Origin of the sequence: Acidaminobacter hydrogenoformans DSM 2784 (assembly GCF_900103005.1) — a bacterium.
GTDB classification, from domain to species: Bacteria; Bacillota; Clostridia; order Peptostreptococcales; family Acidaminobacteraceae; genus Acidaminobacter; species Acidaminobacter hydrogenoformans.
This window is the reverse complement of record NZ_FMWL01000008.1, coordinates 1-57671: the sequence shown is the minus strand read 5'-3', so window position 1 is coordinate 57671 and position 57671 is coordinate 1. Positions and strand designations below refer to the sequence as shown.

Genomic DNA, 57671 nt, shown 5'->3' with positions numbered 1-57671 from the left:
CTGAAGGCCGGGGATTCGGTGCTGATCAGCGGCGTGATTTATACGGCCCGGGACGCGGCCCACAAGCGCATGGTGGAATCGCTGGAAAAGGGAGAGCTTCTGCCTTTTAACCTTCAGGATGCCGTGGTTTATTATGTGGGGCCTACGCCGGCGCGCCCGGGCAATGTCATAGGCTCAGCGGGCCCAACGACCTCTGGGCGGATGGATGCCTATGCACCAAAGCTTCTGGATCTCGGGCTCAGGGGCATGATTGGCAAGGGTGCCCGCAATCAAGAGGTGATCGACGCCATTGTCCGCAATAAAGCGGTTTATTTTGCAGCGATTGGCGGCGGCGCGGCGGTGATCGCGGACAGCATCAAGTCGGTTGAGGTTATTGCCTATGAGGAGCTGGGGGCTGAGGCCGTCCGGCGGCTTGAGGTTGAGAACCTGCCGGCTGTAGTGGCCATTGACAGCACAGGGGCGAACTACTATGAGATTGGGCGTCAGGCGTACCTTACTGAAAAAGCGGGCATTCCGGCTGAGTCCGTTGAAAATAAAGGCACTGAGGCTGCGGAGAAAGCGGGGGACCGGGAATGAAAATTTTGAAGACGGCAAAAGCCGGCACCCTGGAGTCCAACGACATCTTTATTATGGTGTCGCCTGCGGACAGCGAGGGCGTAAACCTGGAGCTCCAGAGCATTGTGCTGGCGCAGTTTGGCCGTCAGATCAGGGAAACCATTCTCAAGACGGTAGCCGCGAAGGGCGTGACCCAGGCCAATATTCTGGCGCGGGACAGGGGCGCCCTGGACTATACCATTGAAGCCCGGGTGGAGACGGCGCTGGACCGGGCGCTCAGCGACGCGGGGGTGATCCTGTGAAGCGGCTTAGAAGAACCATGCTGTTCGTGCCAGGTAACCATCCCGGCATGATTCAAAGCGCCAGCGTGCTTGGGGCGGATTCGGTGATCCTTGACCTTGAGGATGCCGTGAGTCTCAGCGAAAAGGACAGTGCCAGAAAATTAGTGACCAAGGCCCTTCGCCGATGGTCATTTAAAAGCACCGAGGTCACCGTGCGCATCAACCCCATCACAACCGCCTATGGGCCGCTGGATCTGGACGCCATGCTGGAGGTGGAGCCGGACATCCTGCTCATTCCCAAGGCGGAAGTAGCCTCCATGCGGGAAGTCGAGTCCCGGATGGCGGCCTTTGAGGCGGCCCGCGGCGGCAAAGCGGTCAGGACGAAGCTCTTTGCGCTGATCGAGAGCGCTGCCGGCGTTGAGTACATTCACGAGATCCTGGAGGCGTCGCCGCGAATTGAGGGTGTGCTGTTTGGTGGGGAGGACTATACGTCGTATATGGGGGTTGCCAGGACCACGGGTGGCATGGAGATTGAATATGCGAGAAATAAGGTGGCGGTCGCCTGCAAGGTCCGCGGGGTGGACGCTGTGGATACGCCATTTACGGATGTGGACAACCACGAGGGGCTGCTGGAGGACGCGCGAAAGGCGAAGGCCATGGGCTTTACAGGTAAGGCGGCCATCAATCCGCGCCAAGTCAGCGTGATCCATAAGGGCTTCGCGCCGGACCCGGCTGAGGTGCGCTATGCGTTCAGAGTGCTGGAGGCCGTGGAAGAAGCCGAGGCGGAGGGCAAGGGTGTCTTTTCGTTAGACGGCAAGATGGTGGACGCGCCTATCATTCAACGGGCCAGGCAGATGGTGGCTCTGGCGGAGAAGCTGGGGATGACTGGTACGGGCGCCATTCGGATCGACACTGAAGAAAGGGGGCTGAAATAGCATGAACAGTATAGAGCTTGAAATGCCTGGAGTCCCTGAAAACAGCAGTCGAAAAGGGGGGCGGCGACCGCTTCCTGAGTCTATTGAAGGCTATGGCGAGGTCCGAGCGTTTGAGGGCGCATTCGCGAAAGTGGGCGTGGGGGCTCATGCGCACAGGCCAAGAGTTTCGAGGAGCGTGCGGCCGGGGCAGTCGAAGCTGCTGGCCTCCATTGACGAGGCGCTGGAACGTGCGGACCTTGCGGACGGCAAGACATTGTCCTTTCATCACCACTTGAGAAATGGGGACTACGTTCTCAATCTGGTGATGGAGGCGGTGGCGAAGCGTGGCGTGAAGGGTCTGACCCTGGCGGTGAGTTCAATCTTTCCGGTGCATGAGCCTTTGGTGGCGCTGATGGATTCGGGTGTCGTCACAGGGCTGGCCACGAACTACATGTCAGGACCAGTGGCGAAGGCGGTTTCTCAGGGGCGGCTGAAGACGCCGGCGGTGATGATGACCCATGGCGGGCGACCGCGGGCGATTGAAACTGGGGATTTAAAGATCGACATTGCCTTTATCGCGGCGCCTTGTGCGGATGCGTATGGCAACTGCAACGGCCTTCACGGCAAGTCTGCCTGCGGGGCCTTAGGCTACGCGGTAGCGGATGCCCAGTACGCGGACGTAGTGGTGGCGGTGACGGATGATCTGGTGCCGTATCCGGCCTCGCCGGCTGAGATTACCCAGACCATGGTGGATTATGTAGTAGCGGTGCCTTCCATAGGGGATCCTCAGGGCATTGTTTCCGGAACGACGCGGATTACCCGGGATCCTGTGGGCCTCGCGATTGCGCATAAGGCCGCGCAGGTGATTGAGGCGTCAGGGCTTCTGGTGGACGGTTTTTCCTTCCAGACAGGCGCTGGCGGGACGTCCCTTGCGGTGGCAGCGGAGCTTAAGGACATGATGAAAACAGCGGGAATCGTTGGAAGCTTTGCGGCGGGCGGCATCACCGGCTATCTGGTGGATATGCTCGAAGAGGGCCTGTTCCGGAATCTGCTGGACGTGCAGTGCTTTGACCTGCGGGCGGTGCAGTCTTATCGCGACAACCCAAGACATTTGCCGATGGACGCCTCCATGTACGCCAATCCCTTCAGTAAAGGGACGGTGGTCAACCAGCTGGATGTCATGATTTTGGGTGCCACAGAGATTGATTTAGACTTCAATGTCAACGTCACTACAGGGTCAGACGGCACGATCATGGGCGGTTCCGGCGGCCACAGCGACACCGCGGCGGGGGCGAAGCTGGCCATGGTGGTCACTCAGCTGGTCAAGGCTCGTCTGCCAATTGTTCGCAGACATGTCACCACGATTACGACGCCAGGTGAGACGGTAGATGTCCTGGTGACGGATCACGGGATCGCTGTGAATCCGGTACGTCAGGATCTGGCGGAGGCGCTGAGAGCCGCGGGGCTCGAGGTGGTTGCGATTCAGGATTTGCTGGCGATGGCGGAGTCCATGACGGGGATTCCGGATGAAATGACTTTTAGTGATGATATAGTTGCCGTGGTGGAGTACCGCGATGGTACGGTGATTGATGTGGTGAGGAAGACGAAGTAATATTAAGACCTGAAAGGACAGGGGCGGGCGCTCCTGTCCTTTTAATGGAATTAAAGGTGGGAAGCGGCAACGGGGCCGCTTCCTTTTTTGTTTCTTTCTCTTCTTCCTTCGTTTATTAGAGGGGCGATATTTTATTTATACGAACAAAAATAATAAATTAAATAATATAATAAGGAAAAACGTTGAAATTTATAAATGAACAAATAAATAAAAATGATTATTTATAATTTGTTAAAATATAATATGAAATTAGAATTGCAATTTAAAAAAATTCAAAATTCGTTTTATAAAATTTTGTGGTTGAATGAATCGTGAATAAATGATTATTGGTATATAAATATACAATCTTGCGCATTGTATACAATCCTACGATTAAAAAGCGAAAATTGTTCTTAAATGTGTAAAACAGATTAAATTAGCAATAAAATCATAAAAAAAGATCTTTATTTTACATAAATCAAGTTGACAAATATTAAGAACACCTTTAAAATCTAATACTATATTAATAAGGCGCGCTTATAAATATGCATTAATACAAGAACAAAACGAAAGGTGTTGTTGCACTGAAATGAAAACGAAAAATGAAAGAAATTCAATTAACAGTATTTGCAAATGGCAATTTTAATGAATCCTAAACTTGCAAAATTAAAGGTAGTTTGGATGGATGACAGCAGAAAAGTTTAAATCGAGCTTAAAACACGAACAATGAAAAGAGATGGAGATGACTGACTATCGGCAGGCTTAATTTTTAATTATGGGTGTGTCGACTTGAAGAGGAGGGAATTGTCAGATGGATACTATGATCCTGAATACGATGTGGGTGTTAATCGCAAGTGTTTTCGTTTTCCTGATGCACGCGGGCTTCGCCATGGTGGAGGTCGGTTTTACGCAGTCCAAGAACGCAGTGAACATTATTATGAAAAACTTTGTCACGGTGTCCATTGGTGTCCTCGGGTATTATGTCGTGGGGTATGCCTTCATGTATGGTGCGGACCTATATGGATTGATTGGCGGGGATCAGTTCATGCTGAGGGCTGCGCCGGAGAGTGTCGCAGGGATCTCGTTTGATGTTTTCTTCTTCTTTCAGGCAATTTTCGCGGCGACCTGCGCTACGATTGTGTCAGGGGCTATGGCTGAACGGACCAAGTTTTTCGCTTATGTATTATTTTGTTTGATCGCGACAACTGTGATTTATCCTCTAATAGGGCACTGGATCTGGGGCGGCGGTTTTCTGGCCAGTGTCGTAGGTTTCAGGGACTTCGCGGGGGGAACTGCGGTTCATGCGGTCGGTGGCTTCTGCGCACTGGTGGGGGCAGTTATGGTTGGCGCCAGAAACGGGAAATATAAAAACGGTGTGCCGCGCGCCATTCCGGGACACAACATTCCGCTTGGGGCTCTGGGCGTTCTGATTCTTTGGTTTGGCTGGTTTGGGTTCAATCCGGGAAGCACGCTGGACATCACTTCGCCGGCGACGGCGCATGCGGCCGTGACCACGCTGATCAGCGGCGCGGCGGCGACGATATCAGCCATGTTCATGAGCAATTTTAAATATGGCAAGCCTGATGCGGGTCTGACCCTCAATGGCGCTTTGGCTGGATTAGTCGGAATTACGGCGGGGGCGAATACCATTTCTTTTGGTGGGGCTGTGGTCGTGGGTGTCTTAAGTGGGATACTGATGCTGCTGGCAGTGGAATACATTGATACGAAGCTGCATATTGACGATCCTGTGGGGGCGATCTCGGTACATGGCGTGTGTGGTGTCTTTGGGACACTGGCGGTTGGCGTGCTCTCGACAGAGGGAGGCTTGTTGTACGGTGGTGGTCTGGCGCTTGTTGGGGCGCAGCTGGTGGGCGTTGCTGTCGTGGCTGTGGCGGCTATGAGTCTGGCGTTTGTGGCGTTTGTGGTGATTCGCGGGACTATAGGCCTCCGGGTTGAGGAAAGTGAGGAGCTGCACGGTCTGGATGGGATCGAGCACGGGATCGCGGCGTATATGGACCTTTAGGAAGGGGGAGGGTGCAAAATGGACAAAATGACGAAAGTGGAAATCATCATGAATCCGGAAAAGTTTGAGGATTTGAAGGAGGCCATGAACGGGATTGGCATCACTGGGATGACGGTGACGAACGCACTGGGATGCGGCCTTCAGAAGGGACACAAGGAATACTACCGGGGGGTCGAGGTCGAGATCAACCTGAAGCAGAAGCTGAAGGTGGAGATCGTGGTGTGTGAGGTGCCGGTGGACCGGGTGATTGAGACGGCGCTGAGGATTTTACAGACGGGGAGTATTGGCGACGGGAAGATCTTTACTTATGAAGTTGTGGACGCGGTGAGGATCCGGACGGGGGAGAGAGGACCGGAGGCGATTAAGGATCCCAAGTGAAACAGGGGTTGGGGAGCGGTGGGGCGCCAGGGAAAATGTTCCGGCGGATGGCGCCTGTCGCCCGTTAGCTTTTCTTCTTTACAATGACCATCGGCAACACTTTTGAATATGTAAAATCTGCCAAACTTCAACGGTCGTAGGAGCTGTTCCAAAAAATCAATTTGTATTTTGGAACTAAACGTATTATAGTGTTCTGAATAAATAGAATATTATGTAGACGGTACGGACTTGAAGGGGTGTTTTTTAGTGGGTATGAAATTTATCAAACGTTTGCCGAGTAAAGAGGAAGTTCTGGCGGAGCAGCCGCTGTCGCTTATTTCAAAGAAGAAGAGGGATACGCGGGTCCGGGAGATCAAGGATGTGCTTGAGGGGAAGGATGACCGTTTTCTGTTGATTATTGGGCCGTGCTCTGCTGACAGCGAAGCGTCGGTATGTGAATATGTGGAGCGGCTGGCGCTGGTACAGGAGAAGGTTAAGGATAAGCTGATCCTGATTCCGCGGATCTATACCAATAAGCCTCGGACGACGGGGGCCGGCTACAAGGGTATGGCCCATCAGCCGGATCCGAACAAGGAGCCAGACATTCGCCAGGGGATCAGAGCTATTCGTCAGATTCACCTGCGGGTGCTGATGGACTATGGGCTTCCTGGCGCGGATGAGATGCTGTATCCGGACAATTACTCTTACTTAGCGGATGTGTTTGCGTACAACGCGGTAGGGGCGCGGTCTGTTGAGAATCAGCAGCACAGGCTGACGTCCAGCGGGGTGGATGTGCCTATTGGTATGAAAAACCCGACCAGCGGCGATTTTTCCGTCATGCTCAATGCCATCAACGCGGCGCAGCAGGGGCACAGATTTATTTACAGGGGTTATGAGGTGGAGTCGGATGGCAATCCCCACGCTCACGCGATTTTGCGGGGGGCGGTGGATTCCCATGGGCGGAATTTGCCAAACTATCACTATGAGGATCTGATTCATTTCATACATATGTATGAGAAGTCTGGCTTTCAGAATCCTGCCATTGTCATAGACACGAATCACGCCAATTCCATGAAGAAGCATGATGAGCAGCCGCGGATCGCTAAGGAGATTATGTTTACCCGCAAGTATGATCCGAATATTCGCAAGATGGTCAAAGGTCTGATGATTGAGAGTTATCTGGTGGGCGGGACGCAGAAGATTGGCGAGAACGTCTATGGAAAATCCATTACGGATCCTTGCCTCGGATGGGAAGAGTCTGAGGAGCTGATGTATTACATTGCGGATAATGTATAACGCCTCATAGAGATTTGAGGTCAAATTAAAGCTATGGGAAAACCCGGCAGTGCCTGTTTTTGAGGGGCTGCCGGGTTTTTTGCTGGTTGGGGACTGGGCCCGCCTGAATTGCTGGTTGGGGACTGGGCCGAACCAACATCTGGTTGGGGACTGGGACTCACCAAAAACAACCGCGCAAATCCTCTGGATTTTTTGCTACAATAGAGTAAAGTGCGGCATTCCAAACTTCTCAACTTATCAGGAGGACGTTATGGATCATATACTTAGAATTAACACAAGAACAAAAGAAATTCGGTATGAGGAAACACCTGACGCTTATCTAAAAACCGGCGGCAGAGGGTTGATCGCCAAGATTCTGCTTCATGAAGTCGACCCGGCCTGTGAGCCCCTTGGTAGGCACAATAAGCTTATCTTTGCCATGGGGCTGCTGACGGGCACCAATGTGTCCAGCGCCAGCCGGGTCTGCATAGGGGCGAAAAGTCCGCTGACCCAGGGCATCAAAGAAAGCAACTCTGGCGGAACAACCGCCATGCGGCTTGCGCAGCTGGGCCTGAAAGCTGTCATTTTGGAAGACCAGCCTCTTGAAGAACAACCCCTGGATGACCAGTGGTATTACATCAAAATCAGTAAAGATGAGTGTTCCCTTGAATCTGCTTCAGACTATTTGGGCATGGGCACGGGAGAATTCTGCGAAGCTATACATAAAATCTATCCAGGGGCTGCAGTCAGCTGTATTGGCCCCGTAGGCGAAATGCTTTACAGCTCGGCAGGGATTGCCACGACGGATACGGATCACAAGCCAGGGCGCTTCAGCGGCCGCGGCGGCCTTGGCGCAGTCATGGGATCGAAAAAAATCAAAGGTATTGTCGTCATTGGTAAAGACACCATGCCACTGGCAGATAAGGACGGCTTTATGACGGCGCTTAAGACCTACACTGCGGTTGTCAAGGACGCCCCATCCACACTGAACTACAGGACCCTTGGGACCGCTTCTATGGTCCGTGTCATGAACGGTCACAGTGGGCTGCCTACTTGCAATTTCAGCCTTGGAACGTTTGACGGTATGGACAATATCTGCGGCGAGACCATGTTCGACGTGATCACAGAGCGTGGCGGAGAGGGCAGAACCTCCCACGCCTGCATGCCGGGCTGCGTTATTCAGTGTTCCAACGTCTATCCGGACAAAGACGGAAAGACTATTGTTTCGCCCCTTGAGTATGAAAATATTGGACTGTTGGGGTCCAACCTTGGGATTTCAGACCTTGACACCGTGGCAAGACTCAACGCCCTGTGCAATGAAATGGGCATTGACACCATTGAAACCGGCGCGGCTATAGGTGTGGCTATGGAGGCTGGACTTGCGGCGTTCGGTGATGGTGCGGCGGCACTTGGGCTTATGGAAGAGATCAGACAAGGCACTGTACTGGGCCGCCTGCTGGGCAGCGGCGCCACGATCACCGGCAAAGTTCTTGGCGTCCGAAACGTCCCCGCTATAAACGGCCAGGCTTTCCCTGCCTACGATCCAAGGGCCATCAAGGGCATGGGCGTGACCTATGCCACATCTCCAATGGGGGCGGACCACACTTATGGCGCCACTGCCAGGGCTCAGATTGAGCAGGCGTCCAGGGTTGGCCAGGCGGACCTTTCTTTCAGGACTCAAAAGAATATGGCGATCTATGACACCATGGGTTTTTGTATCTTCTGCAGCGGGGCTGTTGGCAATCAGCACCAGCTCATTGCGGATCTGATCAATGCCAGACATGGCTGGTCTGTTGACGCGGACTGGCTGAAGGCCGTTGGCGAGGAAACCTTGAAGGATGAACACACCTTCAATCAAAAGGCGGGGTTTACCAAGGCCCATTACAGGATGCCGGAGTGCTTTACGGAGCGGCGCTTGCCGGGGCTTAACAGCGTGTTTGATGTGACGCCGGAGGAGCTCGCAGAAGTCGTAGACGCCCATTTTGAGGGCAGGAAGACCCTGAAGCCATGATCACCGTTAAGATTGCGGGAGGGGTTTTTAAAGATGCTGACCGCCAAGGGAATGAGGTGGTGGCGATAGAGTGGGGAGAAGGGACCATCGGCGAAGTCCTTGAGGCTTTGGGCCTTGAGGAGAAGCAAGTGGGGGCGGTGCTGGTCCAGGGGAAACCGAAAAAGATGAATCACGTGGTTGCCGATGGTGACCTCATCCAAATCCTGCCCATCCTCAGCGGGGGATAGGCCACCCGACAATTAAGGACATAATAAAACCGACAGATTGGAATGGACGTTTTTGCATAACGTCTGGTCCAGGCTGTCGGTTTTTTTATTTTGCTTGCGCAGGCGTATTATTGTCCTCGTGTAGCACTCAAGAGGCTTTGACCAACTTCACATAAAACACCTTCTGCAGATAAATAAGACTGACCCCGCATAATAGTATCAGGACCAAAAATCCCATCCAGGCCAGGCTGTAGCTTCCGGTCCGGTCATAGATCAAGTTGGTGACTAATGGCCCAGTGGTGGCGCCGGTGATCATGGTGATGTTGACTAAGCCATAGACGTTGCCAAAGTCCTTGCTGCCAAAAAAGCTGCCGGTGAGGTAGGCGTTGCCTACCGTGGACATGGAGGCTGCCATGCCTATCAGTATGGAGGAAGCCAGGGCAATGGGGAGGGCTGCTGCGTTCAGATAGCCCACCATGGTGATGGCCAGGGCGGCAGTCGCGATCAGGATGCCGCCTCTGGCACCAAGCCAGTCGAAGATGGCGCCCAGACTCAGCTTGCCTACGAGCATGCCCAGTGCCTGGACGGAGAACATCAGGGCGGCAAATTCAGCGGTATAGCCAATTTCGCGGAAATAGGCCACAATAGTCAATTGGGAGCCGCCTATGACCACGCAAAGCAGGAACATGGTGACAAAGAACAGCCAGAACGCTGGCATGGCTTTTAGCTCGGACAGGGTGAGCCCTGGAGTGGCGATGCTTCCTGGTGAGGCTTGGGGGGGTGCGGAGGTTTGAGGATCTGTGGGGATTTCTGGATTCGTAGGGCTTTGAGAGTCCGTAAGGCTGGAGGCGCTTGAATTAGGGGATAGTCCAAGTGGGGACAGTCCCGCATCAGATGGGGAGCGGGTGGCGAGCTTTGTGACAAGCGGCAGACAAATGAGGAGGATGAGGGCGCCGCTGAAAAGGTAGCCCATTTGCCAGCCCCAGCCCACGATCACTTTGGTGATGATGGGGGAGAGGAGGGCGGTGCCTATGCCGCTGCCGGCGGCGACGAGGCCAAGGGCGAAGCCGCGGCGTGCCACGAACCACTGGTTGACGAGGAGGGAACCCGCGAGGTTTGAGCTGCCCACAAACCCGGGTCCGAGGAGGACGGCCAGGGCGTAGAAGTGCCAGGTGGCGCGGGCGGCGGAAAAGGCTGCAAAGACGAGGCCGGCCCACAGGACAAACAGGGTCATGCTGCGCTTCAGGGATTTGCTGCGGCTGAGGACTTTGCCCACCCAGGCGGAGGAGGCGGCCGCAGAGAGCCCTACCAAGGTCAGGGTCAGGGTGAACTCGCCGCGGCTGATACCCAGGGATTGTGATACGGGCAGCACAAAGAGGCTGTGGCAGCTCATAATGATGGAAAAGCTCACAGCCATGAGCATGAAGCCCAGGAAGACGATCCACCAGCCGTAGAAGAAAGCGGGTTTTGGTGCTCTGCTGATGTGCTGTGCGCGCTGTCCGCGCCGCTTGTTAGACACCGTTCAGAGCCTCTGTCAATGCCTCCGCCGATTTGATGATCCGGTAAAGGGCTTCGTTGACGGGTGTGGGCACATTATACTGGGCACCAAGGGCCATGATGGCGCCGCTGAGCATTTCTACCTCGGTTTTACGTCCATTCTCCAGGTCATTGAGCATGGACGGGCGGCTGCCCGGCGGCATGGCCATCAGGACTTTGTCCCAGTTTTCCAGGTCTTTTTCGGACAAATGGATGCCGTTCTTTTCGGTGATCCGGATCAGCTCCCACATGGCTGAGCGCATCAGCGCGTGGGCTTCCGGGATGGTCTGAAACGCGCCAAACCCTCCGCGCACTACCGCAGAGGCCTGGTTGATGCCTACGTTGACCATGAATTTGTACCAGAGTTCCCGCTGCATGTTCTCAGGGATGTTGTAGGAAATGCCCACCTTGTCGAAAAAGGCCGCTACCGACTGGACCTCTTCCTTGATTTCAGTGTTGATCGCATAGCCAAAGCTGATGGTGCCGTATTGAGTAAAGCGGATGCGGTTTTGGTCCCTTGCGCCGTCAATGCTCATGACGAGGCCGTAGAGGACTTTTTCGTGGCCGAAGGCTTCCGCCAGGCGGGCTTCACTGGTGATGCCGTTCATCAGTGAGAGGATCAGGGTTTGGGGGCCAACAAAGGGTGTCATGTCCTGGATGGCCTCAGTCAGCCCGTAGTCTTTGACTGCGACCAGGATGAGGTCTGCGGCTTGAGGCTCTGGGGCTTCAGGATCCGCCAGGTTGAAATCATAGCGCTGGTCGTTGATGATCAGGCCATCTTGCTTGTAGCGATGTTTGCGATTCCCTCGGGCCAGGATGCGCAGGCATGTGGGATCGTGGTCTGCTATTTTTTTTGCGTAGGCGCCGCCAACGGCGCCGGTACCGCAGATTAATAGGTTTTGGATGGGTTTTACGGTTGCTGATGGTTCTGAGGGTGATGAAGGCATTTTGGTTGTCATAGAGATTGGTCCTCCTGTATAGGCTATGGAATCATTCGCGGGGCGAATTTTATAATATGTTTATGTGTAATATTACCACGAGGAGGGGTGGGGAAGAAAGGGGGAGGCTGGAAATTGTGAAAAAATGCAAAATGCCGTTGAGGTGGGGGGTTATTTTGGTGTGGGACAGGGACGCACCGCGCGTCCCTGTCCCACACCGCGCGTCCCCATTTCAAATAAAGCAAAAGTAAAGCCAGCGCCAAGCGCGACATCGCATTTTTCGTGATGTCACGCTGGCACTGGCTTATTGTATGCGTAAAATATTACCGTGTACTACGCCAAATTTTCCTTTATGCTTCTTGGACTCAACCACCTGAGAAGGTTGAGCATGGAACCTGCCTTATCGTTGGTTCCGGAAAGCCGCGCGCCCCCAAAAGGCTGCTGACCGACGACCGCCCCGGTAGGACGGACGTTGATGTAAAAATTGCCGGCGCTGTGCGTTAGTGCCTCATTAGCCAACTGAATGGCATAGGGGTCTCTGGCAAAAATGGAGCCTGTAAGTCCATATTTTGAGGTCGTATCACATAATTTGAGCGTCTCTTCGAAAGCTTCGTCCTCGTAAAGATAAACCGTCAAAACAGGACCAAAGATTTCTTCCTGCATAGTGACGAAATGTGGATTTTCAGTCAGGATCACCGTGGGCTCTACGAAGTAACCCTTGTCACCGGAGCACCCGCCGCCAGCTATGATTTTGGCATCTTCAGCGTTTTTTGCAGCCTGGATGTAGCCTTTGATATTGTTGAAGGACTTTTCGTCAATGACAGCGCCCATAAAAGTATCAAACACTTCGACGTTGCCTATTTTGATTTTGTCAATCTCAGCCATCAAGGCGTCCTGTACCTGTGGCCACAGACTCTTCGGCACATAAGTCCTGGAAGCTGCCGAGCACTTTTGTCCCTGATATTCGAAGGCGCCCTCGGCGAGGCCATGGGCAACGGTTTTAGGATCTGCGCTGCTGTGGACGACGACAAAGTTCTTTCCGCCGGTTTCGCCCACCAGACGAGGAAAGGTTCTGTAGCTGTCAAGCTGACTGCCAACGGTTTTCCAGATGGTCTGGAAGACCTTGGTTGAACCTGTAAAATGAACCCCGCTCATTGATTCGTGCCCAAGAATGACTTCACTGATCTCGCTGGCATCCCCCGGAAGGAAGTTGATGACCCCCGCAGGCAGTCCAGCTGCTTCGTAGAGCTTATAGACCACATAAGCAGAGTAAACCGCGGTTGAAGCCGGCTTTAGAAGCACTGTGTTACCGCAGATGGCAGGCGCAGCCGCCAGGTTACTGCCGATGGCTGTGAAATTAAACGGTGCAACAGCAAACACAAAGCCTTCCAGTGGCCTGTAATCCGTCTTATTCCATGCGCTGAGCCCTGAAATAGGCTGATCTGCATACAAATTGCTCAGGCAATGGGCATTGAATCTCATGAAATCAACGAGCTCACATGCCGCGTCAATTTCAGCTTGCTTAAAAGTTTTACTTTGGTTGAGCATGGTAGCAGCGTTCAGCTTAGCTCTCCACGGCCCTGCAGCCAGCTCGGCGGCCTTCAGGAAAATGGCCACTCTGGAGGACCAAGGCAGTCTCTCCCATTTCTTTTTGGCTTCGAGGGCTGCTTCAATGGCGAGGACTGCTTCGCGACGGCCAGCTTTATGATAATGCCCTAAAACATGCTTGTGATCATGTGGCATCACACAGGCCGCCGTATTACCGGTCTTAATTTCTTTACCGCCGATAATAACGGGGATCTCAATATTTTCGGATTTCATCCTTTCCAATTCGCGTTGAAGCTCAATGCGCTCAGGGCTTCCAGGCAAATAGCTTTTAACAGGCTCGTTGACGAAAGGGTTCACTTTGGGGCTATGGAACTGCATTTATTAGACCTCCTCTTTAGCTTGTTCTGGCTGTAGTGATTCTGTCAGAATCAGCATAGTAAATGTTTCGAGCATACCTTCGATTTTTAGTAAAGCATCATGCAGCTGAGTCATCTGATCGGTGACGCTGGCTCTGATGCGAAGCATCATGCACCACTGTCCGGTGATACGATAGCATTTTTCAATTTTTAATCCCTTAACTTGGATCGACATGACTCTTTGCATTATGTCATTGAAGTCCGTAGTTTTTACGTTCATGAAAACAAAGGCACGAATGCCTTGTCCGGCAGCACCCCAATCGATTTCTGCAGAGTAACCTTTTATGATGCCGCTGGCTTCCAGCTTAGAAATGCGTTGATGAATAGCAGGCCGCGACAGGTTAAGCCGCTTGCCAATTTCTTCATGAGTCAGTCGTCCGTTGTGTTCGAGTAGTTCTAAAATTTTAAGATCGAGGTTGTCCATGGAAGTCCCTCCTTGAGTAGACTGTAAGATAAAACGAAGGCAAAAGCAACTAATAGTTTGTAAAAATGGATAATTCAAACGATGTGTCACAGACGAGGCTGGAGCGACCTTGTTAAAGATCCATTTTCTTTCGAAACGTAAGTAAGGTTTGGTTCGGCCCAGTCCCCAACCACGCGCCCCTGTCCCCGACCAAACAGCATGTCCATTTCTAAAAGCCAGCAAATACTTCCCGCGCCTTTTCCTGTTCTTCAATAAAAAAAAGCCACGTCAGCGACATGGCTTTTCTCCTTTGGTTAAACCTTCAGTTAAACGTCACATGCGTCCCCGCCTTGCCCTCCAGCGCCTCAACCGCCTTGTACAGCGACGTGATGATGGCCCTCTTGGACGGATTGGCCCGCACGAAGCGGATAGCGGCCTCGACCTTTGGCAGCATGCTGCCCGGCGCGAACTGCCCTTCGTCCACATACTGCGCGGCTTCCAGCAGCGTCATGTGATCCAGGTTCTTCTGGTCCGGCTTGTTGAAGTTGATGGCGACCTTCTCCACCTCCGTGAGGATCAGCAGGATGTCCGCGCCCACGTCCTCGGCCAGGCGCTCCGCTGCCAGGTCCTTGTCAATAACCGCCGCGACCCCCTCAAAGGTACCGTCCAGGTGCTCGATCACTGGAACGCCGCCACCGCCCACGGTGATGACAATAGTCGTATCCCACAAGCGGATCACAGAGTCCAGCTCCACGATCTTGCGCGGCATTGGCGACGCGACGACCCTGCGCCAGCCCCGTCCTGCGTCTTCCTTCATGACATAGCCTTTTTCCGCCATGAGCTGCTTGGCTTCCTCTTCCGAATAGAAGGGGCCAATAGGCTTCGTAGGATTCTGGAACGCCGGGTCGTTCTTTTCGACGACGACCTGCGTCACCAGCGACACCACCGGAATGTTCTTGTTTCTTTTATTCAAAGCATACTTCAGGCCCTGCTGGATGTGATAACCAATGTAACCCTGGCTCATGGCCCCGCAGACGTCAAACGGCATGGCGGGCGTGACCTCCCTGGCAGTTTCTGAAGCCAGGAGAATGCGGCCCACTTGCGGCCCGTTGCCATGGGCAATTGCGATTTCGTAGCCCCTGCAGCTGATCTCCGCAAGGTAATCACAGGTTTTCTTGACGACCTCGAGCTGAGCCTCGGCAGTTGCCGGGCTGCCGGGCTCCTGAAGCGCGTTGCCTCCTAATGCAATGACCACTTTTCTGGCGTTACTCATTCATGACGGGCGGCTGGTGGGGAAGCGCCCTTCTCTCCTTTCGACAAACGGAATTTGAGATGCGGGTTACAGGGTAATTGTATACCCTACGTACTTCCATTATACGCAATCAAAGGTTGTGAGGATATGACGATTTAAAATAATTCCTTTTGCCGATGGTTGTAGTCAAACAACATTAAGCAACCTCATTTCAGGTCTATAGTAGGGTGTTGCGTTGGTGAGGGTGACCATCGGCAAATTTTGTTGAGATTTGAAATTTCGAAACTGGGGTGAAATACTTAAAAAAAGGATGGGAGGCGCGCTATGATCCATAATTTTGAGTGTGTTTAACTGGTTTGGGGTAACAATGCCTTGTAGCTGTGAAATGTAGCTTCAAGCTGGAAAAAATACTTTTCACTCATGAATTATAGGGGGGCTTTAAAATGTCCGTAGGTGTTTATGTCAATTTTGACGGCAATTGCCAGGAAGCAGTCGAATTTTACGCCGCCGTCTTCGAAACGGAGCAGCCGGTCTTTATGACCTTTGATATGGGGCCTCAGGACCCGGCCTATCCAGTGCCTGAGGAAGCCAAAGGCCGCATCATGCACACCAACCTGTTGATTGAAGGCGACCTCGTCATGTTCTCTGATACTTTCCCGGGAATGCCTTTTACGGTAGGCAACAACTTGAGTCTGATCGTTCAATCCGTAAGCAAGGAAAACCTCACAAAGTATTTTGAGCGCCTCAGTGAGGACGGCAATGTGGAAATGCCGCTGCAGCAGACTTTCTGGAGTGAGCTCTACGGAAATGTGACAGACAAATATGGCATTGGCTGGCAGTTCAGCTATGACGAAAACCTGAAATAGAATCAAAATTCAACGAAAAATCCCTGCCTTAGCGGGGATTTTTTTTGGGTATAAGCAAAGAGGGAGACGCCGCGCCTCCTTAATGGTCGCTGGCACAGTGCACCCACATTTGCTATAATGAGTCAATCCAATTAATCATCTAAGGAGGGTCACACCCCATGGATAAAAAGAAAATAGTTGAGCTCGCCATAAACGCCGGCGCCCGGGATGCCAGGTTCATCACTGCCAAGGCCATCCACACCGCCGCCTGGGTGGCCATGAAGTGCCGCTTTGGCTGCGGTCACTACGGGAAAAGCCTGTGCTGTCCGCCTCACGCGCCCACCTATCTGGAAATGCGGGAGGTTCTGAAGGACTATTCCTACGCCGTGCTGCTCCAGTGCAATACCCTGGAGGAGACCACGCCACTGGCCCTTGAGCTGGAGCGTGCCCTGTTCAAGCAAGGCTATCACAAGGCGATTGGTCTGGGGGCAGGGAAGTGCGAGCTCTGCGCGGAATGCACCCTGGAGGGCTGCACCCATCCCGGCGAGGCCCGGCCGTCCATGGAAGCCTGCGGGATTGACGTTATGGCAACGGTGAAGGCAAGCGGCATACAAATCGTGAGTTTTGCCGATGGTGACCCTTCCCCAGCCGCCGCAGATTCTGACGATGCACTCTATTTTGGCTATGGATTGGTTTTGGTCGACTGACCATCGGCATAATCTTTTTAAATTTTGGAGGTAAAGCTTGAAAAACCTGAAGTACTGGATCATGCTCATCCTGGCCAGCTTGTTCTGGGCGGGGAACTACATAGTTGGAAAAGCGGTGGTGGCGCAGGTGACGCCTTTCCAGCTGACCTTTGTGCGGTGGCTGTTTTCGGCGGTGCTCCTGGTGCTCATAGCCCAGGTCGTCGAGCGGCCAAAGTGGCGGGAAGTATTCCGGTCCTGGCCCATCCTGCTGTTTCTGGCTTTCAACGGGCTTATAGGCTACAACATGGCTCTGTACACGGCCCTGACGTACACCACGCCAGTGAACGCGTCTCTGGTGAGCGCCCTGAACCCGGCGCTGATGGTGGCGGTGTCTTCGGTGGTGCTGCGGGAGTCTCTGTCGAGGCTGCAAAAGCTTGGGATTGTCTTCTCGCTGTCCGGCGTTCTTCTGATCCTGACCCAGGGGAGTCTCGCGCGGCTGGCGGCCCTCGACTTCAACCGGGGGGACCTTTTGATGCTGATCGCCATTTCGGTGTGGACGGTGTATTCTATTGTAGGAAAGCGGCTGAAGGACATTCGTCCTATTACGGCCAGCGCGGCGGCGGCGGTGCTTGCCACTGTGGCTATGCTGCCGGGGATGCTCCTTCAGGCTGGGACGCCCATAGTGCTCAATACCGCTGGTCTTCTCAGTGTCGCTTATATTGTCGTGTTTCCCTCCGTGGGGTCGCTTATGTTCTGGAATCTCTCAGTCCGGGAAATTGGGGCGGCTACGGCGGGGGTCACCCTCAACCTCATCCCGGTGTTTACGTCGTTTATTACCGTGTTGATGGGGGAAGCCATTACGCTGACGCAAATAGTTGGGGGACTGATGGTGTTTGCCGGGGTCTATACGACCAGCGGCCTTTTGGAGGGGCAGCTTAGGAAAGGCAGGGAAAAGGGGCGTGAAGCAGTGTGAGTGAAAATATGCTGACTTATATTTCGAACGCCGGTGTGATGCTGTCGCTTAACGGGAAAAAAATCCTGATTGATCCGCTGACCACACCGGACAATCAGATTTATGTGGACACTGAGCCGGGGATCCGAGGGGCGCTGCTGCAGAACGCGGCGCCGTATAATGACGTGGATGTGGTGCTGGTGAGTCATCATCACAGAGATCATTTTCATGCGGAGAGTATGCTGCAGCTATTGAAGGCCCAGCCTGGATCTCAGCTGGTATCGACGCCGGAGGTGGTGCGGCGGGTGCTGGAGGCGGCGGAAGGAGAAGCTGCAGGTGGGGACTGGGCCGGCTTGAACATGAATGCTGGCACGCCTCTGAGCCTTGACCGGCTGAGGGTGGTTGACCTGGCGACAGGGGAGGCCGCGGCCCTTGAGATTTCCGGTGTGAAGCTTCAAGTCTTCAGGACCCTCCATGACGGGGAGGACTATGCGGAGGTGCCCAACCTGATGTTTGTCATTGAGTGTGGTATGGTGGTGGCACATCTTGGAGACAGCGCGCCTGTGCCTCAGAACTTTGCTGGTGCTGCGTTTGCTGATGCTATAGCCCGTCAGCCCATTGACCTGCTCATTGCCAACTTCCCGTACATTGCGATTCCCGCTGCGCGAAAGCTGGTGGCGGAGATGCTTAAGCCCGCAGCCCTTGCTGTGGTGCATTTTCCGGATCCGTATAAGGAAGCTGCCCGTTGGGCTACAGTAGCCAAGAAGAGCTTCGCCAGGGTGCAGGAAAACTATTTGCCGGCGGTGCTTTTGGAAACGCTGGGGGAGTGCGTCGCGCTGCCACTTGAGGAAGGAATATAATAAAGAATAGGAAAAGCTGCACCGGTCGTGGACTGGTGCAGCTTTTCCTATGGATAGCGAAGAGCGGAAAACGAACACACTCTTTTTTGTAATGAGGAAACTTTTGCTGTTTGCAAAGGAGGGGAAATATGTCTTCTTGGTTTTAATCGCTACTTGAGGCAATTCTAATTTTTTAGAATTGAGATAACCATTCAAGTAGTTTTTGATAAGAATGGATTCCTGCTTCGTTGTTCAAATCCCTGTCAAAGTCATGGTTTAGTCCGTAAACCGTAAATAAGGTTGAGTTTGGTATTGTTTTACTGAGCTCCTTGGAGGCTTTAAAAGGCACATCTTCGTCTGTTGTGCTTGCGGCAAGGAAAGTAGGCGGAAGGATGGATAGTTCATTATCAGATAAGGCATAGTCCAAAACTTGATCGTTTTCATTCAATAGAAAGTTGAGCCATGTGCCGCTCTGGCGTGCATATAGATATAACGCAAAGCGTTGTTCGATCGGTGCATAGGCGATTGGATCAGGTTTAATCAGACTTTGAACCGTTCTATCATCTACGTGGAGAAAGGAAAGGTAATGCTTGCTTGGTGTTCTAAAATTTATTAAATCAAGTGATGCATAACCATAATAGGCAGAAATGGCTTCAGGCGCCTGGTGTTCAGTCATTTGGATTCGGCTTGCAGCCAGCAGACATAAATATGCACCTGCTGAACGGCCAAAGAGAACATACTTGTTGTCGGATAGCTGTAGTGTTGTCTTCGCATGTTGGGTAAACCATAAAATCGCCTTAATAACGGTGTCTATGATGACAGACAAACGGCTTTCTGGTGCAAGTGGATAGTCAAAACTGATGAGATTGTGACCTGCACGGGTCAGCAACTGTATATAAGCTTCCGGTAGATCATCCCTGGTGCCATATAACAGGCCGCCTCCGTGAAAGTATAGAATTGTTGGTTTTGAAGGTGACGACACCTCTGCTGTGCGATAAAGATCAGCAAAAAGGTTTATACCTGAGAAGGTTTGAAATGAATAGGTTTCAGCTGTAATCAACTTAAATACTCCTTTGTCAAAATCTCATCAATTTAAATAAGCGTCCTGCAATTTGCAGTTGAAGCCGCTGTTCAGGATTTTCAAAATCCAGATTAAGCATCTCTTCAATCTTATCAATTCGGTACCGTATAGTTTTTGGATGTAGAAATAATTTTTTTGCAGTTTCTGCCAAACTTTGCTGAGTGTCAAGATAAACTTGAAGTGTTTCCATAAGGTCCTCGTTTTTCTTTTTAAACTCTATAATTTTTGGTGAAATATAGTTTTGCAGATCATTCAAACGATCATCATTCAAGAAAAGTTTATAAATGCCTAAATCATCATAGCAAAGAATAGCGTTGCTGTGATGAAACAGTTTTAAAATTTTCTGTGTATCAATGCATTCTTTATAAGCGCTTGATATTCCAGTGCTGTGAATTGCAGTACTGATGGCCAATTGATAATAGAAGGATTTATCAGAATGGTTGTAAATGTCATCCATTAAATTGCGTAAGTAGACAATATCAAAGTCTCTTTGCGTTTCTTCATAATTAATGATCAACACGATACTGCTATCTTTTTCCAAATAAACTGAATGGAGCCAATGAGATTGAAGGTTGAGGGTGAATTTTCTAATAAGATCTTGAATACCATGATTGTTTTCATCTTCTGGGTGCTCTTTGAAAGGATAAACTTCTGCCAATATCACACGGTAACTATTGTAGTTTGATAAATCCAATGTTTGAAGTAATTCGACTTCACCTTCTGCGGAATAAACTCTTCGATTTAAGAGATCCGAAACAAGATTGTTTTTATGGTGAAGTTTATCCTGATAGACGGCATATTTCTTTAACAGCTCCATCTGAAGATAGCGAACTGCATTTTCAATGACCATAAAATCTTCAGGCGTAACTTTATGATCATTTTCATGAATAATCAGGTCTACTTTATCGTTTCCAAGGTTGGGAATGTTGACGCAAAGCTGACTGCATTTGTAGGGAGGGTTTAGATTAGGATAGATAATGATTTGTCGTTCATATTCGAAAGTAATATATCGCTTTTGGGGAAGGGCTTCTGAGCGAATAATCCGGTATGGCAACTCTTCTGACTGCGTCGTCGTCAATGTTGAAGCTGTGCGATTGATTAAGGTTACATCCCGGCTCAAAAGATTTTTGAATTCTTTTAGAACGTCGGTAAGTGATGGCTTTTTCAGTGCCAGAGAAGTGAGCTCGTTGTGAATGTCATAGTATCGATTCAACAGTGAAACGTTATCGTTGATAATGGGTCCCAATATTTCTAAAATAATGGATTCGTACTTTACCTCTTTATTGATTCGAATCAAAGGGATTGAATAAGTGTCGCACAAAGAGATAACTTCATCCGGTATACGCTCCAGCAATCGATCGATTTTAATGATCAGTGCACTGATCATAATCTGCTGCAGCTTCTCAAAAAAAAGCTGTAAGTCATCCGAAGATAAATTTTGCATTGCATAATAACTCGAAAGAATGACTTGTCCATCTTTTCCCCAGTTTTCAATATCTGTAGCTTCCAGCACCATAACGCCCAATACAGAGCGCCCCAATCCCTCGCGTCCGGCAAGCAAAACGGCATTTCGCAGTGAATCAATAGTTAAAATATCCCTTACTTGCATTGGGACACCTCCTTGAGTGAAAAATCTTATAGGTATTATCCCTGATGGATAAAATACAGGACATAGGTTTAGTACTGAGCGCAAATGAAAGATTGTTAAATCATTGTTATACTCATGATATCAGATTTATGGAGGGATTCCAATGTTATACACTGTAGTTAAAGCGAATAACTATCAGGATTCTATTAGCCTCATGCTTCTTACCAACGCCATCAATGCACTGCCTGGTGTCGACAGAAGCTCAATAATGATGGGTACCGAAGCAAACAAGAATATCTTTGAGAATGCAGGCATGCTGACGCAAGAAGCAAAAATGGCAAACCCGAATGATATGGTCATTGTCATTGATGCTGAAAGCGGGGATACAGTGGATGAAGTGCTTGCTGAAGTTGACAAGTTTATCAATCAGCTGTCAGTTAAGAAGGAAGGAAAGAACGTAGAGCATGCGACGAATTGGTCAAAAGCAATGGAGATGATGCCGGATGCCAATCTGGCCGTGTTTTCCATACCTGGCGAGTATGCTGCTGAAGAAATCGACAAAGCTTTGGATCTGGGTCTGAATGTATTTTCATTTAGCGACAATATTCCACTCGAGGATGAGGTCGCTCTTAAAAACAAGGCCAAAGAAAAGGGTCTGCTTCTAATGGGGCCAGATTGCGGCACAGGGATGATTTCAAGCATTCCAATAGCTTTCACTAATATCATCAGGCCTGGAAATATCGGCATAGCGGCGGCGTCAGGGACTGGGATCCAAGAGGTTGCAACAATGATAGACCGCTTGGGCGGCGGAATTGTCCATGCCATTGGTACTGGCGGCAGAGACTTAAATGAAGCAGTTGGTGGAATTTCGATGAAGGACGCGATCTTAGCGCTGGAAAATCATGACCCAACGGATGTGATTGTCGTTATTTCGAAGCCGCCTTCTAAGTGGGTCAGAGACGAAGTTGTCGAATTGCTGCAAAGCATTTCAAAGCCTGTTGTAGCGATCTTCCTGGGCGAGAAACCTGAGCATCATATTGGAAAGGTTCATCTTGCTTACACTTTGGAAGAGGCCGCTCGAATGGCATATGATCTTTCTGTTGGAAAGCCAGTTCAAAAAAATTATACGGATCAGTCAGTTGAGCACACTGGTTCTAAGTTGCAGGAGAATCAAGTGATTAAAGGTCTTTACTCAGGCGGAACGCTGGCGGCCGAGGCAGCAATGCTGATTTCAGAAGCATTGGAGCTTGGTGGTTTGACAAAGGGTGAAGGCTTTTTGTTAAAGGCCGGCGGTCACGAGGTGCTTGATCTCGGTGACGATATGTATACCCAAGGAAAGCCGCACCCAATGATTGATCCGGAAGTTAGAATTCACAAAATAAAGGAATATGCTTCGTTAGAAGATACGGGTGTTATACTCCTGGATGTAGTTTTGGGTTATGGCGCACATCCCGATATGGCTGGAACTCTGGCGCCAGTTATTTCAACTTCACTTGAAAAAGCAAAGGAATTATCTCGCGATTTGTATTTTGTCGCTTCTATCTGTGGTACGAGAAATGACCCTCAGGGTTATGACGAGGCCGTTCAAACACTTAAGAGTGCTGGTGCCATAGTTTGCGAAAGTAATGCGGAGGCCGTTAAGACGGCGCTGAGCCTCAAAGGCATCGTTTTAAAGGTTACAGAGAGGACAACTGTGCCATATGGAGGGCCTACGAAGCAGCTTTCCGCCCCAAGTGAGGCTGTTATGGACTTGATAAATTCTAAACCGAGGATTATCAATATTGGTGTAGAGAGCTTCAATGATTCTGTCATCTCGAATGGTGCAACTGCGATTCAGTTTGACTGGAAGCCAGCTGCAGGTGGAAATAAGAAACTGATTAAAATTCTCAATAAATTGAATCAAATATCCTGGATTAACGACGAAAATATGAAAGTTGTCGAGCTGATGAAAAATGGACAGCCGTTCCTGGTGGATGTCATTCCAGCCCGATCGGAAATTGAAGTGCTGAATCAAAAGGTTCTGCTGCATGCTGGCCCGCCAATTGTCTACAAAGATATGACAGGCCCTATGCAAGGTTCATGTATTGGCGCGGTTCTGTTTGAAGGCTGGGCAGATAGTGAGCAAGATGCAGTCGCAATGCTCGAACGCGGCGAAGTTAAATTTGTGCCATGCCACCATGTCAACGCCGTAGGACCTATGGGCGGCATTACCTCTGGCAGCATGCCAGTTCTGAAAATCATAAACAGACTGGACAATACGGTTGCATACTGCACTATGAATGAGGGCATTGGAAAAGTACTCAGGTTTGGAGCTTATTCAGATGAAGTCATTCAAAGGCTTAAATGGATGAGAGACACTTTGGGGCCGGTTCTCAGTAAGGCGCTTCAGACTTCAGAAACAGGCGTTAACCTGAATGTCATAGTAGCTAAGGCGATTACAATGGGCGACGAATTCCATCAGCGTAATATCGCAGCCAGCCTTAATTTCTTAAAAGAAGTGACGCCAATGATTCTAAAGGCTGATCTCAGCAATAGTGAAAAAACCGAAGTCATTGAATTCTTGGCCGCGACTGATCAGTTCTTCCTCAATATCATGATGGCCATTGGCAAATCTGTAGTGGATTGTGCACGCAAACACACTCAGGGGACTATCGTTACCACGATGACCCGAAATGGCCGTGAGTTTGGCATCCGGATCAGTGGTATGGGGGATACTTGGTTTACCGCTCCGGTCAATACACCTAATGGTCTGTACTTTACAGGTTACAGTTCAGAGGACGCAAATCCGGATATTGGAGACAGTGCCATTACTGAGACTATTGGTGTCGGTGCAATGGCAATGATCGCAGCGCCTGGAGTGACCCGGTTTGTTGGTGCAGGTGGTTTTGAAGATGCCCTGAAAGTATCGAATGAGATGGATGAGATTTGTGTTGCCAACAACCCCAACTATGCGATACCGACTTGGGATTTTAAAGGTGCCAGTTTAGGCATTGATATTCGAAAAGTCGTCGAAACAGGTATAACGCCGCTGATCAATACAGGCATTGCCCACAAAAAAGCGGGAATTGGTCAAGTTGGTGCAGGCACTGTAAGAGCTCCGCTTGCGTGCTTTGAAAAAGCACTTGAGGCATATGCACATCATTTGGGGATAGAGGTGGTAGATCACGAGCGAGATTAATATCATCCGTGGGACAAAAAGCAGCTTTTTGTCCCAGTTGCTCCCCAATCAGCTGCACGGTCAAGTGCAGCACGTGTTCAAAAAAAGCATAAATCTTGAACTGAATGGGAAGATGATCCATGTAGGATCTGATCCGGTAAAGCTTTCAAGCTTTGGCTGCGTTCCAGATGCAGACACCTTGAATATCATTTTAGAGAAAGTGAGTCCAGGAGATCTTGTGACTTATCAAAACCAAATTTTAAGGCTCTATGGACGCGAAATCATCACTTTAAATCTGAGCCAGTTTGAAGAGATAGATCTTAGTCTTCCCAGCTGCAACACCTCTTGCCATGACATCATAGAGGCTCTCCTTTTGGTGTTTCGCGGGAAAGAGTTTTATAAGCATATTGGCATCTTAAAAGATGATAAGTTTCAAAGACACGCAGATGCGTTGCGTCAGTCCCGCACACTTCAAGACGGTCAGACATTGGAGGCGGTAAGGTATTTTGTCGGGCGGGGAGCCGGTCTCACACCGAGTGGTGATGATCTGCTCACAGGATTCCTTATCGCGTTGAAATGGTATGCCTGCTCTGAAGCTTTTGAATTCATTTTATATCAGGTTGGGTTCCATCAGACGACCGCTGTCAGTGAAGCCTATCTTCATGCTGCCATGAACGGATACATCAGTTATCCTGTCAAAGGTATGCTTGAGGCATCCATGTCAAGAGACGTGGATCAAATTAAGTTTTGGATTGATCAGATTTCTGCTTTAGGTCATACCTCAGGCTATGATTTATTACTGGGGATAAAATATGGACTTGAGCACATTCAGAGGAGGATTAAGCATGGAACATCCTGAAAAGAATAACTTGTTGAGTAAACGCTTTGAAGCAATTCCTGTATCGGAACGTTACTGGTGGAAAATTGTGGCGTTCAGTTTCTTTGGTTGGATTCTGATGTATGCGGATAGAACTATTTTAAATCCAGTCATGGGAAATATTGCGGAACAATTTAATCTTTCTAACGCGCAGCTTGGCCTGGTCAACAGTGTCTTTTTCCTTTCCTATGCAGCAACACAAATACCTTTTGGGGCGCTCGGGGACAAAATTGGGAGAAAAGTCGTCATTTCAGTTGGATTTATACTTTTCGGGATAACGACGTATTTCAGCGGTGTGGTCTCTGCTTTTGGAGTTTTTATGATTTTTCGAGCTATTACAGGGATTGGGGAAGCGGCATACTATGGTCCACAATATGCTTTGTCAACTGAATCCATCCCTACAAAGAAATTAACACTTGGAACGGCGATCATCAACAGTGGAATGGCGTTTGGTACCTCAGGCGGCTACTTGTTGTCCAGTAAATTGGTCCTTGAAAATGGCGCGCACTGGAGTCAACCGTTTATTATTATGTCGATTCCTACAGTTCTCTTTGGTATTCTGTTTTTCTTCTTCATCAAAGAAAAAGTCGTGCGCCCTGAAGATCAGCATAAAATGACCCTTCAGAACGCGAAAGATCAAACAAACAATCTTTTGAATACAAAGCCATCAGAGAAGCTTTCTTTCATGACGCTAATTAAAAATAGAAATTTGCTGTGTGCTTTTATTCTCTGCTTCTGCTCGATTTATGCAAACTTTGTCATCATTACATGGCTTCCGAGATTCCTTCAAGTAGAGCGTGGATTTGCAGGCACCAGTGTTGGATTTATCTCTTCTCTGGTACCTTGGGCGTCTATTCCTGGTGCACTGCTGCTCGCCTATCTATCAGATAAATACAAAGTTACAAAGAAGTTTGTATTTGCCCTCGTGCCATTAGCATTGATTTCAACATTCGGTATCGCATTTGTCACAGACCGTACGCTATTGATCGCGGTTTTGATTCTGTATGGTTTAACAGGCAAACTGGCTCTGGATCCGATTTTGGTTGCTTTTGTCACTAAAAATGCGCCTAAGAGCTCTCTTTCAACGACCCTGAGTGCCTACAACTTCGTAGGGATGTCTGGCTCGATTCTGGCACCTTATGTCACAGGATTTCTTGCTGATCAGCTGGGCAGTATGAAAGTAGGCTTCTATCTTGCTGCTGGGCTCCTTTTGATAGGCATGATTGTCTTCAGTTTCTCAAAAGAGGAACAGACGAATGCAGCTTAGTGATCTAAGTTTAAAGCTTCTTATGAACAGTTAAAGCTTAAAATTGTAAGTTCTAAAGGAAACTCAGGCATGGATACACTAAATAACGAAGGTGGCGGACTATGAGCGAGAAAAAAAGTATGACTTTGAAAATAATGTGTTCAATGGTAGCTGGGATTTTTTTTGGATCCGTTTTCCAGGAAGGCGCACAAGCCGTAAGGATATTGGGCGACATTTTTCTTCGGATGATTCAAATGGCTATCGTTCCGCTGATTCTGGGTCAGATTATTGAGTCGGTTGGAGGACTGAATCCAAAAGAACTCGGTAAACTTGGGGTTAAAACCGTCATGATCTTTTCTGTTTCGTCATATCTTGCCGCTGCATTTGGTATCTTTATGGGGGTAATGCTTAAGCCTGGACTCGGGCTTCAGATGACGCAGACAACCATACAACAAAGCTCTGCGAATCAGCTTCTTTCTTTGAATGAAACCGTTCTTGGTTTCTTTCCAAAAAATATATTTCAGTCCATGGCAGAAGGCAACATAGTCCAAATCATTGTCTTTGCTCTGCTCTTTGGGATCGCGTTGAGCTATAGCCGCCTGGAAGGCAAAGGTGAGTCAATTTATGAGGGGATTAAACATCTCAATGCCATCATTATAAAAATGATATATCTGGTGATGCGGCTTGCACCGCTTGGAATTTTTTCGCTGGTGGCCTCCACGATTGGTGAACTTGGGCTTGAGGTGATTTTGCCACTCGTGAAGTATCTGTTGGTGTATGGGGTTGCTACTTTTCTTTTCCTGGGATTGTGGTTTATCGTTGCAAGCCTGTACACAAAAATTAAAGTGCTGAATCTGATCAAGGGGATGACGCAAATGTCCTTTATGGCGCTGGCGACGACATCCTCTGCGGTGACGCTGCCTACGGCCATGAAGGATGCTTCAGAAAAGCTCAGAATCAGCGAACGCATTAATAAACTCGTTCTGCCTCTTGGCATGTCTTTGAACAGCAACGGCTCCGCCATGCACATGGCAATTACGGTCGTAACCATTTCGCAGTTCTGGGATGTGGAGTATTCTATAGCTACCTATTTTTATATCGCAGGGCTTGCAATGATCCTGTCCTTGGCAAATGCAGTAGTGCCTGGCGCTGGTCTCGTTTCGCTGGCAATCATTCTGCCCCAGATGAATTTACCTTTAGAAAGTATAGCTTTTTTTGCTGGCGTTGAATGGTTTGTCGGGATGTTAAGAACAATTTTGAATGTGGATTCAGATGTATTTACGGCACTTTTAGTTGCTAAAAGCGAAAATGAAATTGCGCAAACCTCATAAATTTCCAGGGTAACCGCAACAATAAACTGCACGTGATGAAGTTCGAAGTTCAGAAGTTATTCAATCTTTGGAGACAGAATTGCCTTTAACACTGAGTGAACTAAATTAGATTAAATTCCTGTAAGTCAGGAATCCATTTGTTGCTCAGCTTAGGCGTGGAAAGGAGAAACAGTGTGCTAAAAATCGTTGTCGCACTCGGTGGAAATGCACTTGGAAATACACCTCAGGAACAATTGGAGCTCGTTCGTCAGACGGCTAAACCTATCGTTGACTTGGTCGCTGCTGGTCATCAAGTTGTACTAGCGCATGGGAATGGTCCGCAAGTTGGTATGATCAACCTGGCAATGCAATATGCTGCTGAAGCTGGCGCAAACACACCTGAAATGCCTTTTCCTGAGTGTGGTGCCATGAGTCAGGGATATATAGGGTATCATCTTCAGAACGCTCTGAGAGAAGAGCTTGTTAGAAGAGGGCTTAGGAAACCGGTCGCAGCAATATCGACTCAAGTGATCGTATCGGAAGAAGATCAGGCTTTTCAAACCCCAACAAAACCGATCGGAAGTTTCTATTCAGAGGATAGGGCGAAGAGACTCGAATTGGATAAAGGCTGGTCTATGGTTGAGGATGCAGGCCGTGGCTGGCGCAGGGTTGTACCTTCGCCAAAGCCGCTGGATATCGTTGAAAAAGAGAGCATAATGAAACTTGTTGAGGCAAATCACCTGGTGATTGCCGTTGGTGGGGGCGGCATTCCTGTTGTTAAAGACGGCGAAAAGCTCCTTGGGGTTGCAGCAGTTATCGATAAGGATTTCGCGAGTGCCAAGCTTGCAGAGTTAATTGATGCTGACTATTTAATTATTTTGACGGCAGTGGACAAAGTTGCAATTAATTTTGGTAAGTCTGATGAGAAATGGCTGGACGAGTTGGATTTGAATATGACGCATCAATACATTTGTGAAGGCCATTTTGCGCCAGGATCTATGCTTCCAAAGATTCAGGCAGCTATTCAGTTTGCTTCGTCAAAACCGGGCAGAAAAACCCTGATAACCTCACTGGAACGCGCAATAGATGGCATTGAAGGCAGAACGGGTACGTTGATAAAAGCTTAGCTATGAGGGCTTATTATTGGATTCTGTCTTGAATACTTTCAACTAAAAATGCCCAGGTGAGTCGGTAATCTACATTGGTTTCGAAAGTGAAGCTCTATGTGGTGCGGTCGGAATCACCACCATCTTTTCATTACGCAAAGAGGAATAATTATATACAAAAACAGAAAAGCTGCACCGGTGTGACTGGTGCAGCTTTTGCTATTGAAAGCGAAGCGCGGAAAACGCATGTGTTTACCGCATTCACCCCATCTTTCGGGCCTTGTACTTACCCCTGGCGCTTCATCCCTTCACCGGCTTCAGATCCAGCTCGCCCCAAAGTCCCATCCGGTCGTCCTGGATTACAATGACCCCTTTGATTCCTGGGATGCCTGCGGCGAAGGCCACGGCGGCATCTATATCCTCAGGAGTACTGACCCGGTTGGCAGTGGCCGTTGCTACAGCATCTGCCAAAGCAGGGTTCTTTGAGAGGATGACGGCGGCATGAGCCTTACCAAAGCTGAGAGAATGGCCAAAGCGACCTGAAGAGGTACAAATGCCCAAGGGGGTGTCCTCAGGTTTTACGTTGAGGGCTAATCGGTTTGAGAGCGGTGAATCCCCGGCATAGACGAGGACTCGCCTTTCCGTGGAGAGGGTGAGATAGAGGTCCCCGCCGTTTTCGACAATCACGTCTGGACTAAACTGACGCAGATAGACGCCAACGGCTTCCGCAATGGTCCCCGCAACAGCTGCCATAGGGCCCACGCCTGCCAGCTGTGCTGCGGCCTTCATCCTTGCCGCCAGTGGTCCGTCATCCGGGCGCGGTGCAAGGGGCACCAAGCTTTCCAGGAAATCCGGCTCCCGCAGGAGCTGCGCACTCAGCTGCGCCCGGCAGTCCGCCAGAACCGCTTGAACGTCCGTCTCTGAAATGTCGTTTGTCACGTATAGCTCAAGGTCGGATTCGTCCATGGTGACATTGAAGCGCTTCAGCGGATTCGTCAGATGGCTGCCCGTCCAGTCGCGGTAGAAACGGAGTTCATAGTGGTGGCGGGATGGCGTAGAAGGCTCACTTGAGGATCTTGTGGGAGGTTGGATAAAGTGACCATCGGCAGACCCCATTCTTTTCATGTCCTACAGCACCGGCTCCGGCACCAGCCCGGAAATGGCGCGGGAAGGGCAGACCGGGATACAGTGGTTGCAGCCCACACACTTGGCAGGATCAAAGCTGAGCTTCCAGTCCGGGGCGCCTATGGTCAGGGCCTTGATGCCGCATACTGATGTACAGAGGCCGCAGTCCGTGCAGCGGTTCTCGTCAATGGTGATGACGGACGGGATCAGCTCTGCGCTCAGACCCAGGTCTTGCAAATAGGCCAGGGCATCCGCGATTGCCTTGGAGGGGCCCTCAATGTCGTAAAGGATGGAGCCCATGAGGTTAAAGTCAATGTTGGCCTTCAGAATGTTGAGCTTCAGGTCAAAATGCTTGATGAGCTCGTAGGTCACTGGCGTGTTGGTCAGTGCCGTTGGGAATCTCATATAGAGTTTTGTCTTCATTATTCAAGCACCTCCGCATTGGCCATTTTCTTGACGCCCTGGTTTTGTGGGAAGAGTTTCACCGGTGCCTGGAGCTCAAAGCTGCCCTCCTGGATTTTTTCTTTCAGGATCTGAGCGATCTCACGGGATTTTCTGAGGCTCGTGGTTGGGGAGGTCTTGACCCTTTTTCCGTTGATTTCTATCTGACCGCTTTGAAGCTCCGCATAGTTGACCTTTCGTACCACCGGCCTTGAAAGGCTCTTGACGGAGTAGTCAATGAGGTTGGTCTCAATATCCGCGTTGCGCACGGCACAGAAACGCAGCATTTCCCGGTCCAGCAGCGGGATTGGAATGCCAATCCCCACGTTGAGGGAGGTGCCATAGGCCTTGAAGACCGCCGGGCTGATGAACTTCGTGTCCATTTCCTTCAGGTCGCCTATGATCGCCAAAGTCGCCCCTGTGCCGATAGGTGTGCCATTTTCATTTCGTACCGGCGCCGTGTTGCACTGGGTGCCGTTCCAGGACACGTAGCCTACGGCGCCACCGACTAATAGTCTCGTCCCTATGCCTATGGTCCTGAGCTCGGGGTCGTTCAGCAGTGGGCTGAGCTCGCCGGAAGTGGCATAGGTGACGTTGCCGTAGTTGGGGAGTAAAGTGCCCATGTAAGTATAAACTGCCTCTTTGGAGCCATTTGTGGCGGCAGCGTAGTTCTGGTAAGCGTTACGCGGGTTGAACAGATAAGCCTCGTTCAGGTCTTCAAGACGGACGGTGGCTTTCATTTTTTTGCCCGGGTAGCAGTCCGTGCCTTTGCTGGTGGCTTCCAGGACGATTTCCTTGCCGTCGATCAGATCGCAGATGACGTGGGCGCCGCCGTATTCGTAGCCCTGTTCCTCAGATTCCGCAGTAGCGCCTATGTAAGTGTCCACCGCAGCCAAACCGCCGTAGGCTTCGACCTTGTTCAAGGTCAGCTTTTCGAGGCGGGTTGGGGGATCCGTGTGGCCAAAGTTCAGGAAGGCCCCGGAAGAGCACATAGGGCCAAAGGTCGCAGTGGTCACGACGTCTACCGACTCAAATACCGCGTCCTCGCCGTCGCGGTCGATCATTTCAAGGATCTCCTCCGCCGTGCAGACGACGACTGAGCCGTTTCTGATTTTTTCGTTGATTTCCTCAAAGGTGCGTTTTTCTCTTGTGTCATTCAAGTTGGCTTCCTCCGTTTCGTTCTTGTGCTTCACGCCTGGCGCGCTGAATTTCCGCGCTGGCGTGGTGTTGGATTTTGAATTTTGATCTTTTGGCTCGGTGCTCAAAAAGATGATCAGACCGTTCAGACCATAAAAAAAGCCCCGCCGACGGCAGAGCTTACGTAATCACGCATTCCTCATCTTTCGGTTAAACCGCTGGATTTGGCACCACGCCTCATAGGGCAGGTTGCCGGACTTCATAGGGCCAGTTCCCTCCGTCTCTCTGGATAAGAGTCATCTCAAGTGGGATGACGATTATTTAATTGAATTAATTATAGTGATCTGAAGTGGGGATGTCAAGGGGTAGCGGTGGTTTTTTGCCGATGGTCGCACTGACACTATCTCTGAAATTGTTTGTTGTATCGAATTCGATTGCTTACCTGTTATTATAGTCTTAGATCTATTCGAAAGAATTGCTAACGAAATTCCAAATTCACTCAGTCATTAGACGGTTTAAAGACCTTTGATGCGTATGATCAAATTGTCGGAATAATCATAAATTTTGAAAGTGAGGGTAAGAGCATGAAAAAAGTCAACAAAGCGCAGCTCCGTCTTCCAATTTTTATCCCTATGGCAACACTGCTCGGACTTGTATTGATCGTTGGTCTCGTTTCGCCGAAAGCTCTGTATGACGGTCAGAATGCTATTGTTTCGTTTGCTTTTGATTCATTTGGATGGCTTTTCCAGCTTAGTAGTGTCATCTTCTTTTTCCTTTGCCTGTGGGCCATGTTCTCGAAATTTGGAAATATTCGCTTGGGTGGCAAGGAAGCAACCCCAACCATGAGTCTGTGGAACTGGTTTGCGATCTCACTTTGTGCAGGGATTGCGACAGGCATCCTGTTTTGGGGTATTGCAGAACCCATCACGCATTTCATGTCGCCTCCGGACGGATTAGGTCTTGAAGCGGGATCAGAAGGCGCAGCAATGTTTTCTATGTCTCAAACCTTCATACACTGGACATTCCTCCCTTATGCCATGTATGGCATAGCCGGTCTTGGCATTGCCTATGCAACTTTCAACTTAAAACTTCCTTATACGGTCAGTTCAATTCTTTATCCTGTCTTTGGGAAAAAGATTAATGGTGTGGTCGGTGATGTCGTTGATAACCTTTGCATGCTGGCAATGGCAGGCGGCGTTGCGGCAGTCCTCGGCGTAGCAACTATGCAGATCAGCAAGGGTATCGAAATACTGACAGGACTCGAACAAAACAAGTTCATCTGGGTCGCAGTCGTTGGCCTCATTGTCGTTACCTATGTCATCTCCAGTTATACAGGTCTGAACAGAGGTATCCGTTTCCTGTCAGATGCCAATACCAAGCTTTTCATTGGTATGCTGCTGTTTATTTTCATCCTTGGTCCAACGAACTTCATTCTCCAGATTGGTACACAGGGCACAGGTCATTTCATTCAGAATTTCTTCACCCAGACACTTTACTTAAGCCCGGTCAACGGCTCTGAGTGGCCTCGCTGGTGGCCAATTTACTACTGGGCAATCTGGCTTGCCTACGCACCGCTTACAGGCATGTTCCTCGCGAGAATTTCAAAAGGAAGAACGATCCGCCAGTTCATGATGGTGAATTTGTTTATGCCGGCGATGTTTGGACTGCTTTGGTTCTCTGTTTACGGTGGTGCGGCAATCAATTTAGAAATGAATGGTGCAGGGCTTTGGTCTGCTATACAGCAGGGCGGCCTTGAAGTCTCCGTTTTCGCCTTCCTTAAGAACTTCCCATTATCAGGCCTTACAAGCACATTATTCTTAGTTGCGATTTATATTTCAGTCGTAACCCTTGCGGACTCCATGACAACGACCGTCTCTTCACTTTCAGTTCGCGGCGCAGGCAATAATGCCTTGGTTGAACCTCCAGCACAAGTCAAGATTTTCTGGGGTGCCATCATGTCTTCAATCGCGATCGTCAACCTCATTGCGGGCAAAGCGGGTGAAATCAGCGGTATTGACGCAACGAAACAGATTGCCACAGTCGCAGGCTTCCCACTCTTGTTCCTGATGCTCTTGATTGGCTATAGCGCTGTAGCGATGCTTGTCAAATATGGCACCATGGAGCTGAATGGCTTATCGGTAGACCAGACCGTTGAAGAGCAAACTACAAGTCAATCCATGGTTATGGCTGATATGGCTGAAGCCGAATAAGAGAGAAGAATCTATAGGGACTGAATAAGGAGGCAACATGAGGATCAATTTTACTTTAAACCATAAACAGGTCAGTGCCGAGGTCGAGCCCCTGGAACGCCTTATCGATATGTTAAGAAACCAATTTGGACTGACAAGTGTCAAAGAGGGATGTTCAGAAGGGGAATGCGGCGCGTGCACCGTTTTGATTGATGATCTGGCAGTCACTTCATGTACAACACTTGCAATGCAGGTCAATGGATGTTCTGTTGTGACGACTGAGGGATTAAAAGACAGTGGAGAGTATGACGATTTGCAGAAATCATTTGTTGAACATGGCGCTGTACAATGCGGCTATTGTACGCCAGGCATGATTATGTCAGTCAAAGCCTTGTTGCTCTCAAGTCCAAGTCCAAGCCAGGAAGAAATCATTCGATCTATTGAAGGCAACCTTTGCCGTTGCACAGGATATCATCCTATAATAAAAGCCGTTAAGGCGCTTCAGGGAGGGGAGCTTCATGATTAGCCAATGCTTGCAGCCGAGTTCCCTGGAGGCTTTAAAGCTTGCACTCGTCCAGTCTGACAGGCCGCTTTTCGCCGCAGGGGGCACCGACCTCGTTGTGAGAATGAATCGACAGAGCATGACTCAGTCCACTTTGATTGACCTTAGTCATATGGATCCGCTGAAGGTTATAGAAAGACGTGGGGATAAGCTCTTTATTGGTGCTATGTGTACTATGCAGACACTATCGAAGTCAGCGCTTGTTCAGAGTGAAGCGAAGCTTCTTTCGACGGCGGCAGATCATGTTGGATCGACACAGATTAGGAACCGGGCGACCATAGGCGGAAATGTGGCTAATGCGGCGCAGTGTGCAGACACTGTGCCTGCGCTGATCGCCCTCGAGGCTGAGATAGAACTGATGGACAGCAAAGGGTTGTATAGGACGCTGAAGGTTGATGATTTCGTCCTGGGCATAGGCAGAACAAGGCTTGAGGAAAATGAAGCCATCACTGGATTTTATCTGCCGGCTGCCCGCCTTCGCAGTGCGGGTGGCTACGCAAAAATTGGGTCCAGGGAAAAGGTGACCATAGCAAAACTGAATGGCGCCATGAGCTGTATTCAGAAGGACGGTCATATTGGCCAAGTACGTGTCGCCCTTGGTTCCCTTGGCGCAAGGGCATTCTATGCTGAAGCGCTTTCAGAAAAGCTTGAAAACCTTCCCGTCAGCCAACTACTGTCTGAAGAAGTGCTTCAGTGGTTTGTGGAGGAAGTGGATAGAGCCATCCCAGGGCGGGCGTCACAGCCTTACAAGAGAAATGCGGTCAAGGCAGTGGCATTCTCGATGCTGGAACAGACGATTTTCGAGAGCGGCAGGTGATGGATATGAAAAAGACGAACTACAACTATGTTGGAAAGTCGGTAAAAAGACAGGACGGCCTTCAAAAGGCTTCTGGCGAGATGATGTACACTAACGACAAAAAAAAGTCTGGCATGCTGTATGCAGCCTTGGTGATCTCAGAGAAAGCCCATGCAAAGGTTTTGGCCATTCATACGGAAGCGGCACTGCAGGTCGAAGGTGTCGTGAAGATCTATACAGCCTCAGAGGTGACAGATCAGCTATACAGTGCCCATATCTGGTATCCAGAGATGAAGGATGTAGAGGACGAGGCACTGCTTACAAACACACCCAAGCATTACGGGGACCGGATTGCCTGTGTAGTGGCGACCTCGGAAAATGCTGCCCGCAGAGCAGCAGGCGCAGTTAAGATTCAGTACGAAGATTTGCCGATGGTTCTGACACTGGACGACGCGCTGGATCCATCAAAGCCCTCCATCCACCCTTATGGCAACGTTTCACCCTGGATTGAGAAGTCTTTTGGAAATACCGATTTTGAACTTTCAAGGGCTTTCAAGATCATTGAAGATGAAGTCGAAACCCCTGCGCAGCATCACGGCGCCATTGAAAACCATGTCTGCCTGGCCTATTTTGAAGATGAAGTACTTCATGTTGAAACCCCATGTCAGATCACTTTTCAAGTCCAAATGATGCTGGCCAAATTGACCCAGCTTCCAATGACCAGAATCAGGGTAGTGAAGAATGTGACGGGCGGTTCTTTTGGCGGGAAAAGCCAGCCAGTGGTGGAGCCTTTATGCGGCTTTATTGCCTATGATTTGAAACAGCCGGTGCTGTTAAACCTGACGCGTGAGCAAAGTATTGTTTCAAGCCGCCGCAGAAATGGCGTCCGGGGAAAGGTGCGCACAGCGGTCACAGAAACGGGTCAGATCCTGGCAAGAGAAATCGACATGCTGGTGGATACTGGGGCCTATTATGGCAATGGAACCGCAGTGGCCATGGCCATGGCAAAAAAATCCTCAAGACTTTACAAAATGGCCGCGCAGACTTACAAAGCAAGAGTTGCTGTCACGAATACACCTGTTGGAGGCGCTGCGAGGGGATATGGCTCTCCGCAAATTCATGCGGTTACAGAAATCAATATTGAAAACACTGCCCGTGAACTTGGCCTGGATCCACTTGAGTTCAGACTTGCAAATCTTATGTCTTCTGGTGATGTGGATCCGCTCGGGGGGCCGCCTCTTGGCAATGCTCAAATTGAGGCTTGTCTCAGGCAAGGTTCTGAGGTGTTTGGCTGGTCAGAAAAAGTAAAACGGCAGCCGGATGGAGGCAGGTTTAAAACAGGCGTAGGCATGGCGGCTATTGTACATGGCAATGGTTATTTCGGTGCATTTCCAGAGTATTCAGCTATGCAGATTACGTTAATGATGGACGGAAAAATTTTGGTCAATTCAGCGCTTCATGACCTTGGCTGTGGAACAGTGACAATTATTCAACAAATTGTGGCCGAAGCTGCCGGGGTGCCACTTGAAGCGGTTCGCGTTCTCGAGTCGGACACACTGAGATCACCCTATGAGCCAACAGGCACGCAGGCCTGCCGGGTAACCTACGTCTGTGGTGAGGCCGCAAGGCGAAGCGCAGAAATGCTGAAGGAGAAAATTCTTTCCAAGGCGTCTGTGTTAGCAGAGATACCGTCAACGTCACTGAATCTTATTAAAGGCATTATTGTGAATGAAGGTGGCGAAATGGTCATGGAACTGGGTCAGCTCACCCGTGTATTGCACCAGAAAATGGGCGAAAGTATTGAAGTTCGTTATGTGCATCAGGCGGAGGGGAATCCTGGGTCCTATGCGGTTAACTTCGCGGAAGTGGTTGTAGACACTTGGACGGGACTGGTCGATGTCAAGAAAATAGTCTCAGCCCACGACATAGGACAGTGCATCAATCCGGAATTCGTAAAAGGCCAGATCTATGGCGGCATACAAATGAATCTTGGTATGGCCCTCTATGAGAAGATGGAAATTACCCCTGAAGGCATTGTAAAAAGCAGCAACTTTAGCAAGTATCATGTGGTCAATGCACCCTCCATGCCTGAGATCGATATTGTCTTGGTCGAAGAAGGGGAAGAAGGCGGTCCATACGGCGCGAAGAGCATAGGGGAGTCCTGCGCGGTGGCCACGGCGCCAGCGGTGATTAACGCCATTAATCATGCACTTGGAACCAGAATTTCAAAACTGCCGGCGACCCCTGAGATTATTGTGTCAGCAATTCAGGCGAAGGAGTGAAGGACAGCTTATGACCATTATACTTGACGGCGCGTCGTTGACGATTCAGTCGCTGATCGATATAACCCATCACCAGGCACAGATTGAGATTTCTGAGGAAGCTTTTGAGAGACTCAAATCCTCCAGAACACTTGTCTTTAAACTTTCAGAAAGTGACGTCCCTATTTATGGGTTCACTGTGGGTGTTGGATGGAATAAAGACAAAAAAGTGTTTGGACGTTATTTCGCAGAATATAACAGAAACTTGATCTATGCACACTGCGTTTCGGTAGGGCCCTATTTGAAGGAAGAAGAGACGCGCGCAGTCATGGTATCCAGATTGAATGCTCTTTTGTCTGGCCGTACCGGGATCCAGCTTGAAGTTGTTGAAATGTATAAAGCGTTTTTGAACGCAGGGATTCACCCGCGCATTCCATCCAGGGGAAGTGTAGGAGAGGCGGATATCGCCAACTTGTCGCATATTGGACTGGCTATGCTGGGAGAAGGTGAGGTGGACTACAAAGGACGTATAGTTCCGGCGGCAGATGCTTTGATGGCGGAAGGCTTAAAGCCGGTAGTGCTCGGTCCCAAAGACGGTCTTTCCATAGTTTCTTCAAGTGCACTGGCCGCTGGTACAGGGGCAATTGTTCTTGACCAGGCCCTCAAAGTTGTCGAAATTGCCAATGCTGTCTATGCGCTTTCCGTTGAAGGCCTTGACGGTAACATTACCCCTCTCAGGCCGGAACCCAATATGGCCAGGGGAATGCCTTCACAATCAGCATGTGCCGCGCAGCTTAGAGGTATGTTGTCGGGAAGCTACCTTGAAAAAAAGGGTATCAGCAAAACCCTTCAGGATCCACTAAGCTTCAGGTGTGTTGCAGGTATTCATGGTGCGGTGCTAGACGCGATTGAATACGTTCACCGATTTCTCGCCATCCATCTTAACGCTACGGATGACAATCCTTGCATTATACCGGAAAGCGAAGAGATTATTTCCTGCTGTAATTTTGAAATCACAAATTGGGTCTTGGGATTTGAAATGTTGGGTCAGGCTCTGGCTCATTTGTCAAGAAGTGCCTGCCATAGGACTATAAAGCTTTCAGATCCTTATTTCACAGGGTTATCCAGGTTTTTGAGTCCTGATGAAGGTGTTGTACAAGCTTTCCAAACCATTCAGAAGCCGTTCACCGCCCTTGATGCAGAGATCCGACATCTGATCAATCCGGTTTCTACGGACTATTACTCCGTTGCGGGTGAAATTGAGGACCATGCGACAAATGCGCCTTTTGTTGTACAGAAAACTGCCAAAATCATTGATAACCTTTATTACATTCTTGGGATTGAAGCCTTACATGCTGCACAGGCTGTTGATCTGAGAAGGGTAACGGCCCATGGCAAAGGCTCTAAGGTACTCTATGAATCCCTTCGAGACGCTGTTCCTTTTCTGGAACAAGACAGGCCACTGTCCTATGATATTCAAAAAGCCTATGAAGTGTTGACGGATTCTTCTCTGATTGAGTCTATAAGAAAGACAGCCGGAACATTAATGCCTGAAAATTGGTAGTCGAATATTAGAAAACATTAAGGTGAAGCGTGACTGAAACGCTTCACCTATTCGGCGTAAATGGTGATAAATTTTTGTTGCATAAGCTGATTATGAAATGAAAATTGCGTAATGATCAGGTATGATAGAGATGATGGCTATAAAAAAGGGAGTGATGCCAATGGTGATTGAAGTCAAATTGATGGGTGTTCCAATGGTTTTAAAGGATGGACAACCCGTCTTGTTCAAATACCAAAAGGCCGAAGCCGTCTTCTATTACATAGCTTTTCACAGAAAAGTCGATCGTTTTCAGGTCATGCATTTATTTTGGCCTGAGGAATCTGAAGAACGTGCCAGAAAAAATTTGAGAAATGCTTTGTATTCCATACGCCAATCATTTGAAAGTCCAATCTTCTTAAGTGTGGGTCAAAGATTGATTTGTTTTTCAGAACAGACAGAGCTCAAAATAGATCTTGAAGCAGCAACGGAATCTGATTATTTGTTTATGGAGAATTTCACCATAAAGGATGCGCCGCTTTTTGATGAATGGATTGCCTTGACGAGAGATGAATTTAAAGATTCTGTGATCCTGAAATTGCAGGAACGCTTAAATTCTTTGTCGAATGTGGATCCAAATATTGAAATAATCTGCAAGAAGTTATTAAAACTGGACCCTTACAATGAAGGCATCGCCAGAAAAATAATGCATTATTATATGGCCACAGACCAATATGGAAGATGTGTTGAGGTCTATACCAAATTATGTGATGTCCTGGACGCAGAGCTGGGAATTTCTCCTGAGCCTGAAACAGCTCAAACTTTTCGTGAGTTGGTTGAATTAAGACGAAAGCTGCCAAAATCGAATAAAAAAGAAAACAGCTTTTTCTTTAGCCGCAAAAATGAGCTGGACGATATGATCAAGTGCTTCGATGACGTACAACGTCATGGCAGGACTGGGCTGGTGCTGATTTCAGGTGAACCGGGAATTGGAAAAAGTACGTTGCTGAAAAAGTTTACAGTAAGCATTGAAGCCATAGTCAAAACTATATACTCGGTGACACTGCATGAAGGGGATCAACGTCATGCTTTTAAAGCTTGGATGCCAGTGGTTTCTGAGGCTTATGAGAAGCTTGAAAAGTCTAAGAATCAGCTTAAGCCAGCTTATTTAGACGCTTTAAGCAGGGTGTTCCCCATTGGTGTGAAGGGAAATGGGGGTGGGGTTCCTTATGCTATTGAAAAGCAATCGCCCATGCATCTTTCGTCTTTAGCTCAAGCACTGACGCATCTTCTATCAATCGTGCGAAAAGAGGAACCCCTCTTAATCTGTTTTGAAGATATTCAGTGGATTGACGAATGGAGTCTTGCACTCTTAAACCAGTTAGTGTCTGGTCAGTCACCATTAGCGAATACGCTGATTGTTGCCACCTCGAGAAATCCTGAAGTCTCTGATCACTGGAGTCGATATCCTGACATTCAGCTCTCTGAGCACTTCATAAAAATTGAATTGACCAGATTTAATGAGGTTGAGACACGTGAATTCATTGAATCTTTTCTAAAAAGAAAGCAATTGGATTCGAATTATCAAAGATTGATTTACCAGGAATCTGAAGGGAATCCCTTATTTTTGGTGGAATTTTTGAATGGCATAATAGCGAAAGGCGATTATGATTCTGTGCCTCAAAAGATTAGGACACTATATAAAGCGCGCTATTACGCATTGTCCCAAGAGCATCAGAAGATCGCTGATTTGATTTCCATTTTCTCTGACACCATTTCATGGGACGAACTTAAGACGCTCAGTGGAAAAGATGATCTTCAATTGCTTGAGTTGATAGAGCATTTGATAAAACAAAATTTTGTTAAGGAAATACCAGAAAAAAATGGAAATGTAAAGTACGGCTTTACCCATCAAAAGCTCAGAGAGTTCGTCTATGAAAATCAATCGGCAACGAAAAGAAAACTCCTTCACAAAAGAGTGGGCGAGTTTTATAAAGATCAATTAATTCAAATGCCAATGGATCGCAATCTATACCCTAAATTGGTGTTTCATTATGAACGCGCTGGAGATAATGCCAGCCTGCTCAAGTACAGGATTCTAAATTTGTTTGACGAACTCGAGCTGACCCATGAACTCTTTCCGCGAATTAAAGAAGTCTCTATGGTCGGTCTTAGACAGCGAGACGGCGTCAGGGATCGCGCCATTGATAAAGAAATTGAGCAAATTGACAGTTTGATGAAATCGCTGCCCCCACATCAAATGGAAGATAAGCTGAAACTCGAATATCTCAATATGATTAGTCGATATAACATCATTAATGGAAATGTTCAGCGTGGTTATCAACTGACGCGAGAAATGATTAGCTTGGCCAAAGAATGTGAAGAGATGGACTTTGTGTATAAAGGATATCTCCAAATGATCTATCACTGTATCAATCAATGCCAGGTGCATCAAATGGAGCATCTGATTGAGGAAGCCCTGCGATTGTTTAAAAGCAATGCGGACAAGGGTGAACTCGGTGTTTTAATCCGTTTAAAGGGATACCTGATGATTATCAAGAACCGATTTAAATTGGGTGAATCGTTACTGATCAGTGCTGCTAAAATTTTTGGAATGGAGCCGTATAAGGAGCAATATGTTTTGAATTTGGTTGCGACTTACTATTATCTTGGTGAAAGCAGACGACTTCAAAATGATTATTCTGGGGCATACGAATGGTATAAAATGGCTGAACAGATTTGCCTGGAACATGGATTTAATGGTCATCTTGCTTTGGTACGAAGTGGGATTGGCATTGCAGCCTATGATACAGGCCAATATGAGGTTTCCAGGTCGCTTTTGGGGTTAGCGATCGAATACTATGATCATTTCAATTTCATGTGGGGACAGGTTTCTGTCTTTGCGTACTGGTCACTCCAGTGCTTTAGGGACAACAATTATAAAACTTGTCTCGAGTATTTGACTAAAGCAGATCAATGTGCTGAACTTGTTGACAGAGCTTATGAAAAAGGCTTGGTTCTGAGAATTAAAGCTGAAATGTGCGGACTCAACAGAAGCTTGCCAGGGACACAAGAAATTAATGATTATCTTGCGCTCGAAACACACAATTATTGCAGAGAGGCAGTTCAGTTTTTCTCACTGCATGAAAGCTTTACTTACGAAGCAAAGGTATTAAAGGATATCCAGCGCGTTTGTGGACAGTGCAGCCATTATTCGGTTTAGCCCGCAATTTGAAGTGACAGCACTGCGCGTTTACTATTTTATGAGCGTGGCGAGAATTTTGAATAACGCAATTATTAAAGAAATACCAATTGATCTAACGTGGCGACTACACGATTAGAGAGCAGTTGGTATTTTTTTTGATAAAAACGAAATTGTCTCAAGCTCACATGTTTGTACTATTGAGTTATGATTTGTGCTGATGAATGCGGGTTAGAACACCGTCATTAGTCTTTTTGAAGTCATTGATGTGAAATGATGAATATATAATTGCTGCATTACTTACTGTGAATAAATTATACATAGGATTAGTAAGCTTTCTTAGAGGGGGAGGAGACATGAAGAAAAAGTTTGTGCTTAACGGGTCTGAATTTCAATGCGATTCAGTATTTGATTTTATTGAAAGTCAATACGAAGGTATTAAGGTTGATGTGGATTTAAGTGGCTATACATCCGTGAACTCAGAGTCTACAGCCAATGAAGAGAATGCCGGGCGTTTGGAGCTTTACGCGAGAACACACGCTGTTCTTTTTGGCGAGCTTCTGAATCCTGAGACAGGAGGAATAGCGCTCTTTTTAATGTTAAAGGAAATGCTGGATCATCCTGAGCTTTATAGCAGAGAGTCCATTGAATATGTGATGCTATATCTCGAATTTGGCATTGTTCCATTGGTTCATGCTGCCGGGAGAAATGAAAAAGCGGCAATATCTGAAATTGTATTGTGCTTGTGTGGAACAGAGGATACATTGTGCAAATATCAAGATAAAAAACTTAAGTCATCTGAGATCTATAACAGGTTCAATCTGACTGCGGCTCCATTTGTCGCGAGTGAAATTGAAAGCTTATTAAATTTGAGCCTGGTATCGACGGCTATAGCTTTCATAGCTTGTAAGAAAGCCATTGAACTTGTGAAAAATGCAGATCTTTGTACTGCGCTTAATATGGAAGCCATTCGGGGTGAACTGGGTGCTTTCGATTACAGACTGCATGAGTACGGTCGACCCTATAAAACTCAGATTAAATCAGCGGAGAATATCAGAAGAATTCTTCATAATAGTCAAATGACTACAGAACTTGCACGAGAAGCTTTTGGCGGTGATCATGGCGCAAGGTGTCAGGATGCCATTTGTATCAGAGCCGTCCCGCAAACCCATGGCGGTGCCCGGGACATAGTTGAGTGGCTGCAGAATGTGTTGAATTCAGGATTAAAGAGCTTCCAAAAGTCTGAAGATCCTTTGTTGGGATATGCGCTCGATATGCTGACCATTGTACTATCTGATTTGGGGAATATTAGTGAAAGAAGAAGTTTCAGACTCACGGATTCTCAGTTGTCGTATGGACTACCAATGAATTTGGTTGCAGAAAATCCTGGATTTAATCATGGATTTCCAGTTGTCCAGGCGGCAGCAACTGCCATTCTTGGAGAATTGAAACTGATGGCGCTCCCAAGCTCGATCTGCTCGAAGCTGAATTGTTCCTCTGGTGAATATCAATCCGCTTCGTATCTCGCTGCTTTGAAAAGTTTGAGAGCTTGTGAACATCTTGAAAAAATACTTTCTATAGAAATGTTAATGGCAGTTCAGGGGATGGATTTTGTGAAATCTAAACTGTCTGAATTCAATTTTGGAGTAGGCACTGATGTTGCTTACAAGACTGTTAGAGAACATATTAAGCCGCTAAAATCCAACCGCTATTTGATTCCGGATTTAAAAATGGCGAATCAGTTAATTTCTGACAATGTTGTGCTTAATTCAGTTGAAGAAGTCATTGGAGGCTTGAGGTGAGGAGGGAGATCATGGAAAAGTATTTTGAAATTAATGGGTTTGACTTAACTATAAAAGACATTATTGATGTGGCTGTCGGAAAAAAAGGAATCGTTAGAATGTCTGACAGTGCTATAGAAAAATGTCAAAACAGCAGAGCGCAAATCAACAGGTGGCTTGAAAAAGATGCCCCCGTTGTTTATGGGATAAATACAGGTTTAGGCAATCTTAAAAATATTAAATTGTCTACAGATGATCACTGCAAATGGAATGAGACTATCCCATATCCCCATGCCATTGGCTTAGGCGCACCTATTGATCCGTTGATAACGCGCATAGCGTTGCTGATCAGGGCAAATGTTCTATGCAGGGGTTATTCAGCCGTTCGACCAGAATTAATTCAACGGATGCTGGATATTTTCAATGCAGGAATTTCACCCGTAGTGTTTGAGTTAGGCTCAACAGGGCTGAGTGATCTTGGACCACTTGCACAATCCGCCATGGTGGTTGCGGGGATGGAGGAAGCGGAGGTCTTTTATGAGGGAAGACGAACAAAAGCTAAGGAATGCTTTGAAGCATTAGGCATTGAACCTGAATTTGTTCTGGAATGTAAAGAGACGTTGTCTCAAATGAATGGGTCGACAATGACGCAATCGATCTCAGTTGTTGCTTTTAATGCCTTTAAAAAATTGGTCGAGGTCAATCGGGAGATTTTAAATGTAGAGGGTTTGTTATCCAGGGAATTAATTTCAACTCAACAGACCATAAACCAAGCTTGTGATTCTGCCTTGTCTTATATTCATGAGACTTTAAATTTTGAGAACAATGTCAGTTGTGATAATCCGTTGGTATTTGAAAAGGAAAACGGGTTTTACGAAGCTGTCATGGGATGCAATTGCAGTAATACTCAGGTTGGCTTTGCAATGGACTTACTCGCGATCTTGGTATCTGAGCAAGGTTTAATGGTGAATGCTGCCATCTTTCAATTGGCTGAAGCATCAGATGGATTAGCAGGGTATTGTTCCATATCCGAGTCATTGTTAAATGCGATTCGGGCACAGTGTATTCCTGCAAGTGCGGACTCAATTTCTACAAAAGGAAATCAAGAAGACCATGTTGAGTTCAGCTATGGCGCCGCAAGAAAAGCGATGCAGTCAGTTAAGCTATTAAAAACTATGGTGGCGGGTTTGGGAAGTATTGCTGTCTTGAAGGCGGAGCAAAGTGATTATCAAGCAGTAAATGACTCTCAGTTCTTGAAGGCGCTTTCGAAAAATTTCGATTTGCAAAATAAAACTCTCTTTATGTCTGACAGATTAAATGTTGCTGAGGATCTTTTTACGAGCCATATTTTGATCTGAAAATTTCCAAGTAAAAAGTGCTGATAAATCTTGTAACAGCCGTCACAAGATTTATCAGCACTTTTATTGTTCAAAAAACGCTTACCTCAAATCCGTCACCTTAATATGATCCATATCCGTGAAGGTTCTGTTTTCACCGGCCATAGCCCAGACAAAGCTGTAGTTGCTGGTGCCGCAGCCAAAGTGGACGGACCAGCTCGGGGAGATGACGGCCTGCTCGTTCAGCATGGCAATGCTGCGGAGCTCCTGGGGCTGGCCCATGTAATGGAAGACCAGGTTGTCCTGGGGAACGTCGAAGTAGAGGTAGACTTCCATGCGGCGTTCGTGCGTGTGGCAGGGCATGGAGTTCCAGACGCAGCCGGTGTCGAGGATGGTGCAGCCCATGGAGAGCTGGCAGGTCTCAAGGACCGCTGGGTGGATGAGCTGGTAGATGATGCGCTTGTTGGAGGTTTCGAAGCTGCCCAGCTCGACTTTGTTGGCGGCTTCGAGGGTGATGAGCTTTGTCTCGAATTTGGTGTGGGCGGGGGCGGAGGTCATGTAGAATTTGGCGGGATTTGCGGGGGCGTCGCTGGAGAAGAGGACCTCACGTGTTTCTTTGCCAATGTAGAGGGCGTCCAGGCGGGCGAGTTGGTGAAGGTGACCATCGGCAACCACTTTGCCTGGGCCTCCAAGATTTATTATACCGAGCTCGCGGCGCTCCAGGAAATAGGTGACGCCAAGGTCCTTTTCCGGGTCGACGTTCTTCTGAAGGCTGAGGGTTTCGTTCACGGGCATGGCGCCCAGAGTGATGACGCGGTCAATGTGGGAATAGACGGTAGTGACGTCATCCGGGGCAAAGACCTGTTCAATGAGGAACTCGTCTCTCAGCTGAGTGGTGTCGTAGTGCCTGGCATCTTTTGGGCTCGCGCCGTAGCGTACATCCATGGGTAGACCTCCTTGGGGTTGGGTGTGATCGTTTTAGTTGGGCTATGCATGCAGAATGCCTCCGGCGGGGCGTTGGCCGTCGCCGGGAGGCATCCTTTGTTCAGTGGTGGTGGTGAGATGAGGGGCGGGGTTAGTCGAAGATTTTTTCGCGTTCGAAGAGTTTAGGCTCTTCTTCTTCGGAATGAACCGGGCCTTCATGCTCTACGTTCCAGTGCTCCAGCACTTCTGGGTCGGGGTCAGACGAGCTCTTGTAGGCTTCTTTTGCAAGCTTGATTTCTTCTTCGAGCTGCTTGAGCTCGGAGAGCAGTGCTTTTCTCTTGTTGTTAAGATCAGCGACTTTTTGGAGCATGGTTTCACTCATGGGAACACCTCCTCATTTTAGCATAGTATTTATACCCGTAAAAGACGGAGAATCACACTTTGGGTGGGGAAAGGGCGGCAGTTTGGCAGGGGACAGGGACGGACCGGTATTCTGGTCCGTCCCTGTCCCCTGCCGAAAAGCTGGTATGTCCCTGTCCCCAACCAGAGGTTTGGTGCGGCCCAGTCCCCGACCAATAAATTAGGCCGGCCCAGTCCCCAATCAAGAAATCTTGTATTTTCAAGGTATTGAGATGGATAAAGAAATTTATATAGCAAAAAAATAAAATAATCTGAAAAATTAGATTGTAGATTGTCGACAATCTGTTATAATGGGTACATAGACACAAGAGATTCTCCCAGAGAAAAAGGGGGTTATGACAATGACAGAGGCAATGTCAGAATATCAAAGAGACAATCTATGCTCTGTGGTTTCTGACTATATTAAGGAACAAATCATAATTGGCAAATACAAAGCAGGTGACCATGTCCTCGAAGCAATGATTGCGAAGAACCTTGGAATCAGCAGATCGCCTGTCAGAGAAGGCATAAAAGACCTTGAGAAAGAAGGTATTGTTGAGATCGTTCCAAGAAAAGGGACCTATGTGACAACTTTTAGCTTAAAGGATGTTCATGAGGTGTTTGACATCAGAATCCTTCACGAGAATGATATTTTCAGGATTCTGATCCATGAACATAAATTAAAGGAAGCAGACTTCAAATACCTGACCAATCTTGTGGATCAGATGGTGACGGTCGTCAACAGTGATTTAAAAGAAGAGGAAAAAATCATCAAGGTCAACAAAATGGACATGGACTTTCATCTCTATCTCTGGAATAAGTCTGACAGCAAACGAAGGATTAAGATCTTGAAAGATATGTTCTTTCAGCTCAAAATGGCCATGATGTACGACACCAATGAAACGGGTGACCTGATGCAGACGGCGACGGATCACTATGAGATTATTGAACATCTCAGAAGTGGTGACCTCGAGCAGTGTAAGAAAGCCTTCCTCAATCATATTGACAGCTATAAAAAAGGCGAATTTGAAAATCCAGACTAAAGAGGGGCATTTCTCCTTTTTAATAAATTGTCGACAATCGACACAATATTTTACAAATAAAATTCATCCAAGCAAGCAATCAAAGAACGGAGGTTGAAAAATCAATGAGCAAGACGCTGTATTTCGAAGTCTCGGAATATCAGGAAAGAGTCAGCCGTACGCAGAAAAGCATGGCTGAGAAAGGTATTGACGCATTAATCGTCACGGATCCTGCCAACATGAATTATCTCTCTGGTTTTGATGGATGGTCCTTTTATGTGCATCAGTGCCTGATCGTGTTTGTGGACCAGAGTAAAATCATGTGGGTCGGCCGTGGTCAGGACGGCAATGCGGCAAGACTGACAACCTGGCTTGAGGAAGAGGACATCAGGGCTTATACAGATGATTATGTTCAGTCCCTCGTTAAGCATCCTATGGATTTTGTATCTGACATCCTTAAAGAAAAAGGCTATGACAAAAAAGTCATTGGCACAGAAATGGATACATATTACTACACGGCAAAATGCCAGGAAAGCTTGATGAAGAATTGCCCTAACGCCTCTTTCGTCGACGCGACGAACCTGGTCAACTGGGTCAAGATCGTTAAATCCGACAACGAAATTGCTTACATGAGAAAAGCGGCAAGGATCGCGGAGCGCGTCATGGAAACGGCTTATGAAGCAGTAGATATTGGCGTCAGACAATGCGACGCAGCAGCAAAGGTTTCAGCGGCTCAGGTTTACGGCACGGAGGAGTTTGGCGGCGACTACCCTTCTATCATTCCGCTGATGCCAAGCGGCATCAGAACATCAACACCACATCTCAGCTGGACAGATGAGCCTTACAAAGATGGGGACACGGTCATCCTTGAGCTCTCAGGCTGCTACAGACGTTACCACTGTCCTCTTGCAAGAACCATGATTCTTGGCAAAGCACCGCAGACCGTCATTGATCTTGGAAAGGTCGTTGTCGAGGGCATCAACGAGGCCCTGAGCGTAATCAAACCAGGGATCTATGCAGAAGATGTTGAACGGGCATGGGCAAAGAGCATAGCGAAGAGCGGTTTTATTAAGGACTCCCGCATTGGCTACTCCATGGGACTCAACTACCCGCCAGATTGGGGCGAGCACACAGCCAGCCTGAGACCAGGCGACAAGACGGTCCTTCAACCGAACATGACGTTCCACATGATTCCAGGCATCTGGTTATCAGATTGTGGCATCGACATCAGCGAGTCTTTCCGGGTTACTGAAAACGGCGTCGAAACCTTCACAAACTATCCGAGAAAACTGCTCGTGAAATAATCCGAAAACCAAGGAAATTCTCGGTTTTGAAAGGAGCGAAACGCGCTTGAAGAACATCTTTAAATTTATTACAAGATTTGAGGAGTTTGTCCTCAGCTATTCCATTCTGCTGATGGCGTTCATTCTCATTGGCAGTGTCCTGAGCAGAACGTTCCTGAACTCCAGCTGGACCTTCGCTGAGGAAGTGGGGCAGAGCCTTACAATTATAGTCACGTTCATGGGCGTAGGGTACTGTGCGAAAAAGGCAAGCCACATCACCATGTCTGCCGTCTTCGATCTTCTGAATCCAAAATTTAAAAAGATTTTTATGATCGTAATTTCTGGTTTTTCTACCTTGATGATGCTGTATGTTGCTTTAATAAGCTTTCAGTACACCATGAAGGTCCTGGAACTTGGGCGGGTAACCCCTTCCTTGAGAATTCCAATGTATCTGATCATTGCCATAGTGCCAATAGGCTTTATTCTTGGGGCGATTGAGTATGGCAGGACATTTATCCTGAACGTCACAAAAAAACAGCTTTACCTTTCAACCGAAGTGGTATTAGATACGGACCTGAAAATCATTCCGCCTGCAGATGGCAACGTTTAACAGAAGCGTCTGACAGCAAGCACGACATGATTTCTCACAACAGACTGAATTTGGCCGGCCCGCGGCGGCGTTACCAGCTTTGCCGCCCAATCCGGTCAGGGAGGTGTTGACTTGGTACTTTTGTTAATGGCCATCATGGTAGCACTGCTGCTTCTCAATTTTCCAATGCTGCTGACCATGATTGTAGCACCACTGACGATCCTACTGAACTATTTTCCTAACGTCAATCCAATATTGGCAATCCAGCAGGTTGTCGCCGGCGTTCAGCCCTTCGTCCTGCTGGCGGTTCCAATGTTTATCCTGGCTGCGGACATCATGTCTGCCGGACAGACGGCCAAGCGGCTGCTGGACTTCGTCCAGACGTTCGTAGGCCATATCCACGGCGGCCTCGGGATCACCACGGCGGCAACCTGTACGCTCTTTGGCGCGATTTCAGGCTCAACTCAGGCTACGGTTGTTGCCATAGGCAAGCCTATGCGAAACCGGATGCTCGACAGCGGCTATCGCGATTCAGATACCATCGGCCTCATTATCTCCTCAGCGATTATCGCGTTATTGATTCCGCCGAGTATCTCAATGATCATGTACTGCGTCGTCACAGGGGCATCCGTAGGCGACCTCTTTATCGCAGGGGTCATCCCAGGACTGATGATTCTCGCATTCTTCTCGGCTTTCATCTACTTTGACGCCAGAAGAAAAAACATACCCCTCAGTAACAGACTTACATTTAAAGAACGCATGGTTTCCTTCAAGAAAGCAATACTGCCTCTTGGCTTCCCGGTTATCATCTTCGCTGGGATCTACTCCGGTTTCTTCAGCCCAACGGAAGCATCCGCCATTGCTGTTCTTTACGCGCTCATCCTCGAAATGCTGATCTTTAAGACCATCAAGCCTAAAGATCTGCCTAAGATTGCGCTCTCCACCGGCGCGGTGACGGCTTCGGTCTTCATCCTGGTCGCAGCGGGCTCCCTGTTCTCATGGGCCATCTCCTACGCGAGAATCCCGCAGATCATAACAGCTGCTGTGCTGGGCGTGGATCCAAGCGCCATCCGGATCCTGATCACGGTTACCATTGCTTACTTTATTGGCTGTATGTTCGTCGACTCCATAGTCGTCATCATCATCCTGACGCCAATTTTCTTCCCGCTTGCCATGCAGGCCGGCATCCATCCAATTCACCTGGGCATCGTCGTTACGCTGCAGGCTGCCATTGGATCGATCTCGCCGCCATTTGGCTGCAACATTTTTACCGGCATTGCCATCTTCAACCGGCCATTCCTCGAAGTGGTCAAAGGGCTTCCGCCTTATCTCTTCATGCTGGTGATCGTGTCTGTTCTGATCATTACGTTCCCGCAGATTTCACTGCTGCTGGTGCCTTAAGACTTACGAGACAAGGAGTGTGAAGGATGGACAAAGTTAAACAAGCTGTACTGGCCCTGGAGCCGGAGCTGATTGAGCTCAGACGGGATTTTCACCGGCATCCGGAGCTGGGTTATCAGGAATTCAGAACCTCGGGGATCGTCAGGGATTACCTTGAAGCCCTGGGGATTGAGACTCAAATGGTGACGGGCACAGGCGTTGTGGGCCTTTTAAAAGGCAACGCTGAGGGCGCTTCGGAGGGTCCCACCATCCTCCTGCGCGCAGACATGGACGCCCTTGCCCAGGAAGAGAAAAGCGGCGTTGATTACGCCTCCCAGACACCTGGTCTGATGCATGCCTGCGGCCATGACGCGCACACCGCCATGCTCTTGGTGGCGGCCAAGATTCTGGCTGGGGACAGGCACCGCCTGAAAGGCAACGTTAAATTCGTGTTCCAGCCCAATGAGGAAGAGGCCGGCGCCCTCAACATGATTGAAGCCGGTGTCCTCGAGAATCCTAAGGTCGACGCGGCCTTTGGTGTCCATATCTGGACGCCGGTGCCAAGTGGCAAAATTGGCCTTTCAAACGGACCGGTCATGGCAGCAACGGAGGAGTTCGAGCTTGCCATCCTGGGACAACCGGGTCATACCTCAACGCCCCACACTGCGAAAGACCCAATCCTCGCGGCAGCGACCATTCTGCAGCTGCTTCAAAGCATTCAGACCAGAGAAATCGATCCTCTCATCCCGATCACCATTATGGTGGGCAAAATCAAGGGCGGCAGCGGCAGAAACATCATTGCGGACCGGGTGGAGCTGGGCGGTACAATCCGTTTCATGTTCGCCAACGAGCCGGTTGAGAAAAAGCTGCTGCTCGAGAAGTTCGAGCGACTGATCAAAGGCGTATGTGACGCCCAGGATGTCGGCTATGAATTGAAGTATATCCCGAGTAACCCAACTCTGATGAATGATGAGCGCATGGTTCAGGTGCTCAGGGAGGCGGTTCTTGAGACTATCGGCAGTCCTGAGGGGATTGTGGAGCACCGGTGTATGGCAGGGGAAGATTTCGCGGAGTTCACGCAGAAGGTGCCGAGCGCGTTTTATTTCCTGGGAACAGGGAATCCGGAGACCGGCAGCCATTATCCGCACCACCACACCTGCTTCAATATCGATGAAAGTACGCTGAAGACCGGCGTGGAGATCCACGTCAGAACCATTCTGAACATGTTAGGCTAACCCACTGTACCAACAGCTCAGGGCTGTGGTCATAGACAAAGTTCATGAGAACAAAGGGAGGATTCATTGTGAAGAAGCTATTTACTTTACTGATGTTGATCGTACTTACAGGTGCTGCAGCGGTTGGCTGCGGACAACCGGCAGAGGCACCTGCGGCATCCGGCGAAGAAACCTACAGCTGGCGTTTTGCCCATGAAGAAATCGATGGCAGTGTCCAGGACTTTTATGTTAAGAAATTTAAAGAAGTTATTGAAGAAAAGTCTGAAGGCAGAATCAACATTGAGATTTATCCTGTAGGCCAAATTGGCGACGCGCTCCAGCAAGCGGAGATTCTCCAGAACGGCGGCATTGAGTTCGCGATCGTTTCTCCGGGCAACACGGGTACAGTCGTGCCTGAGAATCAGCTGTTCTCCCTCCATTTCCTCTTCTCAGACGACATGGACAAGAACGCTGAGATCTTCAAGAACAGCTCTGCGCTGAATGAAATGCTCAGCGCGAAGTACCTTGAGAAAAACATCCAGGTTCTTGCATATTGGACAGAGGGCGCTATGCAGTGGACCTCCAACAAGCCAGTTGCAACCCCTGCGGATTGGCAGGGCATGAAAATGCGCACCATGCAGTCCCCTATGATCGTGGCAGCTTATGAAGCTTATGGCGCGAACCCAACGCCAGTGCCTTACATGGAAGTTTACTCCGGCCTCCAGCTCAACATGATCGAAGGTCAGGAGAACCCACTTTTCGCCATCGAAGAGATGAAATTCTATGAAGTGCAGAAGTACCTGACCCTCGCAAGCTCCAACCTGTTCATGACGACGACTTGCACAAACCCAGACTTCTTCAATTCACTTCCTGCGGACATTCAGCAGATGGTCCTCGAGACGGTAGACGAGCTTCGACCTTACTCCTTTGAAGTCCAGGCAGACCTCAACGGCGCAGCCCTCGACAAAATCAAAGAAGCCAGCGATATCGAGATTGTAGAGCTTACCCCTGAGCAGCGCGAAGCGTTCCAGGCAGCCAGCGTCGCAGCTTATGACCGCTATGCGCAGGTCGTTGGCGCAGACGGCAAAGCCATCCTCGACAAGCTGATCGAAGAAGTCGCGGAAATGACGAAGTAGTCCCACGATTGTAAATAGTTTTCGACAACATGATCCAACACAAACGGTTTTGAAAAGATCAGATGAAGAAGTAGATTGAGAAAATTGGTTGGGGACTGTCCCCAACCAACTTCCAAACAGGATGTGCCTGGAGTCCGGCGCTCCAGGCACATTTTCTTTGTTGAAGACAGTCGCAGCTTAAGTTAAAAAGTCTACAACAGGAGAGTATCACAAGCAGTCAAGTGCGGGTGATACTCTTTATACCACTAAAGGAGGATGGATATGGTAACTTTTCCAGAAGCTAAGATCCTGGAGATCGATCTCACATCCGGGACTGTGAATATGAAAACCCTTCCAGGCGAAATCTACCGTTTGTATCCAGGCGGCTCGGCACTCGGGCTCTATCTGATGATGCAGGATTACATACCAGGCACAGCGGCTCTTGACCCAGGCAATGTTCTCGTGTTCAGTGTCTCGCCACTGACGGGTCTTCCTATCAGCGGCATCAGCAGGATGAACGTCACCGCGAGAAGTCCGCTCACCGGCACGGCGGGGGACAGCCAGTCCGGCGGCTTTATAGCTTCTTATTTGAAAATGAACGGCTGGGACGCGGTGGTGTTTAAAGGTAAAGCCGAAAAGCCAGTTTACCTGACCATAGACGGCGATCAGGCGCAGCTGAAGGATGCCTCACACCTCTGGGGGAAAGTCACCGGCGAGGTAGAGGCCGCGATTCAAGAAGAGCTTGGCGACAAGAACATAGAAGTCGCCCAAATTGGGCCGGCAGGGGAAAACCTCGTGAAATATGCCTGCATTATCAACAAATGCAGCAGGGCCAATGGCCGTAACGGTATGGGCGCTGTCATGGGCTCCAAGAATCTGAAAGCCATGGTCGTCAAAAAAGGAAAGCCTATGGCAGCAGCGGATGGCGAAGCTTTCATGACCTTGTCCCGAAGTGTGCGGAAGCTCCTTGAGGAAAACGAAGCTGTTGCGGGACTGGGCCTGAATGGCACAGACGGTGATCTTGAAGGCTTCAGCGATGAAGGTTTCCTGCCAACACGCAACTGGAAAACGGGACACTTCCCTGAAGGTGCGAATAATATTACCGGCGCGACCATGTACGACACGGTTCTGAAAGAACGGGACACCTGCTACGCCTGTGCGGTGCGCTGCAAGCGCGTTGTGGAAATCCCGGGCAGGGTGGATCCCATCTACGGCGGTCCTGAATATGAAACCTGCGCGGCGCTGGGCTCCTACTGCGGCGTCACGGAGCTCGCGGACGTCTGCGAAGCCAACATGCTGTGCAATATGTACGGCCTGGATACGATCTCCTGCGGCGCCACCATTTCCTTTGCCATGGAGTGCTTTGAGGAAGGGCTGCTAAAGCCAGAGCAGGCGGAGGGCCTTGAGCTCAAGTTTGGAAACGGCGCTGCGGTCAATGCGTTAGTCAAGAAAATAGCACTGCGCGAAGGTCTGGGCGACCTGCTTGCAGAAGGCAGCGCAAGAGCGGCTGAGAAGATAGGCGGCGGTGCTGAGAAATTCAGCATGTCTGTCAAGAAGCAGGAGCTGCCGGCCCATATGCCTCAGTATAAACCTGCGCTTGGTCTGGTCTATGCGGTCAATCCATTTGGCGCGGACCATCAGTCCAGCGAGCACGATGTCTTTCTCGTCATGCCGCCGGACAGCCGTGAGCGCGAGCGCCTCAGCAAGCTTGGCATTTGGAAGGGCTATGACAATCCTTATGAGCTGGACTCAGAAAAAGTCCGCTTTGCCCTGGATAGCCAGAAGTACTTCTCGGTGCTGGATTCCCTCAGCCTTTGCCAGTTTGTCTGGGGACCGTCCTGGGAGCTCTATGGTCCGGACGAGCTGCTTGAGCTCTGCCGCGCGGGGCTTGGCTGGGAGACCTCCCTGTACGAGCTGATGATGGCCGGTGAGCGCCGGATCAACATGATGCGCCAGTTTAATGCCCGTGAGGGCTTCACGGCGGCGGAGGATACGTTGCCGGCGCGCCTCTTCGAACCGTTCGCCGATGGTCCCGCAAAAGGCATTCACGTCAACCGCGACGCCTTTGAAGCGGCCAAAAGCTTGTATTATGAAATGGCGGGCTGGGATCCGAAAACTGGGAATCCTACCGAAGCAACACTGAAAAAGCTGTCTCTGGACTGGCTGCTTTAAGTTTTAAGCAGCCAGATCCGGTAAGGCGCTTTGACTCTGGAGGGGCGACGCATGGCAGATCATACGAAAATTAAGATCACCCTGAATCATAAGCCCCTCGAGGTTGAGGCTGGAATCACGGTCAGCGAGCTATTGGTTCAAAGCGGGTTTCCTAAGTCGGTGGCCGTCTTCGTCAACAAGCAGCCACTGCTGATGAAAAGCTACGCTGTCCATGTGCTCGGGGAAGCGGATCAGGTGACCGTTTTCAGGCCGCTGGGCGGCGGATAGGTTTAATATGACTATGGTGCTGGGTGGTGGGTTAAGGTGACCATCGGCAAAAAAAAAATAAAATGAAAAGCTTTGTGCCTGAGGGTCAGGCGCTGGAAAATAAGGAGGAAATGTGATGTTCAAATCTTTGGGAGATTTGGACGCGTTATTGGAGCAGCATGATGAGTACAGAAGCAACTGCTTGAATTTGATCGCGTCTGAGAATTTTACGAGCATGAAGGTGCGCAGCTATCTGGACAACGACTTTGGCAACCGTTATGGGTGCTACGCGACGCTGAATCCGTCTGTGCGGGATTATACGGGAAATAAATATATCAATGAATTTGAAATGGCGACCCATGAGCTGATGAAGGAAGTTTTCCATGGTGAGTACGTGGACCTGCGGCCAATTGGCGGTCACATGGCGGGGATGTCGGTGGTGCTGGCGCTGCTGGATCCGGGGGATCTGGTCATTGAAGTCAGCCTTGAGAACTGGGGTCACGGTCTGGTAGGGCCTATGTGCCAGGTCAGCCACTTCAACAAGACCATCAATGTCAAATATATGGCTTTTGATGAGGACCGGGCGGTGGATATTGCGAAGCTCGAGGCTCAGATCAGGGCGGAGAAGCCTAAGCTCGTCATCTTTGGCGGGTCGGGCACGCTCTTTCCGGAGCCGGTGCGGCAGTTCCGTCCGCTGGCGGATGAGCTGGGCTTCTACATTGCCTATGACGCGTCCCACGTGACGGGCTTGATCGCCGGCGGCCTGTTCCCGAATCCGCTGGACGAAGGTGCGGACATCATGTTTGGCAGCACCCACAAGTCCTTCCCGGGACCGCAGGGTGGCTTTGTCACCTCCAATAACCGCGATATGATGAAGAAGGTTGGGGAGACGCTGTCGCCGTCTCTGGTGACGAGTCATCACCTCTTCAGGATTCCGGCGCTGGCAGCGTCCCTGCTGGAAATGAAGACCTATGGTCCAGCTTATGCGAAACAGATTGTAGCGAATTCCAAGGCGCTGGCTGTGGCACTCGAAAAGGTTGGGTTCAATGTCCTTGGCAAGAATCGCGGCTTCTCCGAGTCCCACATTATTCTGGTGGACGCGGGAGCACAGGTAAAGGCAGGACCGGCGAAGCATCTGGAGCAGGCTCAGATCCTGTGCTCGGATGACTTTTCAGGGGCGAGCCCTGAGATCAGGATTGGGACCTCGGAGATCACCCGCAGGGGCATGAAGGAAGAGGATATGGACGCCATAGCGCAGTTGATTTACAGGTCACTGATCCTGAAGGAAGATGCAGGGGTTGTCGCAAGCGACGTTAAAGCGCTGGTCGCTAAGTTCCCGGATGTGGCGTTTGCATTTTAGGTTTTAGGGTTGTTTGGTGGGGGACAGGGGCTGACCGGATATCTGGTGCGGCCCAGTCCCCCACCGGATATTTGGTTGGGCCCAGTCCCCAGCCGAACACACAAGCCGGCCCAGTCCCCAGCCAACATCCGAGTGACAGGCACAGTAATATTTCAGTAACATAAACCCGGTTCCCCTTCAAATAGCCAAAAGGTTGTCCCGCCCCGCGCTCCATAGCGCCAGCGCAGCCTTTTGGCTGTTTTTCTTTGGCTTATTCTTGATCTTTTCAACGTCCTTCAAATTTTTGCGGCTCTAAGTCAATAGTTGGGGTGGGGATTCTTTGAATCCCTGCTCCTTTAATGTTTAGAGGGTATTTTAGTAATCGATTGTCAACGAACGAATTATGGGCATGACAAAAAGGCCAGCAGTGTAAAACAGCCAGTTAAATCTACCTGCACATGTGAAGAATTCTGTTTCTGAATCTCATAAAGTTTCTCACGCCATAACTGATGCGTTTCAAGACTTTGATTTTATTGTTGAATCCTTCTGTACAGCCATTGGTATAGCCATACTTGAAGGCGTTGAGGATCTCCTTGCTCCAGTTCCTGAACGCTGTAATACAAG

At 49.1% G+C, this 57671-nt stretch carries 48 protein-coding genes and 1 riboswitch (1 of these 49 running past the window's edge); of the genes, 35 read left to right on the top strand and 13 right to left on the bottom strand.

All coding sequences use genetic code 11. The features are described from left to right. The 9 genes from BLP63_RS09210 to BLP63_RS09170 all read left to right on the top strand — a co-directional run. On the top strand, window positions 1-576 hold the 3' portion of the coding sequence (locus tag BLP63_RS09210; protein ID WP_330387126.1) for a Fe-S-containing hydro-lyase. The gene continues 108 nt to the left of window position 1, outside the view; only the last 576 of its 684 coding nucleotides appear in the window; the start codon falls outside the window, past its left edge; its stop codon occupies window positions 574-576. Next, a complete protein-coding gene (citD, locus tag BLP63_RS09205; RefSeq protein WP_092590801.1) occupies window positions 573-857 on the top strand; it encodes a citrate lyase acyl carrier protein in 285 nt (94 codons plus the stop codon). Before BLP63_RS09210 ends, citD begins: the two co-directional genes overlap by 4 nt. Further along, complete coding sequence (locus tag BLP63_RS09200; RefSeq protein ID WP_092590799.1) at window positions 854-1771, top strand: HpcH/HpaI aldolase/citrate lyase family protein; 918 nt, start codon at window positions 854-856, stop codon at window positions 1769-1771. The genes citD and BLP63_RS09200 overlap by 4 nt, the downstream gene beginning before the upstream one ends. A gap of 1 nt (window position 1772) precedes the next feature. After that, complete coding sequence (citF, locus tag BLP63_RS09195; protein WP_330387125.1) at window positions 1773-3362, top strand: citrate lyase subunit alpha; 1590 nt, start codon at window positions 1773-1775, stop codon at window positions 3360-3362. Window positions 3363-4152: 790 nt separating this feature from the next. Further along, window positions 4153-5364, top strand: a complete 1212-nt coding sequence (locus BLP63_RS09190) for an ammonium transporter (RefSeq protein WP_092590797.1) — start codon at window positions 4153-4155, stop codon at window positions 5362-5364. An 18-nt stretch (window positions 5365-5382) separates the two neighbouring features. Further along, on the top strand, window positions 5383-5742 hold the full coding sequence (locus BLP63_RS17075; RefSeq protein ID WP_092590795.1) for a P-II family nitrogen regulator: 360 nt from the start codon (window positions 5383-5385) through the stop codon (window positions 5740-5742). A 252-nt stretch (window positions 5743-5994) separates the two neighbouring features. After that, entirely contained in the window at window positions 5995-7017 is a 1023-nt protein-coding gene (locus BLP63_RS09180; RefSeq protein WP_330387130.1) for a 3-deoxy-7-phosphoheptulonate synthase, read from the top strand. 250 nt (window positions 7018-7267) lie between these two features. Then, complete coding sequence (locus tag BLP63_RS09175) at window positions 7268-9007, top strand: aldehyde ferredoxin oxidoreductase C-terminal domain-containing protein (RefSeq protein ID WP_092590791.1); 1740 nt, start codon at window positions 7268-7270, stop codon at window positions 9005-9007. Next, on the top strand, window positions 9004-9234 hold the full coding sequence (locus BLP63_RS09170; protein WP_092590789.1) for a MoaD/ThiS family protein: 231 nt from the start codon (window positions 9004-9006) through the stop codon (window positions 9232-9234). The genes BLP63_RS09175 and BLP63_RS09170 overlap by 4 nt, the downstream gene beginning before the upstream one ends. 127 nt (window positions 9235-9361) lie before the next feature. Here BLP63_RS09170 and BLP63_RS09165 read toward each other — a convergent pair whose 3' ends face one another. The 5 genes from BLP63_RS09165 to arcC (BLP63_RS09145) form a co-directional block, all read right to left on the bottom strand. After that, a complete protein-coding gene (locus BLP63_RS09165; RefSeq protein ID WP_092590787.1) occupies window positions 9362-10732 on the bottom strand; it encodes an MFS transporter in 1371 nt (456 codons plus the stop codon). After that, window positions 10725-11708: a ketopantoate reductase family protein gene (locus tag BLP63_RS09160; protein ID WP_092590785.1), complete on the bottom strand. Its 984-nt coding sequence runs from the start codon at window positions 11706-11708 to the stop codon at window positions 10725-10727. Before BLP63_RS09160 ends, BLP63_RS09165 begins: the two co-directional genes overlap by 8 nt. A gap of 312 nt (window positions 11709-12020) precedes the next feature. Next, complete coding sequence (pruA, locus tag BLP63_RS09155; RefSeq protein WP_092590783.1) at window positions 12021-13613, bottom strand: L-glutamate gamma-semialdehyde dehydrogenase; 1593 nt, start codon at window positions 13611-13613, stop codon at window positions 12021-12023. A gap of 3 nt (window positions 13614-13616) precedes the next feature. Further along, the gene (locus tag BLP63_RS09150; protein ID WP_092590781.1) at window positions 13617-14075 is read right to left on the bottom strand and encodes an Lrp/AsnC family transcriptional regulator; all 459 of its coding nucleotides are present in this window, start codon (window positions 14073-14075) and stop codon (window positions 13617-13619) included. Window positions 14076-14376: 301 nt separating this feature from the next. Next, entirely contained in the window at window positions 14377-15327 is a 951-nt protein-coding gene (arcC, locus tag BLP63_RS09145; RefSeq protein WP_092590779.1) for a carbamate kinase, read from the bottom strand. 422 nt (window positions 15328-15749) lie between these two features. On the opposite strand from arcC (BLP63_RS09145), the gene BLP63_RS09140 reads away from it, so the two are divergent. From BLP63_RS09140 to BLP63_RS09125, 4 genes are all read left to right on the top strand, one after another. Next, the gene (locus tag BLP63_RS09140; protein WP_092590777.1) at window positions 15750-16172 is read left to right on the top strand and encodes a VOC family protein; all 423 of its coding nucleotides are present in this window, start codon (window positions 15750-15752) and stop codon (window positions 16170-16172) included. A gap of 158 nt (window positions 16173-16330) precedes the next feature. Beyond that, the gene (locus BLP63_RS09135; protein ID WP_092590775.1) at window positions 16331-16858 is read left to right on the top strand and encodes a DUF2284 domain-containing protein; all 528 of its coding nucleotides are present in this window, start codon (window positions 16331-16333) and stop codon (window positions 16856-16858) included. Window positions 16859-16895: 37 nt separating this feature from the next. After that, complete coding sequence (locus BLP63_RS09130) at window positions 16896-17810, top strand: DMT family transporter (protein WP_207646444.1); 915 nt, start codon at window positions 16896-16898, stop codon at window positions 17808-17810. Beyond that, window positions 17807-18649, top strand: coding sequence for an MBL fold metallo-hydrolase (locus BLP63_RS09125; RefSeq protein WP_092590773.1), 843 nt, complete (start codon window positions 17807-17809; stop codon window positions 18647-18649). Before BLP63_RS09130 ends, BLP63_RS09125 begins: the two co-directional genes overlap by 4 nt. 172 nt (window positions 18650-18821) lie before the next feature. Here the strand turns inward: BLP63_RS09125 and BLP63_RS09120 are convergent, their stop codons facing one another. Together BLP63_RS09120 and BLP63_RS09115 are read right to left on the bottom strand one after the other, a co-directional pair. After that, window positions 18822-19688: an alpha/beta hydrolase gene (locus tag BLP63_RS09120; RefSeq protein ID WP_092590771.1), complete on the bottom strand. Its 867-nt coding sequence runs from the start codon at window positions 19686-19688 to the stop codon at window positions 18822-18824. Window positions 19689-19704: 16 nt separating this feature from the next. Then, complete coding sequence (locus BLP63_RS09115) at window positions 19705-21318, bottom strand: PucR family transcriptional regulator (RefSeq protein WP_092590769.1); 1614 nt, start codon at window positions 21316-21318, stop codon at window positions 19705-19707. A gap of 142 nt (window positions 21319-21460) precedes the next feature. On the opposite strand from BLP63_RS09115, the gene fdrA reads away from it, so the two are divergent. The 5 genes from fdrA to arcC (BLP63_RS09090) all read left to right on the top strand — a co-directional run bounded on the left by fdrA (window position 21461) and on the right by arcC (BLP63_RS09090) (window position 29014). Further along, window positions 21461-24475: a bifunctional FdrA/YlbE family protein gene (gene fdrA, locus BLP63_RS09110; protein ID WP_092590767.1), complete on the top strand. Its 3015-nt coding sequence runs from the start codon at window positions 21461-21463 to the stop codon at window positions 24473-24475. 178 nt (window positions 24476-24653) lie between these two features. Continuing rightward, window positions 24654-25313 carry a DUF2877 domain-containing protein gene (locus BLP63_RS09105; RefSeq protein ID WP_170829383.1) on the top strand — a complete coding sequence of 220 codons (660 nt, stop codon included), beginning with the start codon at window positions 24654-24656 and terminating at the stop codon, window positions 25311-25313. Continuing rightward, a complete protein-coding gene (locus BLP63_RS09100) occupies window positions 25300-26598 on the top strand; it encodes an MFS transporter (protein ID WP_092590764.1) in 1299 nt (432 codons plus the stop codon). Before BLP63_RS09105 ends, BLP63_RS09100 begins: the two co-directional genes overlap by 14 nt. A 101-nt stretch (window positions 26599-26699) precedes the next feature. Continuing rightward, complete coding sequence (locus BLP63_RS09095) at window positions 26700-27908, top strand: dicarboxylate/amino acid:cation symporter (protein ID WP_092590762.1); 1209 nt, start codon at window positions 26700-26702, stop codon at window positions 27906-27908. A gap of 173 nt (window positions 27909-28081) precedes the next feature. Beyond that, a complete protein-coding gene (arcC, locus tag BLP63_RS09090) occupies window positions 28082-29014 on the top strand; it encodes a carbamate kinase (RefSeq protein WP_092590760.1) in 933 nt (310 codons plus the stop codon). A gap of 279 nt (window positions 29015-29293) precedes the next feature. Here the strand turns inward: arcC (BLP63_RS09090) and BLP63_RS09085 are convergent, their stop codons facing one another. The 3 genes from BLP63_RS09085 to BLP63_RS09075 are packed head-to-tail and all read right to left on the bottom strand — an operon-like array spanning window position 29294 to window position 31719. Next, window positions 29294-30118, bottom strand: coding sequence for a UPF0280 family protein (locus BLP63_RS09085; RefSeq protein ID WP_242870859.1), 825 nt, complete (start codon window positions 30116-30118; stop codon window positions 29294-29296). Between the two features lie 3 nt (window positions 30119-30121). Further along, complete coding sequence (locus BLP63_RS09080) at window positions 30122-30541, bottom strand: NIL domain-containing protein (RefSeq protein WP_092590758.1); 420 nt, start codon at window positions 30539-30541, stop codon at window positions 30122-30124. Beyond that, complete coding sequence (locus BLP63_RS09075) at window positions 30541-31719, bottom strand: homocysteine biosynthesis protein (protein WP_242870858.1); 1179 nt, start codon at window positions 31717-31719, stop codon at window positions 30541-30543. The genes BLP63_RS09080 and BLP63_RS09075 overlap by 1 nt, the downstream gene beginning before the upstream one ends. Before the next feature lie 173 nt (window positions 31720-31892). After that, window positions 31893-31992: riboswitch (SAM riboswitch) on the bottom strand. 288 nt (window positions 31993-32280) lie between these two features. On the opposite strand from BLP63_RS09075, the gene BLP63_RS09070 reads away from it, so the two are divergent. From BLP63_RS09070 to BLP63_RS09035, 8 genes are all read left to right on the top strand, one after another. Then, window positions 32281-33906 carry a BCCT family transporter gene (locus BLP63_RS09070; protein ID WP_092590756.1) on the top strand — a complete coding sequence of 542 codons (1626 nt, stop codon included), beginning with the start codon at window positions 32281-32283 and terminating at the stop codon, window positions 33904-33906. 37 nt (window positions 33907-33943) lie between these two features. Beyond that, on the top strand, window positions 33944-34411 hold the full coding sequence (locus BLP63_RS09065; protein ID WP_092590754.1) for a (2Fe-2S)-binding protein: 468 nt from the start codon (window positions 33944-33946) through the stop codon (window positions 34409-34411). Beyond that, entirely contained in the window at window positions 34404-35264 is an 861-nt protein-coding gene (locus BLP63_RS09060) for an FAD binding domain-containing protein (RefSeq protein ID WP_092590752.1), read from the top strand. The genes BLP63_RS09065 and BLP63_RS09060 overlap by 8 nt, the downstream gene beginning before the upstream one ends. A gap of 5 nt (window positions 35265-35269) precedes the next feature. Further along, window positions 35270-37525 carry a xanthine dehydrogenase family protein molybdopterin-binding subunit gene (locus BLP63_RS09055; RefSeq protein ID WP_170829382.1) on the top strand — a complete coding sequence of 752 codons (2256 nt, stop codon included), beginning with the start codon at window positions 35270-35272 and terminating at the stop codon, window positions 37523-37525. Window positions 37526-37535: 10 nt separating this feature from the next. Continuing rightward, window positions 37536-39068: an HAL/PAL/TAL family ammonia-lyase gene (locus BLP63_RS09050; RefSeq protein WP_092590749.1), complete on the top strand. Its 1533-nt coding sequence runs from the start codon at window positions 37536-37538 to the stop codon at window positions 39066-39068. Between the two features lie 160 nt (window positions 39069-39228). Then, entirely contained in the window at window positions 39229-42267 is a 3039-nt protein-coding gene (locus BLP63_RS09045) for an AAA family ATPase (RefSeq protein WP_170829381.1), read from the top strand. Window positions 42268-42602: 335 nt separating this feature from the next. Then, window positions 42603-44048: an aromatic amino acid lyase gene (locus BLP63_RS09040; protein WP_092590745.1), complete on the top strand. Its 1446-nt coding sequence runs from the start codon at window positions 42603-42605 to the stop codon at window positions 44046-44048. A gap of 11 nt (window positions 44049-44059) precedes the next feature. Further along, window positions 44060-45385: an aromatic amino acid ammonia-lyase gene (locus tag BLP63_RS09035; protein WP_092590743.1), complete on the top strand. Its 1326-nt coding sequence runs from the start codon at window positions 44060-44062 to the stop codon at window positions 45383-45385. An 81-nt stretch (window positions 45386-45466) separates the two neighbouring features. Here BLP63_RS09035 and kduI read toward each other — a convergent pair whose 3' ends face one another. Then, complete coding sequence (kduI, locus tag BLP63_RS09030) at window positions 45467-46309, bottom strand: 5-dehydro-4-deoxy-D-glucuronate isomerase (RefSeq protein ID WP_092590741.1); 843 nt, start codon at window positions 46307-46309, stop codon at window positions 45467-45469. 130 nt (window positions 46310-46439) lie between these two features. Beyond that, window positions 46440-46670 carry a hypothetical protein gene (locus BLP63_RS09025; RefSeq protein WP_092590739.1) on the bottom strand — a complete coding sequence of 77 codons (231 nt, stop codon included), beginning with the start codon at window positions 46668-46670 and terminating at the stop codon, window positions 46440-46442. A gap of 379 nt (window positions 46671-47049) precedes the next feature. On the opposite strand from BLP63_RS09025, the gene BLP63_RS09020 reads away from it, so the two are divergent. The 9 genes from BLP63_RS09020 to BLP63_RS08980 all read left to right on the top strand — a co-directional run bounded on the left by BLP63_RS09020 (window position 47050) and on the right by BLP63_RS08980 (window position 57068). Then, window positions 47050-47730: a GntR family transcriptional regulator gene (locus BLP63_RS09020; RefSeq protein WP_242870857.1), complete on the top strand. Its 681-nt coding sequence runs from the start codon at window positions 47050-47052 to the stop codon at window positions 47728-47730. A gap of 104 nt (window positions 47731-47834) precedes the next feature. Next, window positions 47835-49013 (top strand): M24 family metallopeptidase, encoded by a 1179-nt coding sequence (locus tag BLP63_RS09015; RefSeq protein ID WP_170829380.1) that lies wholly within the window; start codon window positions 47835-47837, stop codon window positions 49011-49013. Between the two features lie 46 nt (window positions 49014-49059). Continuing rightward, window positions 49060-49602 (top strand): TRAP transporter small permease, encoded by a 543-nt coding sequence (locus tag BLP63_RS09010; protein WP_092590737.1) that lies wholly within the window; start codon window positions 49060-49062, stop codon window positions 49600-49602. Window positions 49603-49713: 111 nt separating this feature from the next. Beyond that, window positions 49714-50982, top strand: coding sequence for a TRAP transporter large permease (locus BLP63_RS09005; protein ID WP_092590736.1), 1269 nt, complete (start codon window positions 49714-49716; stop codon window positions 50980-50982). 26 nt (window positions 50983-51008) lie between these two features. Then, window positions 51009-52196, top strand: coding sequence for a M20 metallopeptidase family protein (locus BLP63_RS09000; RefSeq protein ID WP_092590734.1), 1188 nt, complete (start codon window positions 51009-51011; stop codon window positions 52194-52196). Between the two features lie 68 nt (window positions 52197-52264). Beyond that, entirely contained in the window at window positions 52265-53311 is a 1047-nt protein-coding gene (locus BLP63_RS08995; protein WP_207646443.1) for a TRAP transporter substrate-binding protein, read from the top strand. Between the two features lie 261 nt (window positions 53312-53572). Further along, window positions 53573-55462 (top strand): aldehyde ferredoxin oxidoreductase family protein, encoded by a 1890-nt coding sequence (locus BLP63_RS08990; RefSeq protein ID WP_207646442.1) that lies wholly within the window; start codon window positions 53573-53575, stop codon window positions 55460-55462. A 51-nt stretch (window positions 55463-55513) separates the two neighbouring features. Further along, window positions 55514-55729 carry a sulfur carrier protein ThiS gene (gene thiS / locus BLP63_RS08985; RefSeq protein ID WP_092590730.1) on the top strand — a complete coding sequence of 72 codons (216 nt, stop codon included), beginning with the start codon at window positions 55514-55516 and terminating at the stop codon, window positions 55727-55729. Between the two features lie 115 nt (window positions 55730-55844). Beyond that, the gene (locus BLP63_RS08980; protein WP_092590728.1) at window positions 55845-57068 is read left to right on the top strand and encodes a serine hydroxymethyltransferase; all 1224 of its coding nucleotides are present in this window, start codon (window positions 55845-55847) and stop codon (window positions 57066-57068) included. Between the two features lie 427 nt (window positions 57069-57495). Here BLP63_RS08980 and BLP63_RS08975 read toward each other — a convergent pair whose 3' ends face one another. Next, complete coding sequence (locus tag BLP63_RS08975) at window positions 57496-57666, bottom strand: transposase (protein ID WP_330387129.1); 171 nt, start codon at window positions 57664-57666, stop codon at window positions 57496-57498. Window positions 57667-57671: the final 5 nt, after the last annotated feature.

What these genes read in the sequence shown, in the direction of transcription:
- citD (WP_092590801.1), top strand. Translation starts at nt 573, where the DNA reads ATGAAAATTTTGAAGACGGCAAAAGCCGGCACCCTGGAGTCCAACGAC.
- citF (WP_330387125.1), top strand. Translation starts at nt 1,773, where the DNA reads ATGAACAGTATAGAGCTTGAAATGCCTGGAGTCCCTGAAAACAGCAGT.
- BLP63_RS09190 (WP_092590797.1), top strand. Translation starts at nt 4,153, where the DNA reads ATGGATACTATGATCCTGAATACGATGTGGGTGTTAATCGCAAGTGTT.
- BLP63_RS17075 (WP_092590795.1), top strand. Translation starts at nt 5,383, where the DNA reads ATGGACAAAATGACGAAAGTGGAAATCATCATGAATCCGGAAAAGTTT.
- BLP63_RS09180 (WP_330387130.1), top strand. Translation starts at nt 5,995, where the DNA reads ATGAAATTTATCAAACGTTTGCCGAGTAAAGAGGAAGTTCTGGCGGAG.
- BLP63_RS09175 (WP_092590791.1), top strand. Translation starts at nt 7,268, where the DNA reads ATGGATCATATACTTAGAATTAACACAAGAACAAAAGAAATTCGGTAT.
- BLP63_RS09170 (WP_092590789.1), top strand. Translation starts at nt 9,004, where the DNA reads ATGATCACCGTTAAGATTGCGGGAGGGGTTTTTAAAGATGCTGACCGC.
- BLP63_RS09160 (WP_092590785.1), bottom strand. Translation starts at nt 11,708, where the DNA reads ATGACAACCAAAATGCCTTCATCACCCTCAGAACCATCAGCAACCGTA.
- pruA (WP_092590783.1), bottom strand. Translation starts at nt 13,613, where the DNA reads ATGCAGTTCCATAGCCCCAAAGTGAACCCTTTCGTCAACGAGCCTGTT.
- BLP63_RS09150 (WP_092590781.1), bottom strand. Translation starts at nt 14,075, where the DNA reads ATGGACAACCTCGATCTTAAAATTTTAGAACTACTCGAACACAACGGA.
- arcC (WP_092590779.1), bottom strand. Translation starts at nt 15,327, where the DNA reads ATGAGTAACGCCAGAAAAGTGGTCATTGCATTAGGAGGCAACGCGCTT.
- BLP63_RS09140 (WP_092590777.1), top strand. Translation starts at nt 15,750, where the DNA reads ATGTCCGTAGGTGTTTATGTCAATTTTGACGGCAATTGCCAGGAAGCA.
- BLP63_RS09135 (WP_092590775.1), top strand. Translation starts at nt 16,331, where the DNA reads ATGGATAAAAAGAAAATAGTTGAGCTCGCCATAAACGCCGGCGCCCGG.
- BLP63_RS09115 (WP_092590769.1), bottom strand. Translation starts at nt 21,318, where the DNA reads ATGCAAGTAAGGGATATTTTAACTATTGATTCACTGCGAAATGCCGTT.
- fdrA (WP_092590767.1), top strand. Translation starts at nt 21,461, where the DNA reads ATGTTATACACTGTAGTTAAAGCGAATAACTATCAGGATTCTATTAGC.
- BLP63_RS09100 (WP_092590764.1), top strand. Translation starts at nt 25,300, where the DNA reads ATGGAACATCCTGAAAAGAATAACTTGTTGAGTAAACGCTTTGAAGCA.
- BLP63_RS09095 (WP_092590762.1), top strand. Translation starts at nt 26,700, where the DNA reads ATGAGCGAGAAAAAAAGTATGACTTTGAAAATAATGTGTTCAATGGTA.
- BLP63_RS09085 (WP_242870859.1), bottom strand. Translation starts at nt 30,118, where the DNA reads ATGAAAAGAATGGGGTCTGCCGATGGTCACTTTATCCAACCTCCCACA.
- BLP63_RS09080 (WP_092590758.1), bottom strand. Translation starts at nt 30,541, where the DNA reads ATGAAGACAAAACTCTATATGAGATTCCCAACGGCACTGACCAACACG.
- BLP63_RS09070 (WP_092590756.1), top strand. Translation starts at nt 32,281, where the DNA reads ATGAAAAAAGTCAACAAAGCGCAGCTCCGTCTTCCAATTTTTATCCCT.
- BLP63_RS09065 (WP_092590754.1), top strand. Translation starts at nt 33,944, where the DNA reads ATGAGGATCAATTTTACTTTAAACCATAAACAGGTCAGTGCCGAGGTC.
- BLP63_RS09060 (WP_092590752.1), top strand. Translation starts at nt 34,404, where the DNA reads ATGATTAGCCAATGCTTGCAGCCGAGTTCCCTGGAGGCTTTAAAGCTT.
- BLP63_RS09055 (WP_170829382.1), top strand. Translation starts at nt 35,270, where the DNA reads ATGAAAAAGACGAACTACAACTATGTTGGAAAGTCGGTAAAAAGACAG.
- BLP63_RS09050 (WP_092590749.1), top strand. Translation starts at nt 37,536, where the DNA reads ATGACCATTATACTTGACGGCGCGTCGTTGACGATTCAGTCGCTGATC.
- BLP63_RS09045 (WP_170829381.1), top strand. Translation starts at nt 39,229, where the DNA reads ATGGTGATTGAAGTCAAATTGATGGGTGTTCCAATGGTTTTAAAGGAT.
- BLP63_RS09040 (WP_092590745.1), top strand. Translation starts at nt 42,603, where the DNA reads ATGAAGAAAAAGTTTGTGCTTAACGGGTCTGAATTTCAATGCGATTCA.
- BLP63_RS09035 (WP_092590743.1), top strand. Translation starts at nt 44,060, where the DNA reads ATGGAAAAGTATTTTGAAATTAATGGGTTTGACTTAACTATAAAAGAC.
- kduI (WP_092590741.1), bottom strand. Translation starts at nt 46,309, where the DNA reads ATGGATGTACGCTACGGCGCGAGCCCAAAAGATGCCAGGCACTACGAC.
- BLP63_RS09025 (WP_092590739.1), bottom strand. Translation starts at nt 46,670, where the DNA reads ATGAGTGAAACCATGCTCCAAAAAGTCGCTGATCTTAACAACAAGAGA.
- BLP63_RS09020 (WP_242870857.1), top strand. Translation starts at nt 47,050, where the DNA reads ATGACAGAGGCAATGTCAGAATATCAAAGAGACAATCTATGCTCTGTG.
- BLP63_RS09015 (WP_170829380.1), top strand. Translation starts at nt 47,835, where the DNA reads ATGAGCAAGACGCTGTATTTCGAAGTCTCGGAATATCAGGAAAGAGTC.
- BLP63_RS09000 (WP_092590734.1), top strand. Translation starts at nt 51,009, where the DNA reads ATGGACAAAGTTAAACAAGCTGTACTGGCCCTGGAGCCGGAGCTGATT.
- BLP63_RS08990 (WP_207646442.1), top strand. Translation starts at nt 53,573, where the DNA reads ATGGTAACTTTTCCAGAAGCTAAGATCCTGGAGATCGATCTCACATCC.
- thiS (WP_092590730.1), top strand. Translation starts at nt 55,514, where the DNA reads ATGGCAGATCATACGAAAATTAAGATCACCCTGAATCATAAGCCCCTC.
- BLP63_RS08980 (WP_092590728.1), top strand. Translation starts at nt 55,845, where the DNA reads ATGTTCAAATCTTTGGGAGATTTGGACGCGTTATTGGAGCAGCATGAT.